The organism is Acidaminobacter sp. QWL-03, assembly GCF_058683855.1.
The window spans coordinates 461,371-519,041 of the sequence record NZ_CM178752.1; the positions used below are offsets into that span (position 1 = coordinate 461,371).

At 51.2% G+C, this 57,671-nt stretch carries 53 protein-coding genes, 1 riboswitch and 1 other annotated feature (2 of these 55 only partly in view); of the genes, 31 read left to right on the forward strand and 22 right to left on the reverse strand.

Features of this window, described 5'->3' with window-relative positions; genetic code table 11:
- The 3 genes from AC4PHM_RS02000 to AC4PHM_RS02010 all read left to right on the forward strand — a co-directional run.
- Positions 1 to 83, forward strand: the end of a protein-coding gene (locus AC4PHM_RS02000; RefSeq protein WP_492019232.1) for a stalk domain-containing protein. It extends 817 nt beyond the left edge of the window; 83 of the gene's 900 nt are visible here — the last part of the coding sequence; its start codon lies beyond the left edge, outside the window; its stop codon occupies positions 81 to 83.
- Positions 84 to 394: 311 nt separating this feature from the next.
- Complete coding sequence (locus tag AC4PHM_RS02005) at positions 395 to 994, forward strand: type IV toxin-antitoxin system AbiEi family antitoxin domain-containing protein (RefSeq protein WP_492019233.1); 600 nt, start codon at positions 395 to 397, stop codon at positions 992 to 994.
- Between the two features lie 30 nt (positions 995 to 1,024).
- Positions 1,025 to 1,876, forward strand: a complete 852-nt coding sequence (locus AC4PHM_RS02010) for a nucleotidyl transferase AbiEii/AbiGii toxin family protein (RefSeq protein ID WP_492019234.1) — start codon at positions 1,025 to 1,027, stop codon at positions 1,874 to 1,876.
- A gap of 121 nt (positions 1,877 to 1,997) precedes the next feature.
- Here the strand turns inward: AC4PHM_RS02010 and AC4PHM_RS02015 are convergent, their stop codons facing one another.
- The 10 genes from AC4PHM_RS02015 to aroF form a co-directional block, all read right to left on the reverse strand.
- Complete coding sequence (locus tag AC4PHM_RS02015; protein WP_492019235.1) at positions 1,998 to 3,095, reverse strand: ABC transporter substrate-binding protein; 1,098 nt, start codon at positions 3,093 to 3,095, stop codon at positions 1,998 to 2,000.
- 7 nt (positions 3,096 to 3,102) lie between these two features.
- Positions 3,103 to 3,849 (reverse strand): ABC transporter permease, encoded by a 747-nt coding sequence (locus AC4PHM_RS02020; protein WP_492020442.1) that lies wholly within the window; start codon positions 3,847 to 3,849, stop codon positions 3,103 to 3,105.
- Between the two features lie 56 nt (positions 3,850 to 3,905).
- Positions 3,906 to 4,730 carry an ABC transporter permease gene (locus tag AC4PHM_RS02025; RefSeq protein WP_492019236.1) on the reverse strand — a complete coding sequence of 275 codons (825 nt, stop codon included), beginning with the start codon at positions 4,728 to 4,730 and terminating at the stop codon, positions 3,906 to 3,908.
- Positions 4,723 to 5,820 (reverse strand): spermidine/putrescine ABC transporter ATP-binding protein, encoded by a 1,098-nt coding sequence (gene potA, locus AC4PHM_RS02030; protein ID WP_492019237.1) that lies wholly within the window; start codon positions 5,818 to 5,820, stop codon positions 4,723 to 4,725. Before potA ends, AC4PHM_RS02025 begins: the two co-directional genes overlap by 8 nt.
- A 277-nt stretch (positions 5,821 to 6,097) precedes the next feature.
- Positions 6,098 to 6,868, reverse strand: coding sequence for a type I 3-dehydroquinate dehydratase (aroD, locus tag AC4PHM_RS02035; protein ID WP_492019238.1), 771 nt, complete (start codon positions 6,866 to 6,868; stop codon positions 6,098 to 6,100).
- Positions 6,869 to 6,887: 19 nt separating this feature from the next.
- A complete protein-coding gene (locus AC4PHM_RS02040; protein WP_492019239.1) occupies positions 6,888 to 7,709 on the reverse strand; it encodes a shikimate kinase in 822 nt (273 codons plus the stop codon).
- A 130-nt stretch (positions 7,710 to 7,839) separates the two neighbouring features.
- Positions 7,840 to 8,958 (reverse strand): bifunctional chorismate mutase/prephenate dehydratase, encoded by a 1,119-nt coding sequence (locus AC4PHM_RS02045; protein ID WP_492019240.1) that lies wholly within the window; start codon positions 8,956 to 8,958, stop codon positions 7,840 to 7,842.
- Between the two features lie 97 nt (positions 8,959 to 9,055).
- Positions 9,056 to 10,318, reverse strand: a complete 1,263-nt coding sequence (aroA, locus tag AC4PHM_RS02050) for a 3-phosphoshikimate 1-carboxyvinyltransferase (RefSeq protein WP_492019241.1) — start codon at positions 10,316 to 10,318, stop codon at positions 9,056 to 9,058.
- Between the two features lie 368 nt (positions 10,319 to 10,686).
- Complete coding sequence (locus AC4PHM_RS02055; RefSeq protein ID WP_492019242.1) at positions 10,687 to 11,859, reverse strand: prephenate dehydrogenase/arogenate dehydrogenase family protein; 1,173 nt, start codon at positions 11,857 to 11,859, stop codon at positions 10,687 to 10,689.
- Positions 11,843 to 12,943 carry a 3-deoxy-7-phosphoheptulonate synthase gene (gene aroF, locus AC4PHM_RS02060; protein WP_492019243.1) on the reverse strand — a complete coding sequence of 367 codons (1,101 nt, stop codon included), beginning with the start codon at positions 12,941 to 12,943 and terminating at the stop codon, positions 11,843 to 11,845. Before aroF ends, AC4PHM_RS02055 begins: the two co-directional genes overlap by 17 nt.
- A 642-nt stretch (positions 12,944 to 13,585) precedes the next feature.
- A riboswitch (FMN riboswitch) is annotated at positions 13,586 to 13,703 on the forward strand.
- Between the two features lie 170 nt (positions 13,704 to 13,873).
- Here aroF and ribD point away from each other — a divergent pair.
- From ribD to ribH, 4 genes are all read left to right on the forward strand, one after another.
- Positions 13,874 to 14,977, forward strand: coding sequence for a bifunctional diaminohydroxyphosphoribosylaminopyrimidine deaminase/5-amino-6-(5-phosphoribosylamino)uracil reductase RibD (gene ribD / locus AC4PHM_RS02065; protein ID WP_492019244.1), 1,104 nt, complete (start codon positions 13,874 to 13,876; stop codon positions 14,975 to 14,977).
- Between the two features lie 32 nt (positions 14,978 to 15,009).
- Positions 15,010 to 15,654: a riboflavin synthase gene (locus AC4PHM_RS02070; RefSeq protein ID WP_492019245.1), complete on the forward strand. Its 645-nt coding sequence runs from the start codon at positions 15,010 to 15,012 to the stop codon at positions 15,652 to 15,654.
- A 100-nt stretch (positions 15,655 to 15,754) separates the two neighbouring features.
- On the forward strand, positions 15,755 to 16,966 hold the full coding sequence (locus tag AC4PHM_RS02075; RefSeq protein ID WP_492019246.1) for a bifunctional 3,4-dihydroxy-2-butanone-4-phosphate synthase/GTP cyclohydrolase II: 1,212 nt from the start codon (positions 15,755 to 15,757) through the stop codon (positions 16,964 to 16,966).
- A complete protein-coding gene (gene ribH, locus AC4PHM_RS02080) occupies positions 16,963 to 17,427 on the forward strand; it encodes a 6,7-dimethyl-8-ribityllumazine synthase (protein ID WP_492019247.1) in 465 nt (154 codons plus the stop codon). The genes AC4PHM_RS02075 and ribH overlap by 4 nt, the downstream gene beginning before the upstream one ends.
- A gap of 257 nt (positions 17,428 to 17,684) precedes the next feature.
- Here ribH and AC4PHM_RS02085 read toward each other — a convergent pair whose 3' ends face one another.
- From AC4PHM_RS02085 to AC4PHM_RS02095, 3 genes are read right to left on the reverse strand one after another with little or no spacing between them, the layout of a single operon-like run.
- Entirely contained in the window at positions 17,685 to 18,557 is an 873-nt protein-coding gene (locus AC4PHM_RS02085) for an ABC transporter permease (protein ID WP_492019248.1), read from the reverse strand.
- Positions 18,544 to 19,272 carry an ABC transporter ATP-binding protein gene (locus AC4PHM_RS02090; protein ID WP_492019249.1) on the reverse strand — a complete coding sequence of 243 codons (729 nt, stop codon included), beginning with the start codon at positions 19,270 to 19,272 and terminating at the stop codon, positions 18,544 to 18,546. The genes AC4PHM_RS02085 and AC4PHM_RS02090 overlap by 14 nt, the downstream gene beginning before the upstream one ends.
- Positions 19,269 to 20,234 carry an ABC transporter substrate-binding protein gene (locus AC4PHM_RS02095; protein ID WP_492019250.1) on the reverse strand — a complete coding sequence of 322 codons (966 nt, stop codon included), beginning with the start codon at positions 20,232 to 20,234 and terminating at the stop codon, positions 19,269 to 19,271. The genes AC4PHM_RS02090 and AC4PHM_RS02095 overlap by 4 nt, the downstream gene beginning before the upstream one ends.
- A gap of 160 nt (positions 20,235 to 20,394) precedes the next feature.
- Between AC4PHM_RS02095 and AC4PHM_RS02100 the strand changes: the two genes are divergently transcribed.
- Positions 20,395 to 21,333: a prenyltransferase gene (locus AC4PHM_RS02100; protein ID WP_492019251.1), complete on the forward strand. Its 939-nt coding sequence runs from the start codon at positions 20,395 to 20,397 to the stop codon at positions 21,331 to 21,333.
- A 78-nt stretch (positions 21,334 to 21,411) separates the two neighbouring features.
- Here the strand turns inward: AC4PHM_RS02100 and AC4PHM_RS02105 are convergent, their stop codons facing one another.
- Entirely contained in the window at positions 21,412 to 23,046 is a 1,635-nt protein-coding gene (locus AC4PHM_RS02105) for a hypothetical protein (RefSeq protein WP_492019252.1), read from the reverse strand.
- A gap of 196 nt (positions 23,047 to 23,242) precedes the next feature.
- On the opposite strand from AC4PHM_RS02105, the gene AC4PHM_RS02110 reads away from it, so the two are divergent.
- Entirely contained in the window at positions 23,243 to 23,557 is a 315-nt protein-coding gene (locus AC4PHM_RS02110) for a hypothetical protein (protein WP_492019253.1), read from the forward strand.
- A gap of 76 nt (positions 23,558 to 23,633) precedes the next feature.
- Here AC4PHM_RS02110 and AC4PHM_RS02115 read toward each other — a convergent pair whose 3' ends face one another.
- The gene (locus AC4PHM_RS02115; protein ID WP_492019254.1) at positions 23,634 to 24,143 is read right to left on the reverse strand and encodes a flavin reductase family protein; all 510 of its coding nucleotides are present in this window, start codon (positions 24,141 to 24,143) and stop codon (positions 23,634 to 23,636) included.
- A gap of 305 nt (positions 24,144 to 24,448) precedes the next feature.
- Here AC4PHM_RS02115 and AC4PHM_RS02120 point away from each other — a divergent pair, with 305 nt between their 5' ends.
- Both AC4PHM_RS02120 and AC4PHM_RS02125 read left to right on the forward strand, forming a co-directional pair.
- On the forward strand, positions 24,449 to 24,961 hold the full coding sequence (locus tag AC4PHM_RS02120; protein ID WP_492019255.1) for a 4Fe-4S binding protein: 513 nt from the start codon (positions 24,449 to 24,451) through the stop codon (positions 24,959 to 24,961).
- Positions 24,958 to 26,706 (forward strand): aldehyde ferredoxin oxidoreductase N-terminal domain-containing protein, encoded by a 1,749-nt coding sequence (locus AC4PHM_RS02125; RefSeq protein ID WP_492019256.1) that lies wholly within the window; start codon positions 24,958 to 24,960, stop codon positions 26,704 to 26,706. Before AC4PHM_RS02120 ends, AC4PHM_RS02125 begins: the two co-directional genes overlap by 4 nt.
- Positions 26,707 to 26,819: 113 nt before the next feature.
- On the opposite strand, the gene glnA is transcribed toward AC4PHM_RS02125, so the two are convergent.
- The gene (gene glnA, locus AC4PHM_RS02130) at positions 26,820 to 28,259 is read right to left on the reverse strand and encodes a type I glutamate--ammonia ligase (RefSeq protein ID WP_492019257.1); all 1,440 of its coding nucleotides are present in this window, start codon (positions 28,257 to 28,259) and stop codon (positions 26,820 to 26,822) included.
- A gap of 216 nt (positions 28,260 to 28,475) precedes the next feature.
- Here glnA and AC4PHM_RS02135 point away from each other — a divergent pair, with 216 nt between their 5' ends.
- Positions 28,476 to 29,459, forward strand: coding sequence for a D-2-hydroxyacid dehydrogenase (locus AC4PHM_RS02135; protein WP_492019258.1), 984 nt, complete (start codon positions 28,476 to 28,478; stop codon positions 29,457 to 29,459).
- 123 nt (positions 29,460 to 29,582) lie between these two features.
- Here the strand turns inward: AC4PHM_RS02135 and AC4PHM_RS02140 are convergent, their stop codons facing one another.
- From AC4PHM_RS02140 to AC4PHM_RS02150, 3 genes are all read right to left on the reverse strand, one after another.
- Positions 29,583 to 30,080, reverse strand: coding sequence for a hypothetical protein (locus AC4PHM_RS02140; RefSeq protein WP_492019259.1), 498 nt, complete (start codon positions 30,078 to 30,080; stop codon positions 29,583 to 29,585).
- A gap of 281 nt (positions 30,081 to 30,361) precedes the next feature.
- The gene (locus tag AC4PHM_RS02145; protein WP_492019260.1) at positions 30,362 to 30,811 is read right to left on the reverse strand and encodes a hypothetical protein; all 450 of its coding nucleotides are present in this window, start codon (positions 30,809 to 30,811) and stop codon (positions 30,362 to 30,364) included.
- Between the two features lie 23 nt (positions 30,812 to 30,834).
- Positions 30,835 to 32,139 carry a phenylacetate--CoA ligase family protein gene (locus tag AC4PHM_RS02150; RefSeq protein WP_492019261.1) on the reverse strand — a complete coding sequence of 435 codons (1,305 nt, stop codon included), beginning with the start codon at positions 32,137 to 32,139 and terminating at the stop codon, positions 30,835 to 30,837.
- A gap of 111 nt (positions 32,140 to 32,250) precedes the next feature.
- Positions 32,251 to 32,516: a binding site (T-box leader), on the reverse strand.
- Positions 32,517 to 32,864: 348 nt separating this feature from the next.
- Between AC4PHM_RS02150 and AC4PHM_RS02155 the strand changes: the two genes are divergently transcribed.
- The 4 genes from AC4PHM_RS02155 to AC4PHM_RS02170 all read left to right on the forward strand — a co-directional run bounded on the left by AC4PHM_RS02155 (position 32,865) and on the right by AC4PHM_RS02170 (position 37,182).
- On the forward strand, positions 32,865 to 33,296 hold the full coding sequence (locus tag AC4PHM_RS02155) for a MarR family winged helix-turn-helix transcriptional regulator (protein ID WP_492019262.1): 432 nt from the start codon (positions 32,865 to 32,867) through the stop codon (positions 33,294 to 33,296).
- Positions 33,297 to 33,396: 100 nt separating this feature from the next.
- Positions 33,397 to 34,677: a kynureninase gene (gene kynU / locus AC4PHM_RS02160; protein ID WP_492019263.1), complete on the forward strand. Its 1,281-nt coding sequence runs from the start codon at positions 33,397 to 33,399 to the stop codon at positions 34,675 to 34,677.
- 205 nt (positions 34,678 to 34,882) lie between these two features.
- Positions 34,883 to 35,680: an adenosylmethionine decarboxylase gene (gene speD / locus AC4PHM_RS02165; protein WP_291400674.1), complete on the forward strand. Its 798-nt coding sequence runs from the start codon at positions 34,883 to 34,885 to the stop codon at positions 35,678 to 35,680.
- Between the two features lie 566 nt (positions 35,681 to 36,246).
- Entirely contained in the window at positions 36,247 to 37,182 is a 936-nt protein-coding gene (locus tag AC4PHM_RS02170) for a magnesium transporter CorA family protein (protein ID WP_492019264.1), read from the forward strand.
- Positions 37,183 to 37,365: 183 nt separating this feature from the next.
- On the opposite strand, the gene AC4PHM_RS02175 is transcribed toward AC4PHM_RS02170, so the two are convergent.
- A complete protein-coding gene (locus AC4PHM_RS02175) occupies positions 37,366 to 37,860 on the reverse strand; it encodes a ferritin family protein (RefSeq protein ID WP_492019265.1) in 495 nt (164 codons plus the stop codon).
- A 298-nt stretch (positions 37,861 to 38,158) separates the two neighbouring features.
- On the opposite strand from AC4PHM_RS02175, the gene AC4PHM_RS02180 reads away from it, so the two are divergent.
- The 5 genes from AC4PHM_RS02180 to AC4PHM_RS02200 all read left to right on the forward strand — a co-directional run bounded on the left by AC4PHM_RS02180 (position 38,159) and on the right by AC4PHM_RS02200 (position 41,828).
- The gene (locus AC4PHM_RS02180; RefSeq protein WP_492019266.1) at positions 38,159 to 38,497 is read left to right on the forward strand and encodes a Smr/MutS family protein; all 339 of its coding nucleotides are present in this window, start codon (positions 38,159 to 38,161) and stop codon (positions 38,495 to 38,497) included.
- A gap of 33 nt (positions 38,498 to 38,530) precedes the next feature.
- Entirely contained in the window at positions 38,531 to 39,400 is an 870-nt protein-coding gene (locus AC4PHM_RS02185; protein ID WP_492019267.1) for a DMT family transporter, read from the forward strand.
- Complete coding sequence (locus AC4PHM_RS02190; protein WP_492019268.1) at positions 39,400 to 39,921, forward strand: dihydrofolate reductase; 522 nt, start codon at positions 39,400 to 39,402, stop codon at positions 39,919 to 39,921. Before AC4PHM_RS02185 ends, AC4PHM_RS02190 begins: the two co-directional genes overlap by 1 nt.
- 45 nt (positions 39,922 to 39,966) lie before the next feature.
- The gene (locus tag AC4PHM_RS02195; protein WP_492019269.1) at positions 39,967 to 41,145 is read left to right on the forward strand and encodes an alpha/beta fold hydrolase; all 1,179 of its coding nucleotides are present in this window, start codon (positions 39,967 to 39,969) and stop codon (positions 41,143 to 41,145) included.
- Between the two features lie 194 nt (positions 41,146 to 41,339).
- Positions 41,340 to 41,828 (forward strand): 4Fe-4S binding protein, encoded by a 489-nt coding sequence (locus AC4PHM_RS02200; protein ID WP_492019270.1) that lies wholly within the window; start codon positions 41,340 to 41,342, stop codon positions 41,826 to 41,828.
- A gap of 125 nt (positions 41,829 to 41,953) precedes the next feature.
- On the opposite strand, the gene AC4PHM_RS02205 is transcribed toward AC4PHM_RS02200, so the two are convergent.
- Positions 41,954 to 44,332, reverse strand: coding sequence for a beta-propeller domain-containing protein (locus AC4PHM_RS02205; protein WP_492020444.1), 2,379 nt, complete (start codon positions 44,330 to 44,332; stop codon positions 41,954 to 41,956).
- 141 nt (positions 44,333 to 44,473) lie between these two features.
- A complete protein-coding gene (locus AC4PHM_RS02210; protein WP_492019271.1) occupies positions 44,474 to 45,010 on the reverse strand; it encodes a DUF4362 domain-containing protein in 537 nt (178 codons plus the stop codon).
- A 415-nt stretch (positions 45,011 to 45,425) separates the two neighbouring features.
- Here AC4PHM_RS02210 and AC4PHM_RS02215 point away from each other — a divergent pair, with 415 nt between their 5' ends.
- From AC4PHM_RS02215 to AC4PHM_RS02260, 10 genes are all read left to right on the forward strand, one after another.
- Positions 45,426 to 46,628 carry a DEAD/DEAH box helicase gene (locus tag AC4PHM_RS02215; protein WP_492019272.1) on the forward strand — a complete coding sequence of 401 codons (1,203 nt, stop codon included), beginning with the start codon at positions 45,426 to 45,428 and terminating at the stop codon, positions 46,626 to 46,628.
- Between the two features lie 98 nt (positions 46,629 to 46,726).
- Positions 46,727 to 48,178, forward strand: a complete 1,452-nt coding sequence (locus AC4PHM_RS02220; protein ID WP_492019273.1) for a sigma-54 interaction domain-containing protein — start codon at positions 46,727 to 46,729, stop codon at positions 48,176 to 48,178.
- 268 nt (positions 48,179 to 48,446) lie between these two features.
- Positions 48,447 to 50,162 (forward strand): N-tau-methylurocanate hydratase, encoded by a 1,716-nt coding sequence (locus tag AC4PHM_RS02225; RefSeq protein ID WP_492019274.1) that lies wholly within the window; start codon positions 48,447 to 48,449, stop codon positions 50,160 to 50,162.
- 306 nt (positions 50,163 to 50,468) lie between these two features.
- The gene (locus AC4PHM_RS02230; RefSeq protein WP_492019275.1) at positions 50,469 to 52,184 is read left to right on the forward strand and encodes an N-tau-methylurocanate hydratase; all 1,716 of its coding nucleotides are present in this window, start codon (positions 50,469 to 50,471) and stop codon (positions 52,182 to 52,184) included.
- A gap of 127 nt (positions 52,185 to 52,311) precedes the next feature.
- On the forward strand, positions 52,312 to 53,601 hold the full coding sequence (gene hutI / locus AC4PHM_RS02235; protein ID WP_492019276.1) for an imidazolonepropionase: 1,290 nt from the start codon (positions 52,312 to 52,314) through the stop codon (positions 53,599 to 53,601).
- Between the two features lie 6 nt (positions 53,602 to 53,607).
- Positions 53,608 to 54,189, forward strand: a complete 582-nt coding sequence (locus tag AC4PHM_RS02240; RefSeq protein WP_492019277.1) for a cyclodeaminase/cyclohydrolase family protein — start codon at positions 53,608 to 53,610, stop codon at positions 54,187 to 54,189.
- Between the two features lie 25 nt (positions 54,190 to 54,214).
- Positions 54,215 to 55,087 carry a glutamate formimidoyltransferase gene (gene ftcD / locus AC4PHM_RS02245; RefSeq protein WP_492019278.1) on the forward strand — a complete coding sequence of 291 codons (873 nt, stop codon included), beginning with the start codon at positions 54,215 to 54,217 and terminating at the stop codon, positions 55,085 to 55,087.
- A 46-nt stretch (positions 55,088 to 55,133) separates the two neighbouring features.
- Positions 55,134 to 56,666: a histidine ammonia-lyase gene (gene hutH, locus AC4PHM_RS02250; protein ID WP_492019279.1), complete on the forward strand. Its 1,533-nt coding sequence runs from the start codon at positions 55,134 to 55,136 to the stop codon at positions 56,664 to 56,666.
- A gap of 322 nt (positions 56,667 to 56,988) precedes the next feature.
- On the forward strand, positions 56,989 to 57,507 hold the full coding sequence (locus AC4PHM_RS02255) for an ECF transporter S component (RefSeq protein WP_492020445.1): 519 nt from the start codon (positions 56,989 to 56,991) through the stop codon (positions 57,505 to 57,507).
- Between the two features lie 15 nt (positions 57,508 to 57,522).
- A protein-coding gene (locus tag AC4PHM_RS02260; RefSeq protein ID WP_492019280.1) for a pyridoxal-phosphate-dependent aminotransferase family protein crosses the window boundary here: on the forward strand, positions 57,523 to 57,671 show its 5' end (the start). 1,027 nt of this gene lie beyond the right edge of the window; only the first 149 of its 1,176 coding nucleotides appear in the window; it begins with the start codon at positions 57,523 to 57,525; its stop codon lies off the right edge, out of view.

The following is a 57,671-nucleotide window of genomic DNA, read 5'->3' on the forward strand; positions in this document are numbered from 1 at the left end:
CGACTGAAGAGTCTGATGAGCCTGAAGAAGCAGAAGATAACGCTTTGGAAGAAGAAACAGAATTAACTGAAACTGAGGAATAGTTACAGGCTGATCATTAATCTAATATTATACCTGCTGAAATAGTGAAGAGCGGTTGTCAAGGGATCCTAATCCACCTTGCCAACCGCTCTTTTTCACTTCCCGTACCTGACACCCAAAATGAAGATGATGAAGATGTTTTTGCTGAAAGCCTGTAATAGCAGACTTGTCAAAAAAATTAAACGTCAGCGTTCCGAAAATCGTGCCAGGTACGGGTAAAACATCTTAACTGAAAATCATTCGTTTACAAACGTGCGTTAAAAAAGTATAATTAAATCACGGTTGTAAATGATGAGAGGAAAGTGGTGACTCTATGGATTCGACCTTTAAAACCATAAAGAAAATTGCTGAGAATAATGATGGTATTGTTACAACTAAGCAGATTGAAGATGCCGGTTTAAGGAGGATGGTAATCAAACCTTATGTTGAAGACGGGAGTCTTATTAGAGAATCGCAAGGGATCTATTCGTTGGCATCGAATGTGGTAGATGAGTTTAAATTGATTCAATTAAGAAGTGACAAGATTGTTTTTTCATATGGAACAGCACTTTATATACAAGGTATGTCTGATCGTGTACCTCACTTTTTTGATGTGAGTGTTCCGCAAGGTTACAACTGTTCCAGAATTAAAAAGACTTATCCTGATCTTCGGTTTCATTATGTAAGTAAAGAGTTATGGCCTTTAGGCATAGAAAATGTGAAGTCGCCTATGGGCGCTGAAATCAAAGTGTATGACAAGGAACGCTGCATTTGTGATTTGATTCGTAATAAGAAAAACATGGATATGCAGCTCTATACACATGCTTTAAAAGAGTATTTTAAGTCTGGAAGCAATATAAGAAAAATTATAAAATACGCAAAACATTTAGGATGTGAAAATGAAATCAGGATTTATTTAGAAGTTCTGATCTAATGCCCTGTATAAAAAAATGGAGGGATGTCAATGAAAACACCTGAACAAATGAAAGGTGCATTACGTAATTTTTCGAAAGATAAAAATTTGAAGTCGCAGGAAGTCCTGCATATGTATCTCTTTGAAAGAATTTTGGAAAGATTGTCCATATCGAAATATAAGAACAATTTTATTTTAAAAGGTGGTCTGCTAATCGCTTCAATGATTGGTGTCGAAAATAGAAGCACTTTGGATATGGACGCAACGGTAAGAGGGATCCCAATGAATGAGGATGAGATAAGAGAGGTAATTATGGACTTGCTTCAGAATGATGTCGGGGACGGAATTCAATTTATATTTCAAAAGATGGAGCCTATCAGAGAGGGTGATGTTTACGACAACTATCGTATCCACATTAAAGCTTTGTACGGTAAAATTAATGTACCTATGAAAATTGACATAACAACTGGGGATGTTATAACACCAGCAGCTATTGATTACGCCTACAAATTATTCTTCGATGATAAAACTATTTCTGTGATGGCATATAATATTGAGACGATTTTAGCTGAAAAATTCGAAACAATTATCCGGAGAAACATTGGAACTACAAGAGCCAGAGATTTTTATGACCTCCACTTTTTGTTCAAAAGTCGATTTGGAGAAATATGCAAAAATGACTTTAGAAGGGCGGTTGAAAACACCGCAAGAAAAAGGGGCTCATCCGAGTATATGAAGCAATGGAATGAGATATGTGAAGAAATTCAAAAAGAGCCTGCATTGGAGAAACTTTGGGTTAATTATCAGGCTGATAACTATTATGCCTCTGACTTAACGTTCGCAGACGTGACAAACAATGTTCTAGAAGTCGCGCAATATCTATATTCAAATGACAATAAGTAAATTACTTCAAAAAGAATAGCGGGTGCCACGGGATCTTCACCATGGCACCCGCTATTCTTCTTCAACCAAAAGTGAAACGGGTTCACCCATTTCACTTTCCTTTTCCGCCGGCCTTGTCCATTTATCGCGCCGACTTAACCTCCGTCCAGACCCTGTTATAAGCCTCAATGAAATCCCCTAAATCCAGAAGCACTTCGAGGTTGGCTAAGTCCGCATCGTCCGGATAGGCGGTTTTGTCTCCGGAAATCTCTGGATCCAGAAGGGCTAAAGTCTCTTTGTTAGGCGTGGAATAGCCAATATACTCCGCGTTTTTCTGCCCAATTTCAGGGCGGCTGAGGAAATCTATAAACTTGTGAGCCATTTCAACATTCTGGGCGCCCTTTGGTATGACTATGTTGTCAAACCAGAGATTGCTGCCTTCCTTAGGAATGACGTAGGCTAAATCTTCATTCTCTGAGATCATATAGACCGCGTCACCGGACCAGCAGAAGGCTATGGCCGCCTCGCCGCCAATCATCATATCCTTGAGATTGTCGCCGGCATAAGCCAGAACTAACGGCTTCTGCTCAATCAGCGCAGCCTTTGCAGCCTCCAGTTCCTCCAGGCTCTTCGTATTGATGGAGTAACCCAGCTTTTTCAGCGCCACCGCAATGGAATCCCGCTGGCTGTCCAGCATCAGGATCTGCTTTTCATATTTAGGATCCCAAAGAGCATTCCAGCTGTCAATTTCCTCCTCAATCATAGAGGTGTTGTAGATAATCCCCACGGTGCCCCACATATAAGGAACGGAAAATTGATTGCCCGGATCGAAATCCAAATCTTTAAAGCGATCATCAATGGCGGAGAAGTTTGGTATTTGCGTCAGATCAATTGGCTCCACCAAATCTTCGCGGATCATTTTCTCAATCATGTAGTCCGAAGGAATAGCTATGTCGTAAGGCGTCCCGCCTTGTTTAAGCTTGACGTAGAGGTCTTCGTTGGTGGCGTAGGTGTCGTAGATGACCTCCACATTGAATTCTGTTTCAAATTCATCCAGCACGGTTTCGTCAATATAGTCACCCCAGTTGTAGACATAGAGTTTTTCTGCAGGCTCGGACCCTGCGCAGCCGCTCATAAGCAGCAGGACCACCATCAACAGCCCAATCACCTTCAATGTCCCACGCGTTCCAATCCAAGACTTTTCTTTTCCATTCGCATTCACAGTCAAGTTCAATTTCACTTCTGTGTCACATCCTTTCCAGCGTGTCGGTTTTTGGCAGGACGACGCCTGCCCCTTTTTCAGATCTTCGGTTGATCACAAACAACAGCAGCAGCACCGTCACAAACATCAATGTCGACAGCGCGTTGATCTCCGGCTTGATGCCCCGTCGGGCCATACTGTAAATCTCAATGGACAGGTTGCTGACCCCGCCGCCGGTGGTGAAGAAGCTGATGACGAAGTCATCAATGGACAAGGTGAAGGCCATGAGAAAGCCTGTAATAATTCCCGGCATGATCTCAGGCAGGATCACCTTGCGAAAGGCATACCATGGTGTCGCGCCCAGATCCAGAGCCGCGTCCAGCATCTCACTCGAGAGCTGCTTGAACTTAGGCAGCACCGACAAAATGACATAGGGCGTGCTGAAGGTGATGTGGGCCATTAGCATTGTCAGGAAGCCCAGCCGTGTCCCAGTGAACACAAACAGCGACATCAGCGCGATCCCCGTCACAATGTCCGGGTTGAGGATGGGCAGGTTGTTGATGCCCAGCACGAAGCCCTTAATCCGCCCCCGCATCTGGCTCAGTCCGAAGGCCGCGAAAGTGCCCATCACTGTAGAAATCAGGGAGGAGATCAGCGCGATTGCCAGGGTGTAGTACAAGGCGCTCAAAATCTTGTCATCCTGGAATAATTCCGCGTACCAGCGCAGAGAGAACCCCGACCAGTTGGAGGTAGATTTGGAGTCATTGAAGGAAAACACGATCAGTACCGCGATGGGCGCGTAAAGGAAGGTGAAAATGAGGAAGAGGTAGGATTTTTGTAACCATCGGCTCAAAAGAAGCTCACCCCGCTCCCATTTTTATCTGTTTTTCCAAGAATCCACATGGAGACCAGGATCAACGCCATCAGGACCACAGAGATGGACGCACCGAAGTTCCAGTCATAAACGCTCAGGAACTGGTCCTTGATCAGGTTCCCAACCAGATTGACCTGGGAACCGCCCAGGAGGTCGGAGATGACAAAGGTGCTGACCGCCGGCATGAATACCATCATGACGCCGGACACCACACCCGGCAGTGACAGCGGCAGCGTGACCCGCCAGAAGACGTGAAGCCGGTTCGCCCCCAGATCCTGTGCCGCCTCAATGACGCTGCGGTCCATGCGGATCAGCACCGTGAAAATAGGCAGCACCATGAACGGCAGAAAGTTGTACACCATGCCCAGCAGCACGGCCCCCTCATTGAAAAGCAGATTCAAGGGCGGGATGCCGATGGTCGCCAGAAGCCCATTCAGCAGCCCGTTCCGGCCAAGAATGGGGATCCAGGCGTAGGTTCTCAGCAGAAAATTCATCCACATAGGTAAGATGATCATAGTCATAGCAGTCCTTTGGGCACTGGGTTTCAGGCCTGCCATAATCATGGCTAGGGGGTAACCTATGACGAGACAGAGGATGGTGGACTGAAACGCGATCCAGATGGATAGCCCCAGGACCTTGAGGTAGAGGGGATCCGTGAATTTGATGAAGCCGTCAAGGGAGAATTCGGGACCACGGTCACCCGTCCTGATGAGGCTATAACCCAGGACCATGACGAGTGGAACCACGATCAGAAGAAAGCTCCAAAGGAGGTATGGGGCTGTACTGAGCCGTTTAAGCATAGACGTCAGCCTCCTCCGCTTCCTTGAATGGCGTGCTTTCGTGAACTGGCGAAACGCTTTTTTTCATGATGTGAATGTCATCCGGCGTGATTCGAAGGCCTACCTCCGAATCCTCAGGGGCCAGGTCGGTGCTATGGACCAGCCATTCGCGCCCATCCACCAGAACCACCATTTCGTAGTGGACACCTTTAAAGAGGGCGGAGTCGACTATGCCCCGGAGCAGGCCCTCTGCGGGTGCGACCAGATCAATGTCTTCAGGTCGGATGACGACGTCCACGGGTTCGTTTTGCGAAAAGCCTGCATCCAGGCAGGGGAAGGTTCGTCCGGCGAACGCCACCCAGTAGTCTTCTTTCATGACCCCTGGGATCAGGTTGCTCTCGCCTATGAAGTCTGCCACAAAAGCATTGGCCGGTTCGTTATAGATGTCCTGGGGTGTGCCAATCTGCTGGATCCGTCCGTGGTTCATGACGATGATTCGGTTGGACATGGTCAGTGCTTCTTCCTGGTCGTGGGTCACGTAGATGAAGGTGATGCCAAGATCCTGCTGCATGTATTTCAGTTCAATTTGCATTTCTTTTCTGAGTTTTAGGTCCAGGGCACCCAAGGGTTCGTCCAGGAGCAGCACTTTAGGCTCGTTGACCAGGGCTCTGGCTATGGCAATCCTCTGCTGCTGACCACCACTGAGGGAGCTGACGGCTCTTTTTTCAAAACCATTGAGGTTAACCAGCTCCAGCATTCGGGCGACGCGCCTTTTGATCTCACTCTCGTCAGTTTTCTTGATTCTGAGACCGAAAGCTATGTTTTCGAAGATATTGAGATGAGTGAAGAGGGCGTATCTCTGAAAAATAGTATTAACCGGCCGCTCATAAGGCGGCACGTGAGTGATGGATTTGCCTTCAAACAGAATGTCGCCCTCGGTGGGCGCTTCAAATCCGCCAATCATCCTGAGGGTCGTGGTTTTGCCGCAGCCGCTGGGTCCCAGGATGGTCATAAACTCCCTGGAATCCACATGAAAGCTGATGTCGTCCACAACGCGGTCTTCACCGAAGACTTTGACGAGATGATTGACCTGAATCATTTTGTCTTCCAATTTGCATGCCCCCAAATCGAGCCGGCCTGTTGGCGGCGTTTTCAATAGCAATTTTCATATTAACGTCATTTCTGACATTGAAAATAATACCCGGGTTTACTTTCACTAAACTTCTAGACGCAGAATATTATACTAAAAAGTTGGGGTAAATTGAAGCGGAAACTCGGTGTCTGCGTCTGGCGCCTATTGCGTCTGGCGCCTATCGAACCCGAGTTTCTTTCAAAAAAAAGAAGGCCAGCCGGCCTTCTCTAACCTTTTCAAAATCCCTTGTCGTCCTCTACTTCAAATGCTGCGCCAGCAACATCATAGGACCGCGCATGTCGTCCGCCGGAACCTGGCCCGGAGCGGAGACGCCTTTGCCGGCGCAGAAGGTGATGACGGAGTGGCTGAAGCCGGCGGCGAGGCGGCTGATGAGGCCATCGCCGCTCATGGAGATGGTGACGGCGTGGGTGGCGTCCGGCAGGTCGTTATAGCGCACAGAGGCCAGCATGAGGTTCAGGACGTCTTCACGGGACTGCGGCATGACCGCCAGCTTCACCACATCAGCGCCAAGGGACTGTGCTTCAACGAGGCGGGCCACCATGTCGTCAACCTCAGGCGTGGACTTGAAGTCGTGGCTGGACAAAATCAAAGCGACGCCAGCACTTTGGGTCAGCTCGCGCACGGGCTCGATCAAGGTTTGCGGGCTGGCGGCTTCGATGTCTACCAATGAGACGAGCCCTGTGGCAACCACTGCTTCAATGACCGCAAGCCGCGTCTCATCTGTCAGGACCTGCGCGCCGCCCTCCATGGCACTGCGCAGGGTAAAGAGGAGGGGGATGCCTCCGAGACCATCGGCTAAAGCATTTAGGCCTTTAAGGGCTAATGGAGGGTCATCGATCCCTTCATAATAATCCGCGCGCCATTCCACCAGGTCAGGTTGGTGTTCAAGGGCGGTGCGGCACTCTTCCACCAGCGCCTCAATGGTTTTGCCCACAAAAGGCATGGTAATCAGCGGACTGCCGCCGCCGAGGAGCTTATCCTTGATCTGGATGGGTGCTTTTGTCATAATGTTTGCCTCCTAAGCGCTATAAACTGCTGACGTCCCGAAGAGGCAGAGGCCGGTCGATCTCCAGCTGCATCAAGCGGTCGACGATCTCCATGCAAATCTCCTCTTCGGTCTTGTTATCTGTAATAATAGCAATATCCGCCGCGGATTCATAGAGGGAAAGTCGCGGATCCAGCAGGGTGCCAATCTTGTCCACGGACATATTGTCCTTGAGCAGCGGCCGGGTGTCGTCGGTGGCAATGCGGCTGTAAATCTGTTCCGGGCTGGCTTTCAACCATACGACAATGCCGTTGCTTCTTAGGTTGTCCACGTTGGCCTTGTTCAGCACGACGCCACCGCCGCCGCACAGGATGATGACGTTCTGGTGCTGGCTCAGCTCCTCCACGGTCTTCGATTCCAGCTCACGGAAGTATGGCTCGCCGTACTGGGCGAAGATGTCGCTGATTTTCATGCGCGCCCGGGTCTCAATGACCTGGTCCACGTCGATCTGGTCCATGGCAAGCATTTTAGATAGCGCTTTGCCGATGGTCGTCTTCCCACTCCCCATAAAGCCCACCAGCGAGATGTGGTAAGGGAAGAGAAGGCGGGACTGAATGCGCCGGCAGCTGCGGAGCACATGAGTCTGAATGGTCTTGATCTCTTCGCGGAAAGACGGGTCGTGGACATATTGACCAATGTTTTGTATGATGGCGCGCTCTCGGTCTTGGCTAAAGATAGGCATGCCGAGGGATTTTTTTTCTTCCATGATCTCGAGAATAATGCTGAGACGTTCTTCGAGCAGTGTGGCCAGCGCGCGGTCGCAGTGGTCGACCTGGTTTCTGAGCTCTTGAAGACGGTCCATAGAAACAGCTCCTTTCGTTTTAGGTGGAAGGCGGTGTCAGACACCTTTTTCCACACGCTTTGGGCGGTGGTCTGGATGTAACTTAATTTTGGAAGGAAGGGGGTGTCTGACACCCATTTCCTATGTGAGGTTAAATGACGCCCCGCTTATAAGTACCTAAGAATCTAAAATAAGGACAGTGTTTTCTGGCGGCGTCTATGGCATTCAGGAATGAGTCAGTATCCGCGCGGCCCTCTGCGTCCAGATAGATGAAGTATTCCCAAGGACGATCGGGAACGGGTCTTGATTCAATGCGGAAGAGGTTGATTTTTTCCTGGGCGAAGTAGCCCAGGATTTCGTAGAGGGATCCAGCCTCGTGGCGGGTGGTGAGGACCATGGAGGTGCTGTCGGCTTCAGGGCTGGTCTCTGGGGTTTTGGTGAGGATCACGAAGCGCGTGGTGTTGACAGCGCTGTTTTGGATAGCCTTGCCTATAATCTCCAGGCCGTAGAGCTGAGCGGCTCGCTCGCTGCCAATGGCGGCAACACTGACGTCGTCCTGCTGGGCGACGTACTGGACGCTGACCGCGGTATTTTTCATAGGCACTTGTTTGATATTGAGGGTGTTGAGGAACAAGGTACATTGCTCAAGGCCCTGGGTGTGGGACCGGACTTCGCGTATGTCTTCTATCTTAACGCCTTTATGACCGATCAGGTGGTGCACAATTGGCACGAGGACTTCTCCTGTAATAAAGAGGTCTTTTTCTCTAATGAGGTCGTAGACCTCGTTGATGGCCCCTGTAGTGGAGTTCTCCGCCGGAAGGACGCCGTAGTCGAGCTCGCCGGAGAGGACGGCGTCACAGACCTCGTGAAAGGTTGCGTAGGCACGATAATCCTTGTTGTGTCCGAAGTATTTGAGGGTTGCCGTTTCGCCGTAGGAGCCCGGGATGCCGGCGTAGCCTGCGGTGCGATGCTCGCTGTGTGGGAAGTGCTGTGGCAGGACATCTTCGAGATGGCTGTCCTGCAGGGCGCGGCTGGAAGCCAGGATGGTTTTCATGATGCTGAGAATGCGCGTTTGGTGGTCCGGGTGTTTGATTTGTGAGGAGAGACGAGCGAGGAGCTTTTTTTCCCGCTCGGGGTCGTAGACGCGCATGCCTATTTCTTTTTTGATATTGCCAATTTCTTCAACGATGGTCATGCGGCGCTCCAGGAGCTCGACCAGTTTGTCGTCGAGCTGATCGATTTCATTTCGGTAGTTGTCTAATAAGTGCATGGAAATGGCTCCCTTCGAGTCTTGTCGGTATGTGTGTGGCTGGGTGGTCGTTGTGTACCATCGGCAGAGATTTTGGCTTTTGGTTGTTTGCTTTTTATTAGGCTTTTGAAACTTTGCCGCCGATTCCGGCAAAATCTTCGAAGAAGTGCGGGTAGGATTTTTTGACGGCACCGCTGCCTTCGATTTCAATGATTCCGCTGGCTTTGGCGGAGGCTATGGCGAGGCTCATGACGATGCGGTGGTCGTTCCAGCCTTCAGTCTGACCGCCGGTGAAGCCCTCAACGCCTTCAATGATGAGGCCTTCCGGCTCTTCGGTGATGTTGGCACCGAGCTTGTTAAGCTCTGTGCGGATGGCCAGGAGACGGTCGGATTCCTTCAGGCGAACGCGAGCGGCGTTGATGACGTGGGTCTGGCCCGCGCTGACCGCGGCCAGGGTGGCGCAAATTGGGACCAGGTCAGGGCACTGGGAGGCATCGATGACAGCGCCATGAGTTTTTGAAGGGTGGACGATCAGGTCGCCGTCCTTCCATTCCAGTTTGCCGCCCATGTCCCGGACGATTTGGAGGATGCGCTGGTCGCCCTGCTCGGAGTGTTCAGAGAGATCTTTCAGGATGAGGCCGTCGCCCATGAGGCCACCGGCGATCCAGAAGGCCGCCTGGGAGTAGTCGCCTTCCACGCGGTAGCTTGCGGGCTTGAAGGATTGATTGCCTTTGATTTTGTAGTGCTCCGGTGTGACGGTCTCGACCTGGATCCCGAAGATTTTAAGGATTTGGAGAGTGAGGGTCACGTAGTCTCTGGACTCAAGGGGCGAGGTCAGGATGATTTCGGAGTCGCCGTCCAGGAGCGGGAGGACGTACAGGAGGCCGGTGACGAACTGGGAGCTGATGTGGCCCGGCATTTCGAAAGTTCCAGCCTTCAGTTTGCCGTGAACGGTCAGAGGCAGCTGTCCCGGGTAGTCGTAGCTTATGCCTTGACGGTCGAAAAGGTCGAAGTAAGGATCCAGTGGACGGGTGGTCAGCTTGCCTTCGCCGGTGAAGACCACCGGGGCGTCGAAGAGGCCCGCAAATGGGATCAGGAAGCGGAGGGTTGAACCGGACTCGTTGCAGTGGAGGGGCTCGGTTGGCGCTTTCAGCGTGCCGCTTCTGCGGATGGTGAGCTTGTCGCCCTCCTGGATGGCTTCGACGCCCAGGGCTCTGACCGCTTCTGTGGTAGCGATGATGTCCTCGGAGAAGATGAGGTTCTCAATGACGCTTTCTCCCTCTGCCAGTGCCGCTGCCAGGACTGCGCGATGGCTGAGGCTTTTCGATGGTGGGATCCTGAGGGTGCCGCTTAGTTTTGCAGGTTCTATTCGTCTGATCATGGGATGGGCTCCTTTGAGAGTTAATTTGGGGTTGGTTTGGGGTCAGGTGCGGAGATGAACTCGAGACCTGGTGCTGTAATGAAATTGTAATACAAGGCGTGCCGCTGCGCTGCGCCCTAGTTGAGAAATGTACACCTTCGGCTGCCTGACGTGCACCTCGCTCCGCTCCGCTTCGCTTCAGTCACGGGCTGCGCCCTATACAAACAGCGACAATCCCGTACTTCAGAGAGCAAGCTCTCTTCAGCTCGGTATTCTCTCTGTTTGTGCACGTCTGTTAGCCTTCGCGGATGCACGTCTGTTAGCCTTCGCGGATGCACGTCTGTTAGCCTTCGCGGACGATCATGAAATTGTAATATATGGCATGCGCCTTAGTCTGTATCGACAACCCCAATCCCTATCCCCGACGCCTTAAGCAGCGACGCAGCCGTCAAGCGATCGGCATTTGAAGCAAAGCTGAGGGTGAAGGCGCCGCGCTGATTTTCTCTCGAGTGATCCAGGGCGAGGTCCTTGATATCGAGCTGATGGTCTGCAAGAAGTTTGGTGACTTCTGCCAGGATCCCCGGCCGGTCTTCGAGTTCGAGTCGGAGGGGATAAAGCGACACCTCTTCGCTCGGGCGGATTGTGATAAGTCCTGAGCGAAGGCGCTGAGCCTCGCCCAGCGTGTCAACAATGGCTTGGTCCTCGACGTCTTGCAGGTTCTTCCTGAACCGCATCAGACCGTCTACCAAAGTGTCAATACTCGAAATAACTTCCGAGCGGTTGTGGACGAAAATGTCCCGCCACAGCGCCGGATCACCCATGGCGATCCGGGTGGTATCCCTGAATCCGCCGCCAGCGAACTTCAGCTGATCCGTCGGCAGGGAGGCGGCAAAGACTTCAACCAGGATAGAAGCGGTGAGATGCGGCAGGTGGCTGAGTCGCGCCGTTAGAGCGTCGTGTGCCTTTGGTTCGGTAATCACCGGAAGTGCGCCCAGCTTCAAGATCATCTGCTTCAGCAGATCCACCGGCTGTACCCCGCGAACCAGACCCTCAAAATGCGTATCCGGTGTCAGGAAAAAGTAAGCGTTTTCAAACAATATAGGCGATCCGGCATTGAAACCGCCTTTTTCAGAGCCCGCCATAGGGTGGCCGCCCACGAAGATGGCGCCTGTCCCGGTCAGGATATCCACAGCCGTTTCGTGAACGGTGCCTTTAACGCTGCCCACGTCCATGACCACAGTACCGGAGCCGATCAGCGGCAAAGCACTGACCATGGCTTCCCTGACTTTGCCCAGAGGGACTGCTATGACGATGAGTTCGGAGGTTGCATTGCCGGCGTTTTCTAAGTCGGCACCGATCTTTGATGGTGCAGCCGCCACTGTCGAAAACAAGCCTGACTGCCTCGCCTGGACCAGGGTCTGGGGATCCGGATCAAAACCGTTCAATTCCCCCAGAAACCCTTTGAGACGAAGCGCCTTGGCGAGAGACCCGCCAATCAGCCCCAGGCCCACAATGCTGATGCTATTAAAAAACGGAACCTCATCACTATCCGATGTTCGCATGTCGTAACCCCACCGTTTCCTCAAGTTTTATCAATTTGACTTCCTTGACTTCTTCCTTCTCATTGTAGATCTGATCCTGCAGTCTGCATAGATTGTGAATCTGATTGAGCTGGTGCATCAGGATTTCGAACTCCCGCGGCCGGAGAGACTGCGGTCCGTCGGAAAGGGCTTTTTCCGGCTCGTGATGGACTTCGATCATGAGACCATCGGCACCTACTGCGACAGCAGCCTTAGACAGCGGCCCCACCATGTCACGCCGCCCTGTGGCGTGGCTCGGATCCACAATAATTGGAAGGTGGCTCAGGGTCTTGATGGCCGTGACCACGGACAGGTCCAGAGTGTTGCGCATGTGCGGCTCAAAGGTCCGGATGCCGCGCTCGCACAAAATCACGTTTGGATTGCCATTTGCCAATATGTATTCCGCGCTCATGAGGAGGTCCTCGATAGTTGACGACATGCCGCGCTTGAGCAGCACCGGCTTCTTAGAACGCCCGGCACGCTTCAGGAGGGAGAAGTTCTGCATGTTCCTGGCGCCAATCTGCAGAATGTCCGTGTAAGCCTCGACCAGATCAAACTCCTCCGTGCACATAACTTCGGTGACGATGGGCATGCCGTTCGCCGCCCCTGCGTCCTTCATCAGCTTAAGCCCCAGTTCGCCAAGGCCCTGGAAGCTGTAAGGGGAGGTGCGGGGCTTGAACGCGCCGCCTCTCAGGATCGCGGTGCCAGCATTTCGAACCGCGCCAGCAATGATATCAATCTGTTCCCGGCTCTCAATGGAACAGGGCCCGGCCATGACGGTCAATTCACCGCCGCCTATGCGAAGTCCGCCAACCTCAACCACCGTGTCCTCCGGGTGAAATTCCCTGCTGGCCAGCTTGTAAGACGATTTGATGCGCTTCATGTCTTTGACATGGGGGTGGAAGGAGATCACCGAGAAGTCCAGGCGGTTTATGTCGCCTGTGAGTCGGAGCTCTCTGTCATTGCCGCGCTGTGCGAGTTCAACTTCTAATCCGTACTGCCGGATGACGTCCATAATGTGTTCGCATTCTTCGTGAGTGGTGGTCGTTTTGAGCGTGATAATCATAATATTGGCCTCCTAAGGTTTTATAAGTTTTTTTGTTTTTGCCGATGGTCAGGTTTAAGCCCCAATAACCATAAAAGCCATCCTCGCTCATGCCACCACCTCCTTTCGAGTATAAAAAAACAGAGCGCCTCTTTACTTAAAGAGACGCCCTGTCCAATCCAGGTCTAAGTCACTCGCCGGCACATCAGGCCACAGCCCTTAGTCCGATCTTTAAGCAATTTGAGGTTCTATCCGATTTGCCGTACGCCAAAAAGCCGAAGCCATAAAAGTAAAAGCTCCAGCTAAAGTAACCAAAATATTCAGCTGTCAGTTTAAGCGTACGTTGGACCAGTGTCATCTCAAACCACCCATTCCTTGAATTGATTGAGGCGTCCGTTTGCCTTTGCAAAAACCGGCCGCGCCTTTGAATAATTTTTCTCAGTGTAAACCCTGACGAAACAGATGTCAACACGAATTCAGAAAATTCCTGAAAAAAAGCCAAAGCTTTCGCAAATGAGGCGGGGAATGTACCATAAAATTTTATAAAGTATTTATGTAAGAACAATGTGCCCGCACTGACTTGTTAATGTTCGTGAAATCAAATTCGAACCAGATAAAGGTTTGACATGGCGCTGGATTCATATTATCATAATAGTAATTTCATAACATCTTCAGGGCAGGGTGAAATTCCCGACCGGTGGTACAGTCCACGAGCCGCTCCCGCGGTTGATCTGGTGCAATTCCAGAACCGACAGTAAAGTCTGGATGGAAGAAGATTGGTTTTTTATCTATGGTGCTTTTTCTGCGCACCCTGGATCAAAGCTGTATGGTCAAACCCTGAAGAACGACGCTTCAGGGTTTTTTATTTTTAAAAAAAAGGAAGGAAATTGGTATCTGCGGCAAGCGCCTATCGACCCCAATTTCCTTTCATCAGAAGAGGAGGGACCATGGATGAACGCCTATCACATTCAACACATGCAGCGCGCGCTGGAACTGGCTAAACTCGGCTCAGGAAAGACCAGTCCAAATCCTTTGGTAGGAGCGGTCATCGTTAAAGAGGGCCGGGTCATTGGTGAAGGCTACCATGCGAACTATGGCGGACCTCACGCCGAGGTGAACGCCATTGAGAATGCGTCCGAGTCGGTAGAAGGCGCTGAGATTTATGTCACTTTGGAACCGTGCTCCCATTATGGCAAAACGCCGCCTTGTGCCTTAAAGCTCATTGAGAACCGTTTCACTAAAGTCTACATTGCCATGGAGGATCCAAATCCCCTCGTCGCCGGAAGAGGCATTCAAATGCTGAGGAAGCAGGGCATCGAGGTCGAAGTTGGACTCCTGGAAAACGAAGCCAAAGCCCTCAATGAAGTCTTCATCAAATACATCACCACTAAAAAGCCTTTCTGCGTCATGAAGGCTGCCATGACCCTGGATGGGAAAATTGCCACGGTCACAGGTGAATCCAAGTGGATCACGTCGGAAGCCGCCAGGGCTTACGTTCATCAGCTGAGACATGAACTAAAGGGCATTATGGTGGGCATTGGCACGGTGCTGAAGGATGACCCTATGCTGACCACGCGGCTGGAAAAAAGCGAGGGCAGGGATCCGGTGCGGGTCGTCGTCGACTCGACCTTGAAGATCCCCCTGAACGCGAAAATACTTCATCTTGACTCAGAGGCGCCAACCCTGATCGCCACAACGGATCTCGCGGACCCGGCCAAAGCCACTGCGCTGCAGGCCATGCCCAATGTGAAGCTGATCATTGCACCTCAAAAAGACGGTAAAGTCGATCTGGATTATCTCATGTTTGTCCTGGGCGAGCAGGGCATTGACAGTCTGCTTCTGGAAGGTGGCGCGACGCTGAATGCCTCAGCGCTGGAAAGCAAAATCGTGGACAAAGTTCTGATGTTTATAGCGCCCAAGATTCTGGGAGGGCAGAATGCACCGACCCCGGTGGGCGGCAGCGGTATAGAGGCTCTCGAGAGTGCGGTTCGCCTGAAAGGGATGAAGGCAGTCGAAATGGGTGACGACCTGCTGGTGGAGGCGTGGATTGAGTGACCATCGGCAAAAACAAAAAGGGGTAATGGAAGATGTTTACTGGCATCATTGAAGAGATAGGCGTTGTCGAAGGGATTGAACGGTCGGGGCCGGCAGCGCAGCTGACCGTGCGGGCGTCAAAGGTGCTCGGGGACGTGAGAAATGGGGACAGCATCAGCACCAACGGTGTGTGCCTGACGGTGGTGCGCTTCACGAAGGACACGTTTACGGCGGATGTTATGCCGGAGACGCTGCGATATTCGAACCTTGGTGCGCTGAAAAAGGGGAGCCCGGTGAACCTGGAGCGGGCCATGAGCGCAAACGGCCGCTTCGGCGGGCATATGGTCTCCGGGCACATTGACGGTGTGGGCGTGATTCGGGCGCTGCGGCAGGAGGGCAACGCCACCTGGATGACGGTGGAGCCGCCTGAAGCGCTGCTGCGCTACATCATTCAAAAGGGGTCCATAGCCATGGACGGCACCAGCCTGACGGTGGCGCAGCTTGAGGGCGTGGCGTTCAGCGTGTCGATCATTCCGGTGACCAAGGATGAGACAATCCTCCTGCGGAAGCGGGTTGGCGACGAGGTGAACCTTGAGTGCGATCTGGTGGGTAAATACGTTGAAAGGCTGCTGCAGTTCGCGCCGGAGAAGAAGAGTCCAATGACCATGGATTTTCTGAAAGAGAATGGATTTGCCTAGCATCTTTATAGAAGCTTTGGCCGATGGTGGCAGTTAAGTGACCATCGGCAAAAAAATGTCTTAGTTTTATAACCGATTGAAAACGGGAGGTGTCCTACCAATGGGATTTTGTTCAATTGAAGAAGCAATAGAGGCCTTGAAGGCCGGGGAAATGATCGTCGTAGTGGACGATGAGGACAGGGAAAACGAAGGGGATCTGCTCATGGCCGCCGAAAAGGCGACGCCGGAGGCCATCAACTTCATGGCCAAGCACGGGCGGGGACTGATTTGCGTGCCCATGCTCAGGGAGCGCCTGAACGCGCTGGGCATTTATGACATGATCGACCGAAACACAGATCCGAAACAGACGGCATTTACGGTGTCGGTGGACTCCATGCGCTGCACCACGGGCATTTCTGCCGGGGAGCGGGCTATGACGATTCAGCACCTTCTGGAGGAGGACGCGAAGCCGGTGGATTTCATGCGGCCGGGGCACATCTTTCCGCTGGTGGCCAAGGAGGGCGGCGTGCTGCGACGGGCCGGCCATACGGAGGCCGCCGTCGATCTGGCGAAGCTGGCGGGCTTTAAGCCGGCGGGCGTCATCTGTGAGATCATGAATGACGACGGGACTATGGCCCGCGTGCCGGAGCTGATTGAGTACTCCAGAAAGCATGGCCTCAAGATGATTACGATTGAGGAACTGATTCGCTTCCGCCGCAAGTCGGAGGTTTTGGTGGAGCGGGTGGCGGAGTCGGACATGCCGACGAAGTATGGCGATTTCAGGATGATTGGATTTATCAACCGCTTGAATGGCGAGCATCATGTGGCGCTGGTCAAAGGGGATGTGGCGACGGACGAACCGGTGCTGGTTCGAGTCCATTCGGAGTGCCTGACTGGGGATGCCTTTGGGTCTCTGCGCTGTGACTGTGGCGAGCAATATGCCGAAGCTATGAAGCGCATCGAGGAAGAGGGTCGAGGGGTGCTGCTGTACATGCGCCAGGAGGGTCGCGGCATTGGCCTCATTAATAAGATCAAGGCCTACGCGCTCCAGGACCAGGGGTATGATACGGTGCAGGCCAACCGGATGCTGGGTTTTGAGGATGACCTCAGGGATTATGGCATTGGAGCGCAGATCCTGATGGAGCTTGGGCTTCACAAGATCCGGCTGATGACCAATAACCCACAGAAGATTACAGGACTTTCCGGCTATGGGCTGGAAATCGTGGAGCGTGTGCATATCCAGCTCAATCATAATGAGCGGAATGAATTTTATCTGAAGACTAAAAAAGAAAAAATGGGCCATGAGCTTAACTTTGAGGAGGAAAAGAAATGAAGGTTTATGAGGGTAAATTAGTATCGGACAAGCAGCGGTATGGGATCATTGTGGGTCGTTTCAATGAGTTTATTGGCGGCAAGCTTCTGGGTGGCGCTCTGGATGCGCTGAAGCGTCATGGCGCTTCTGAGGATCAGGTTGAGATTGCCTGGGTACCTGGGGCGTTCGAGATTCCCTTGATCGCGAAGAAAATGGCTTCAAGCGGCCGTTATGACGCTGTGATTTGCCTGGGCGCGGTGATCAGGGGTTCCACGCCACACTTTGACTACGTTTCCAGCGAAGTCACCAAGGGCGTCGCGCATGTGTCTCTGGACACTGGGATTCCGGTAATCTTTGGGGTTCTGACAACAGACACCATTGAGCAGGCTATCGAGCGCGCCGGCACCAAAGCGGGCAATAAGGGCTTTGATGCTGCTGTTACGGCAATTGAGATGGTTAATTTGATTGAGCAGCTGAATTAGAAATTTCAGTTTGGTGACGCGGATAGATTCAGAACTGGTGACGCGGACAGGTTTCAGTTTGGTGACGCGGACAGGTTTCAAACCGGTGCCAGAGCTTAAGTGTTCAGTAAACCCGGGAGAGCTTGAGCCGCAATGGATTTCGAGATTTTCGACAAAAAAGATTAAAGTATAAAAAAAGAATACAGGCTCATCCGCACCTCTAAGCTGTCTTGGGGTAGGGATGAGCCTGTTTTTATGTGTTTTATAATTACAAAATTCTATAGCCTCGCACCGCTTTTACCCAATCGCGTCCACTTACACCAACGAGCCTCCAGGAGATCGATGCCTTTGAACAGCAAAAAGCCCATCAAGCTCAGTGCCAGAATCCCGCTGAACATTTCCACGTAGTCGGCCATGAGCCAACTGTTCATGATGAAATAGCCTATGCCGTAGGTCGTCGCGTAATTCTCCCCAAAGAATAAAATGGAAATGCTGACCCCCACACAAATGCGCAGGGCCGTCATAATTTTGGGCAGCGTCGCCGGCAGGATCAGGTGCCGGTACAGCCCGCCTCGGTCAATTCCCAAAGACAGCACAGAAAAGTACAGTTCTTTGGGAATCTCCCGCACGCCGTCCCTGGCCGCCACCAGGATCTGAAAAATAATAATGATGATAATCAGCACGATCTTCGAGGTTTCTCCAAGCCCGAACAATATCATCAGCACAGGCAGAAAAGCGATTTTGGGCAACGGGTACAGCAAATAAACCACGGGGCTGAGCCAACGGTCCGCCTGTTCGCTGAACCCCATCCAAAGTCCTATGGCGCCGCCAAGCACCAAGGAGACCACCAGTGCCACAGAAATCCGCCCGAGGCTGACCAGCAGGTGACGGCTCAGTTCTCCGGGAAAAATCCTGAAAAAATGCAGAATCGACGTATGAGGTGCCGGAATGGCCGCTGAGCCCACTGCAATGTGCATGATATACCAAAAGAGAAGGATCGCCAGCATGCCGTAGAGGGTCTGAAGCCAACGCCCGCCTAAGCTGGCACTTAAGCGAAAACGCTTATGGCTCTTATCATCGAGCTGAGTTCTGACCCGGTTCTGAGCCAAATCGCCGTCAAGCCGCTGCATTTCGCCCTTAAGCCTGGTCATACAACCGCCTCCGAATCTTCAGGCACATCTCAAAAAAAGACGGATGATCCCTGAAGTCCACCTCTCCAAAATAGGGATTCTCAATTTGTTCCTGAACGCGACCACCAGACATCACCAGGATGCGCTGCCCCAGGAACACCGCTTCCTCAATGTTGTGGGTCACCAGCACGAGGGTAAACCGCCTCTCCCGGTGCAGCCGCAGCACCAGATTCTGGATCATTTCCTTGGTCATGGCGTCCAGCGCCGAGGACGCTTCGTCCATGAGCAGCACGTCCGGCTCCAGAACCAAAGTCCGGCCGATGGCCACCCTCTGCTTCTGACCCCCGCTCAGTTCCCCGGGGAGCCGGTGTCCGAGGCTTTCCAGACCTAACTCCTCCAGCATGGCGCCTACCCGCTCATTTGTCTCCACAGCGCCAAAGCCCCGCGCCTTCAGCGGAAACGCCAGATTTTCCCGGACTGTCTTCCAGGGCAAGAGTCCGTAGTCCTGCAGCACGAGCCCCGTTGACTTTCGGATTCCGTTCGCCGCCTCGTCCTGAATGACAATAGACCCGGACTGGGGTCTGACCAGTCCCGCCAGCGCGTAGAGCAGCGTTGTCTTGCCGCACCCGGAAGACCCAATCACAGCGCAGGTCGAGTGCGCCGGCACGCTCATATTCAGTTCTTTCAGAGCAATGTCCTGATCATAGGCCACTTCCAGGTCGCGGATTTCTATCACTGCACAAACTTCCCTTCGATCAGGTCGTCATACCCGAGCTCAATTTTCTTGCCTAAAACGCGCTCATTCCAGTCCATGATGGTCTTGAGATAAGCCTCATCCGGTACCCGCGCCAGGTGATACTCCGGCATGAGGATCTTGTCCGTAATTTCAGGCTTCAGCTTCAGCACTTCGACGAGGAGCGCCCGCGCTTCACTGTCATCCTTCTGAATGTCTGCAATGGCCTTGTTGTAGGCGTCGTGGAACCGCTGCACCGCTGAGGCCTTATCGCTGATGGCTACACCTGTAAAGACCATGACGTCCGGCGAAAATGCGTCCGGATTCTCGATGAGCTGCTTCGTCAGTCCGTTCAGTTCGCCCATGGAGGCCATAGGCTCGGGGATGACGGCCATGTCCAGTTCGCCTTTTCCGATCATTTCCATGCGCGCCGGAATTTCGTTAATGTAGATTTTCTCGACATCGTAGCGTTCTTCCAGGCTGCGATCAGACAGGTAATTGGAGACACTGACCTCCATCATGCCTACCTTAACGGCATCACCGTCCTTCAATTCGCCTTTAATCAGGAACGGGAACGCGCCGTCAGTGCTCGTGGTGACCTTGATATCAAAACCGTTCTGGACGTTGTTGACCAGCGCGATCATGTCCGTCATGGCCCCGTCCAGCTCGCCGCTCTGGAGCGCGCTCTGGCGGTTCATGGCATTGGTGTAGACCTGGACGTCTACGGTCAGGCCAAGTTCTTCGAAATAGCCGTTTTTCGCGGCTAAAAATATAGGCGCGGAGTCTACCGCAGGCATGACCCCAATTTTTAAGGTTGCCGGCTCATTTTCAGTGCTTTCTGCCGATGGTTCCGAAACCGCCGGTTCAGCAGGTGCTTCAGCTTCGGGTTTCTGACAGCCTGTGACTAAAAGGGCGGTAACCAGCAGGAATGCCAGCAGGAGTGATAAGGACAATGATTTTTTCAAGATTGTTCCACCTTTCTTGCTTGAATTAACACTCCTATTGTATAATGGCTATTGGATTGTTTCAATATTAACAATATAACCAAATCTCCACGACACGCGATCCATAGGCTATACTATTGGCTGTATCGAGAATTTAGATCAGTGAGGCAGGCGGATAGAAGTGATAAAACAGACTGATGCAGTGTTGGACAATCAAGTCCTATCGAAGAAAAAAATAGTGAAGGACCTCTGGATCGCCCTCAGGCCCCTGTCGCTGACGCTGGCGGTCAGCTCGACGACCCTGGGCATTCTGGTGGCTTGGCGCAGCGGAATGCTGATTGAAGACGGGGTGTCTCTGATCTGGGTGAGGATTATGCTGGTGACCATCGGCGGCATGCTCGTTCAGGCCTGCGCTAACCTTGTGAATGATTTCTATGAGGGCTCGTTTAAATATCATCGGCCAGGGGAGAGAACTTTCAGGTTTTTGAAGTACGACAGGACCGCCTTTGATCTTGCCGTATTCGGTCTCAGCATGCTGTGTCTGGCCGGGACCGGGCTGATTGGGCTTGTGCTGATGAAGCTCAGCACGCCGAGCCTCATCTATATTGGGCTGGCGGGTATGGCAGGGGCTTATGCCTATACCGGGGAACCGTTTGTTTACAAGAAGCGGGGACTGGGGGCCGTGCTGTCTTTTGTGCTGATGGGGCCGCTCATGGTGCTCGGGGCTTATGTCGCGGTCAGCTGGACATACAGCTGGGAGCCGGTGGTGCTGGCCATGCCGGCCAGCCTGATGATTCCGCTGCTCATGATGTCCAATGAAATACGGGACTTCATTCGAGATGGTGAGCTAGGCATACGGACATTGACAGTCATAGTGGGTATTAGGGCTGGAAAAGGGATTTATCTGGGGCTTCTGGCAGTGGCCTACGGTATGACAGTAGTGCTTATGGTATTGGGACGACTTCCGGCAGAGGCCCTCGCGGTCCTCGTGACGCTGCCGCTGGCAGTCAAATCCTATAAAAAGGTGTCGATGCCAAAAACCAGCGGGATCCGGATCACCAACCTGCTGCACATTGCTTTTAACGGCATTATGATTGCAGTACTTGCACTGGCGTTGTAACAACAGAAACAGGCTCAGTGAAAGTTGGAAAATCTGACTTTCGCTGAGCCTGTTTTTGATTTGATTAAAAAATCGCTGTTATTCAGCTTGCTGCATCGGTACTTGTCTGGGACGACGGCCCATCAGAGCTGCATACATACCTTCCAGCCGCTTTAATACAGCCTTTCGCTCAGTGCCGTTAAGCCGGACCTTTCCGGTGATTACTGTGGTATAGTCCAGGAATGCCGCGGTCATTCGGCTTTCATTGATGGCGAAGAGCACATTTGGCGCACTGTCTTTGATTACCAGAACGCCGACGTTTTCGCGGATCGTCACTGTACAATCCGAGGAAAAGTTATCTTCAAGCAAGATCACGTGATAGTTTGGGTAGGTTTTCATAAGGTGAATGGTATAAGCCAGGTGTTCGCTGAATTCCTGAAGTGTATAGACGGCGTCTGACAGGCCAACGAGACCCAGGAACTTCACGCGAAGCGCGTCCGGAGTATTGTTTGTATTTGAGTCTTTTTGCAATCCGTTTGCTTCCGCAGATTTAGTCAGCTCCTGAAGTGACTTTTTGTCCGGCAGCAGCAGCAAATCTGTATGCTCGAAATCCTGAAGTTGTTTCAACAGTCTCTCATGCCGTTTTCTTTGAATCCCCGACATGTACTGGACCTGCTGTGACTCGAGACCGGATCTGATCATTATGGATTCTGCGGTGGCTACGGGCATTGTCAGAGAAGGCAGCCCCTCCCTGAGCGTGATGGTATTGGAGGCTTCTGCCTCGAACTCCTCGATCATTTCCAGAACCCCGCCGTTGTGCCTGACTGTTATGATCTTCATCAGAGGTCGGCAGAGATTCAGGTAATCCTGAAATTCTTTCTGATAGTGGGCGACTGTTCGCGGCTCATTGAACACGTGAACAATGGGCGGATTTGTTGAACGGCTGACGGAGCGGCTGATCAGTGCAGTTTTCTTCTCAAGAATAAAAAGTGTATGCTTGTAGACATCATCCCGCGTTCTTGGATAATAGTAAGGCTCAATGGATCCTGTCATATAGAGGGGCAGCCATTCGCGAATAGCAGTCAGCATCTCGTCCAAGCCGCGGTTGACCGTATGAACAATAACGATTTTGTGTCCCTTTTGGATAATCTTTGACATAAGTATGGACCATTGACTCGTGAATTTTTTATCTCCAATAAGCCACTCCATGGATTCGTCACTGTAAAGGTAAAGGGTTTCAGTGGCTTCGCTCATGAGTGCTGTCGCCAGAAGTGTTAAAACTGCTTCACGTTTGCCGTGGAGGTCCAAGTAGGTGCTTGTTTCTTTTGGGTTAAGTGTCCCAAAAAGTGAGGCCAGATCAAAGATTGCATTTGAGGTCGGAAAGGTAAAGTGCGAGACCTGTTCCAGGAGCTTGCCGATGGACTTAGTCTCCACCGCCTTCTGATCGTACAGCCAGTCGAGGATTATGGCGCTTGCAGGCTCAAGGTCAATGGGAATTTGAGACGGCGGTGTCTGAAGGGCATGACAAAGTCCCGACCTGAAGGTGTCAACGGCCATGAACTTTGCAAAATATTGACTGATGGCCAGCAAGTAATTCTCGTTTTTTGAAGGTGCCCGGTCGCCTCGCCTCAAGCGGCTTATGTAAGAAGCGTCGAGATTGATATGTCTGGCCAGCGCGCTGTTTGAGGTGCCGGACAGGTTCATGAGCAAATCGAGTTTTTCAGAAAATAACAAGTCCGTCATCCCCCTAGCCACGCTGGATTAATCTAAGAATTGAAGGCGCAGTTTGCTTTATCCTTCTGATACCCAATTTTACGAATGACTTTCACATTCTGTCATGAAACGTGACATAAATTTGTCATTGACAAATGTTGACACTCTGATGACATGCAATTAATTTGGTGTATTATGAAATCAAGGAAGGTCGGTGATGGCGATGACATTGAAAAAAGCATGGAAAATCAAGCTCAAAGAGGGCTTCTTTAAAACGGTCGACTGTGAACTGACACTGGATGAGACGCTTCTGATCATGACCCCCCTTGAAGATCATCACCATCCGTCCGTTGAACTGGAGATTAGTGAGATTGTTGAAATTACTATGAATCGAAAAGTTCATAACAATACGGAAATTGAAATACGGACGAATCAATTTATTTTTGTGGCACAGTTGCTGGATCCTATGTTTGAAGAAGCGCTGATCCTGGAGTTTCATGGGGTGTTTCAGTCGCGTTTTCAGGTGATCTGAAAATGGTAAGAAGGTGCAGAGAAACCCGGTCCCCCGGCTTTCTCTGCACCTTCTTTTTATTGAAAGCCCGCTCAAATCATTCTTTGCTGAAGACGTCCATAATTTCGGCGACATACATCGTATGGAAGTCGCGGGTCGGATAGATCTTGTCAATCAGCTCTGTCTCAATAAAGCTCTCCGGCGACAATGGCTGGGCAAACAATTTCCTGCAGCGGAGCACGAGGTTGGCTTCCTCAAAGTAGGGCGTACCGTCCAGATGTTTGATGGTGAGACCTGACTTTGAAATTTTGTCTTCATCTTTACCGGACACACTGCCCAAATAACTGAGGGTTTTGCGGTGCTCTTCTCCGAAGAAGGTCAGCGTAAAGGTATCCGCTTGATCGACAAAGGATTTGGTGTGACGCTGAGGGCGGATGAACACATAGGCCACGTTCTTGTTCCACAGGACGCCAAGACCGCCCCAACTGGCTGTCATGGTGTTGGCCTTGCCATTCGCCTCTGCGGTGACCAGCATCCAGTCTTTCCCGATCATTTCAAAAGCGTTTTTCTGAAGGGTTTCTGCTGCAATCGATTTAAATGAAGTCATAGGGTGACACTCCTTTGGTGTGGGGTATTTATTGGGATTCATAGGCCGTAAATCAGTAAAGTTTTACAATACCTAGGTAGAGTGTACCATTTGCAGGTGGGTTTAGACAAGTTTGAGGGTTGGTGACGCGGACAGGATTTGAGTGAGTGTCAGACACCAAACTTGAATGAGTGTCAGACACCAAACTTGAGTGAGTGTCAGACACTCATCAGAACTGACCTCGCCTGCTCTAAAACTTTTTGAAGTTCTTCACCTTAGTCAGGGTAGAAACTACAGGGAATAAAAAACGAGAGGTGGGATCCACTGTGGCAAAACGTCTGCGCTACAACATGAATGCCTGCATTGGCTGCCAGACCTGTTCACTGGTGTGCTCAACACTGCTGGGACAGCACTCACTGAGTGAAAGTGCGATCTACATAAAAACCAAGGGGGGCCTTCAGAGCCCATACGTCTGCGTGGTTTGCGTCGCCTGCAAAGAAAACATAGCTTGTCTTGAGGCTTGCAGAACCGGTGCCTTGAGAGCAAGGCCCGGAGGCGGGGTCCTCTTCGACAAGAGCAAATGCATCAGTTGCAGACTCTGCGTCAAGGCGTGTGCCATAGGCGCGGTTCAGTACAGCGAAAAGCTGGATCAGCCGGTCATTTGCCGGCACTGCGGTACCTGCACCAGATTTTGTCCTCATCAGTGTCTCTGGATGGAAGAGGTTGAAGAGAATGCAGAAATTGTGGAGGCTGCAAAGGCTGTATCCCTCGAAACATCAAAAATATCCGGGGCAAACCCTGACACAGCGCAGCAGGAAGAAGGGGAGGCAAAGTCATGATCTATCAGGATTACATAAGAGTATTGACCATTGACCTCACGGAGGAAACCTATGTCATCAGCCAGCGCAAGGACCTGAAAGCCTTCCTTGGCGGTGTGGGCGTCGCCTCAAAGCTCCTGGAGGAGCATTTAAGAGAAGACAGGCCGGTGCTGGATCCTGAGCAGTGCATTGTATTCGCCATAGGCGCCCTTTCTACCATATTCCCCATAGTCACCAAGACGGTGGCCATGTTCTGGTCGCCGCTGACCGGCGAGCTGGGGGAAAGCTACGCAGGCGGGCGCATGGCCCTGACCATGTTCATGGCCCGCTATGACGCTATTGTCATAAAGGGTCGCGCCCAAAAACCTATTTACCTCTCCATCAGCGGCCACAGTGTTGAATTCAAGGACGCAGCGGCCATGTGGGGGCTGGAGTCGGACGAAGTTGGCCGGATCATCCGGGAACGTGAGCCGGGAGCAGGCAAGCGAAGCATCCTTAGAATTGGGCCGGCCGGCGAAAACCTCGTCCGCTATGCCAGCGTCTGCGTGGACACCTACCGACACTTCGGACGTCTGGGACTCGGCGCTGTCATGGGCAGCAAGCACCTGAAAGCCATCTGCATCTATGGGAAGGGCAGCCATGAAATCAAAGATCGTAAAGCCTATTTCAAAGCTTTCAGCGATATCCACCAAAAGGCTTTAACCACCGACCTCATGAAAAAATATCACGACCTGGGCACCCCAATAGGTGTTTCCGGCATGAATGCCAACAAGAGCATCCCGACTCTGAACCTTCAGACGACCTTTTATGAAGACATCAGCGCCCTCACCGGTGAAGCCTTTGCCCAGCGCAACCTCATAAGAAAAACCGCCTGTGCGGGCTGCCCGGTGGGCTGCATCCACATTGGCCAGTTCAGACGCGAATTTGGACCGGGGTATGAATATGAGGCCATCAGTGTCAGTTACGACTACGAGCTCATCTTCAGTCTAGGCACCTTCCTGGGTCTGAAAACCAGCGATGAAGTCCTGGAAATGATCGAAGCTGTTGAAGCCTACGGTCTCGATGCCATCTCTGCGGGCGTCGTCCTGGGCTGGGCCACGGAAGCTTTCCAAAAGGGACTGATCACCGAAGTCCAAACTCTTGTGCCTCTGGTCTTTGGAGACCAGAAAAATTATCTGAAAGCCTTGAAGCACCTATCCGACCGCGCGAATGACTTCTACAAAGCACTTGGCGACGGCAGCGCCGCAGCCGCCAAACTTTACGGCGGCGAAGACTTCGCCATGCAGCTGGCGGGCAACGAGATGGCCGGCTATCACACCGGCTACGGCTCAGTGCTGGGCGCCGCGGTTGGCGCGCGCCACTCCCACCTCTGCAACGGCGGTTACGGCTTTGACCAGGCAGACGACTTCAGCATGGAAACCCTCGTGGATCGCGTTTTTGACGAAGAGCTCCACCGCTGCCTCCTTAATTCCATGATCGCCTGTCTCTTTGGCAGGCGGCTCTACGACCGCGGAACCATCGTTACCGCTCTGGCGTCCATAGGTGAAACACACACGGAAGAATCCTTGAAACAGGCCGCCACAGAAATCTACAAAAATAAACTCAGACTCAAAAAACGCATGAGCTTTGATCAGACTGCCATAAAACTTCCAAAACGATTTTTCGAGACCCCGGGAGGCGGCACCAAGCTCGAAGAAGACGTCCTGAGCCGCCTCATCCGCGACTACGACCAAAAATGTCAGGCCCTCTTTACAAACACAAAGTGACATTTGCCGATGGTCAAGGCACCTCCGCCCCAATCACAAACAAAAGACCTTGCGTCTGCTGAGTTACAACAGACACAAGGTCTTCCTTACCTACATGCCCTGACAAAGTTCAATTACAGCTCATAATACAATCTGAATTCTTCAGGATGCGGCAGGGCGCTGATCTGATAATGCTCTTTCGTGAGCCGCTCAATTTGGTTCTTAATCATGATCTCAGAAAAGACGCCGCCCTTCAGCAAAAATGCTTTGTCTGCCTCGAGGGCTTCACAGGCTTCGAGCAGCGACGCCGGAAGGCCTTTAACTTTACCGCGTTCAGCATCAGGCAGTTTGTACAGATTGACATCAAACGGTCCGTAGCCCTCAGCCACCGGGTCGATTTTATTCTCAATGCCATCTATGGCCGCCATAAGGATGGCGGTAAACGCCAGATACGGATTGGACGTGGCGTCCGGGGACCGAAGTTCAAAGCGCTTGGTGTGGGGATCTGTTGCATAGCCTGGGATCCGGATGACGGCACTGCGGTTCGAGGTGCCATAGCAAATGCTCACAGGTGCTTCATAGCCAGGCACCTGTCTTTTATAAGAGTTGGTACTTGGATTGGTGAACGGCATCAGTGCCGCGGCGTGCTTCAGGATGCCGCCTATGGCATACAAGGCTGTTTCACTGAGCTGGCTGTAGCCATTTGGGTCGAAAAAGAGCGGTTTGTCACCATCAAAAAAGTGCATATGAATATGCATGCCGCTGCCGGCCTCATTCCAGAAGGGCTTAGGCATGAAGGTGGTCGTTAAGCCAAATAGATGGGCGTTATTTTTAAGAATATATTTGAGTTTCATGGTTCGGTCGGCCATTTCTTTAAGGGTAGCGAACTCAACTTCTATTTCGACCTGACCTGGTCCGCCGTTCTCAGAGTGATGGTACTTCACTGGAACACCGTGTTCTTCGAGCAATCTGACCGTGTTGCTTCGGAAGTTGTAGCTGGAATCCATCGGCAGATCCACGTGGTACCCGCCGTGAGGCGGAACCTTGGCGCCGAGATTGTGATATTTTGTATTGCCTGTGTTCCAGTCTGCCTGCTCGGAGTCGATTCGCACCTCCATATGGTGTGACTCCGTCCGGTAGGAGATGTGGTTCAGGACATAGAACTCAAATTCCGGACCAAAGAGCGCGCGGTCGCAGATGCCCTCCGCCTTCAGATAGTTTTCGGCCTTCTCCGCCAGGAAGCGCGGGTCGTCTTCAAAGCGCACACGCTCGCCGTCTTTAAGACGATAAATATTCGCGATGAACACCAGTGTTTTTTCGTCCGCGAAGGGATCCACAAAGCCGGTGCTGAGGTCGGGTATGAACACCATGTCGGATTTTTCAACAGTGAGAAAGCCGTAACTGGATCCGTCAAAGCCAATGCCTGAGGTTATGACGCTGTCATTAAAGCGTTCGAATGGAATGGAGAGATGGTGCCATCTGCCTTTCATGTCAATGACCTTGAAGTCGATGATCCGGATGTCCTCCTCAGCAATAAATGCCTGGACATCCGCCACGTTTTGGAAAGCTGTCATACTGTGCGCCTCCTTGAAATTTTTTGTACAAGGTTGGTTCTATGCACTTATTAAACTTCCAATAAAATTGAACACTTATAATTTAATTCTAAACTTTGTTAGAAAAGAGTCAAGAGCAATGACTGTAAATCCGTGGGAATAATTTCGTTGTATGGAATAAAGAGAAATGCACTCATAACTTGGCATCACCAGCTATGATACAAGGAGGTAATTATCATGTCAGATAAACCACTCAACATAGTCATCCTGGACGGCTACACCTTGAATCCCGGCGACCTGAGCTGGGATGGCTTCACAAGACTTGGAAAAGTAACGGTCTACGACAGGACGACACCCGAAGAGGTCCGTCAGAGGATCCGCGGCGCACAGATTGTCATCACCAATAAAACGCCTTTAACGGCAGTGACTTTAACTTCCCCTGAAGCTGCGGATCTCCGCTATATAGGCGTCCTGGCCACCGGCTACAACGTAGTGGATGTTCAGGCTGCAAGGCTCAGGGGCATCCCGGTGACGAACATTCCGACCTACAGCACAGACTCTGTGGCTCAGCTTGTCTTTGCGCATCTCCTGGAAATCTGCCATCACGTGGGCGCCCATGATGCCGCCGTCCACAGCGGGGAGTGGGTTAATTCCAAGGATTTTTGCTTCTGGCATTTTCCCATGGTCGAGTTAGCCGGCAAAAAGCTTGGGATCATAGGCTTTGGCAGCATAGGCGCCAGAGTGGCACAGATTGCCCATGCTTTTGGTATGGAGATTCTGGTTCTGGACCGTCAGGGAAGGGGGCAGAGAGAGGGATTGCCCTACAAATTTGTTTCCCTTGAGACCTTGTATGGAACCGCAGATGTCATCACACTGCACTGCCCGCAGACGCCGGAGACCCAGGGCCTCATTTGCGCCGAGAGCATCAGCCGTATGAAGGATGGCGTCATTCTGCTCAATATGTCCCGCGGTGGCCTCGTCAATGAGCAGGATTTAGCCGATGGTCTCCGCTCCGCAAAAATCGCCGCCGCCGGGGTGGACGTCCTGTCCAGCGAGCCGCCAATGGCGGATAATCCGCTGCTGAGCGCGCCAAATCTCTTCATCACGCCTCATATAGCCTGGGCGCCGTGGGAAGCCCGCGCCAGACTCATGGAGATCGCCGTCGAAAATTTGGAGCGCTTTCTTCGAGGGGATCCGGTGAATGTGGTTTGGGGGAAATGAAAAAAGGAAGTAAACTCGGTGTCAGACACCGAGTTTACAAATGTGGTGTGATAAATCCCCCCCCAAAAAAAAAAAACTCCAGGAAATTGGCGAGAGCCATTTTCCTGGAGTTTTCACTATGCCTTAGCCTTTAAAATCTTCCTTAAACAACTTGCCATTTTCATCCCAGCCCATGCGGGTGATTTTCGCAAGAAACTTGACGTCGTTTTCCTTTGCACACTCGAGGACTTGGAAAACCTTAGTTTGATCGATGCCGGCCTTCTTCACGTCGCCAAAAATTTTCATGATGGAGTATGGGTGATCCGGGTCCTTAAGGCAAATCATGCCAGTATCAGGGATCATCATGGCGTCAGAAATCAATTTGCCATAATCAATGTCCTTGAGGTCAGCAATGACATAATACTGTGTGTCGCCGCCGAGATCTTCAAAGCCTTTGACTTGCTTGATGCTGAAGCTTGATTTTGCGACTGCGCTCATAGTTGCGAAGAGAGGCAGGATGCCCCAGCCTTTGTGGCCTGAAACAATCATGGATTCTTTACGGGCCATAGCCTCTTCGAGGTAGGCGCCTTGCGCTTCATTCATGAAGCCTTGATCAACCAGTTTTTTAAGCATGGCGTTCATTGAACATTCTCCTTTTTATAAGTGAATTGGGCCGCCCGGTCGTATCCCGCCAGAGCCGGCTAGAGTATGGATATCTATGAATAATACAAAAAGCGTAATGGCTTAATAGGTCTATACCCCTATGCTGCCTTTTTTATAATATCATTTCATCCGAAAAACTTAAAGACCCGAACGAACAAAATTTTTTCGAATAATTGAATTATTTTATAAATTATTTTCATGGCATAAAAAAACCGCTCATAACAAGCGGTTTTTTTGAATAGACACAAAAGTAGATGTGTTTACCAATAAACGTGGATGAGCTCATCAATGTCCTCTTCCGTGCTGAACAAGCGGACCTCCTTGGATTTCAGTAGCGCGATCGCAACATCTGGCTTATTGACGCGGAAGATCATCAGTGCCTTGCGCGGCTTTGTGCCCACAAAGGCGTACATATACTCGATGTTGATGCCGCCTTCCTCCAGGATATCGAGAATTTTTGTGAGCCCCCCCGGCGTATCCTCCATTTCGACGACGAGTACTTCCGTCATCTTTGCCGCGAAGTTGTGGCTTCTGAGTATTGACATAGCCTCCTCAGGCTTGTCGACAATGACGCGCAGAACACCAAAATCAGAAGTATCCGCCAGCGTAAGCGCGCGCATATTGATTCCGGCTTCAGAAAGGACTTTAGTGGCGGCATTGAGCCTTCCCGGTGAGTTATCGAGAAAGACGGACAGTTGTTTGATCAGCATAAAAAATCCTCCTTCAGTCTTGGTTACAGTTTTCGGTTGTCAATGACGCGCTTGGCTTTGCCTTCACTGCGCGGCAGCGTTTTAGGTTCTACAAGTCTTACTTTGACTGAGATCCCCAGCAGGCTCTCGATTCTGGAACGGATACGACTCGCTGTTTCTTCCAGTGCGCGGACCTCGTCGAAAAGGAAGGTTTCAGAAACTTCAACGTGAACCTCAAGCTGGTCGAGCTGACCAATGCGGTCTACAATCAGCTGGTAGTGAGGCTGAACGTCACCCATTTGCAGCAGGACGTGCTCGATCTGGGAAGGGAAGACGTTAACGCCGCGAATGATCAGCATGTCATCCGTTCTGCCCTGGATGCGTCCGATTCTTCGAAGGGTTCTGCCGCAGGCGCAAGGCTCAGGAATAATGCGGGAAATGTCGCCGGTGCGGTAACGGATGATTGGAAGTGCTTCCTTGGTCAGTGATGTAAAGACCAGCTCACCGCTTTCCCCTTCGGGAAGCACGTCGCCTGTCACTGGATCAATAACCTCAACAATAAAATGATCCTCCATGACGTGAAGTCCTTTTTGCTCCAGGCATTCCACCGCGACACCCGGTCCGATGATTTCGCTTAGTCCATAGATATCCAAAGCTTTGATCTTTAACCTGGTTTCGATCTCGCGGCGCATATTTTCTGACCAAGGCTCAGCGCCGAAGATGCCAAACTTCAGTTTCAGCTCTTCAGGCTTTATACCCAGATCTTCAAGGGTTTCAGCAAGAAATAAAGCATAGGATGGTGTACAGGCCAGAATGGTGCTGCCATAATCCTTCATGATCATGACCTGACGATCAGTATTGCCGCCGCTGATTGGGATAATGGACGCGCCGATTTTCTCGCCGCCGTAATGGAAGCCAAGTCCGCCTGTGAAGAGGCCGTAACCGTAGGCATTCTGAATGACGTCGTGTCTGGTGGCGCCGCCGCTGGTGAGGGCTCTGGCCATGAGCTCCGACCAGGTGTTCAGGTCCCGGCGGGTGTAACCTACAACAGTTGGTTTGCCCGTCGTGCCGGAGGAGGAGTGGATCCGGACGACCTCGGAGAGGCTGACGGCAAACATGTCATAGGGATAGTTGTCTCGAAGATCCGTCTTATAGGTAAACGGCAGATTGGCAAGATCGCTCAGGCTTTGCACGTCCTCCGGGTCAATGCCGTGCTTCTGAAACAAACGGCGATAATGGGGCACGTTGTGGTAAGCTCTGGACAGCGTATCCTGCAGGCGCTCGAGCTGCAGCTGATCCTTATCCTCTTTGGTCATGCATTCCTTTGGCTCATTCCAGTACTTTGTCATGGGTTATTCCTCCTGTGTGCTTTTCTGATGGCTTATAAGATCTATAGACATGCTGACTTTACTCGTTTCGTGACAAAAAAATAAACCTTCTCCCTGCAATCAGAAACTTTGCAAAGGGACGAAAGGTTTTTCCGCGGTACCACCCCAATAGGCCAGAAGCCCACTTTTGAAAGACGGGAAGCATAAGCCTTCCTGGCTCAGATTCCGGATCCTCTGCCCTATAACGGGGGCAGCCGTTCAAGCCTACAGCGGGTGGGTTCAGCTTGAAAACTCAGGAGAGAACTTCGCCGCGCGGGATCCTGGGAACGCTTACAGTCTGGGACATTCCCTCCCTGAAAGGCCTTGGCACGATTACTTTTCTCCGTCAATGTCTGTTTGGATGACAATTCAAATTGGTCGCGAGTCGAACTGACTCATTGACGTGATTATAGGCTTGTCTCGCGGACGTGTCAAGCAAAATGCCAGAGAATTCAAAAAGATTTGAAATATTTTATAAAAAATAAAAAAATTGTAGAAAGCAAACTCTTTTTTAGAGGAAGAGGATTTTTAATCTGCGGCGTCGAATAGTGTTCATAGATTTACTTTGTGTACGAATTATTTGACCGAGAAATCGGGGTTGAGCGTGGTGGGGGCGGATGACCATCGGCAGAGAACTGTATTTAAGGCTTTTAAAGCGGATGCCGATGGTCATGCGTAACTAAGTCTTACAGAAAGTGAGTGGTTGGATGAAGCGGGGATATGACCATTTGATGGGATTTAATTTTATTGAAATCGCCAGAAAAATTCAGGTGGCGGTCAGCAAGCAGCTGGAGCCGCTGGGCATCACGTTTGCGCAGTACAGGGTGGTGTCAAGGCTCTGGGTTGAGGAGGAAATGACCCAGAAGGCGCTGGGGGACGTGCTGACGCTGTCCGCGGCGACGCTGACGCCAATGCTGCAGCTGATGGAGAAGAAGGGCTGGATTCAGCGCACCACGGATGAGCTGGATACGCGCTCGAAAAAGATTCGTCTGACGGAGGCTGGGGTGGAGATCAGGGAGCGGGCTTTTGAAGTTGTCATGGCTTATGAGCTTGAGGAGCTGAGGTTTCTGCCTGAGGAAGAGGCCGTGCTGATGCTGAAGTGGCTGAGGCTGATCAATGCACAATTGAAGAACGTTTAGTTAGGGCACGAATTTATTTTTGTAAAAAAACTTGATTTTATGGCGTTAAATGCTATTATATAGTTAGGGTACGAACTATAAATCAAAAGGGGTGCGATTAATGGGTGTCTACGATCAAGGTGTCAAACTTGCTTCTGAAATGGATGGCGTGGATCCTTTGAAAGGGATCCGTCAGGAGTTTTATCTGAATGATGAGGTCATTTATATGGATGGCAACTCACTTGGGCTTTTCCCAAAGGCAGCCGAGGCTTCACTGCTGAGAGTCCTTGAGGATTACAAGCGCATGGGGATTGATTGCTGGACTAAGACGAATCCGCAGCTGTTTCTCTATCAGGATCACCTTGGGGCACTGATGGCCGGTCTGGTGGGCGCTTCGCCGGAAGAAGTGACCATTATGTCAAATACGACGCTGAACCTGCATTCCATGATTGCGACGTTTTATAAACCATCGGCTGAGCGATATAAGATTTTGGTCGACGATTTGACCTTTCCGACAAGCCGGTACGCCATTGAGAGCCAGCTTAGGCTCAAGGGACTGTCGCCTGAAGAGGCGCTCAAGGAAGTGAAGAGCCTGGATGGCAGGACGCTGGATGAGGACATGCTGATTGAGGCCATGACAGAGGATGTGGCCATAGCGGTGTTTCCGTCAGTGCTGTACCGCAGCGGCCAGCTGCTGGATGTGGCGAGACTGACACAGGCAGCCCATGAGCGTGGCATCCTCATAGGCTTTGACTGCTGCCACGGCGTTGGTGCGGTCCCTCATGAGTTTTCAAAATGGGATGTGGACTTTGCGGTCTGGTGTACCTACAAATATCTGAATGGGGGACCGGGCTCGAACGCGGCGCTGTATTTGAACAAGCGGCATTTTGGCCTGCATCCGGGCCTCGCCGGGTGGCAGGGCTATGTCAAGGACAAGCAGTTTGATCTGCTCAATACGTTCGAACCGGTCAGAAATGCAGGAGGCTGGCAGTCCGGTACTCAGAATATTTTCAGCATGGCGCCGCTGGAAGGGTCTCTTGAGCTTTTCAACCGCGTTGGTGTGGAGAAAATTCGTGAAAAGTCACTGAAGCTGACAGATTACCTCATGGCATTAATTGATGACAAACTGACGGGATACGGGTTCAGTGTCGGCAATCCACGGGAGCCGCACCGCAGGGGAGGCCATGTGGCGCTGGAGCATCAGGACGCGGTACGGATCAATCAGGCATTAAAAGACAACGGGGTCATGCCGGACTTCAGGGCACCCAATGTGATCCGCCTCGCGCCTATCGCGCTGTACACCTCTTTTACGGAAGTCTTTCGGGTTGTTGAAACCCTCGTCAGGATTATGGATGAGAAACTGTATGAAAATTATTCGTCTAAGCGGGGGACGGTTGCTTAAAAGGAGAGTCGTTGAAAGGGTGTTGGGAATGTTGCCGAAAGCCTGGCAGGAGAGCGGTTGTAAGCTTAGCTGAAAAGGTGGTTGGCTGCGCCGCTGACTAAGGTCTTGAGTTTTTTTCATAAGGTTCAACAAATAATTTGATCTTTGTGTCCTTTTATGATGTAATATGAGATTGTAAGAGGTTTCACAGAAGGGGGTCGAATCGTTGAATGAAAAACTCAAACTGTATGGGTTTAACAATCTGACAAAGACGTTGAGCTTCAACATCTTTGATATTTGTTACACGCACAGCAGGGATGACCAAAAAAAATACATCGATTATATCGATGAACAATACAACGCCAGACGTTTGACAAAAATTTTGACAGAGGTCACTGAAATGATTGGGGCCTGCATTCTGAATATCGCGAAGCAGGACTATGATCCGGAAGGGGCCAGTGTCACTATTCTGATTTCGGAAACGCCGGTCCGGGTCAGTGAGCTCGACGCGTCCTGCAATTTGGGACAGCTGGTGTATAAGGATTCTGTCGTCGGCCACCTGGACAAGAGTCATATTACCGTCCATACCTATCCGGAAAGTCATCCCCAGGATGGCATCTCGACTTTTCGCGTAGATATTGATGTCTCGACCTGCGGGGAAATTTCACCGCTGAAGGCGCTCAATTATCTGATTGAGTCCTTTGACTCAGACATCATCAATCTGGACTACCGGGTTCGCGGCTTTACCAGAGACACTAACGGTCAGAAGTTTTACATCGATCACAAGATTACCTCTATTCAGGATTATATCTCACCGGATGTTTTGGATCGATATAATGCCATAGACACCAACGTCTATCAGGAAAATATCTTCCACACAAAGATGCTGCTCAGGAAGTTTGATCTGGACAACTATCTTTTTTCGACAGAAAAACTGGATCTGAGCCCTGAAGAGCGCCGTTTGGTGACAAAGCGCCTGCGATATGAAATGGAAGAGATTTATTACAGAAAGAATTATCTGTAGAAGTTAGACTCACGTGAGTGAATCAGCCCCTTGGAATGAGCGGAACGCTTTTTTCCAGGGGGCTTTTTGTTTGTGTTGAAATTTCTAAAAGGCGTGCACCTCGCTACGCCATAAACCCCTCTGCGCGAGATTTATGGCTGCGCTTCGGTCACGCCCTTGCTTCGCTCGGTTATAGCTGCGCCCTATACAAAGAAAAATGAGCTCGAGTTTCAGAGAGCAAGCTCTCTTCAATCGAGCTCATTTTTCTTTGTGCACGTCTGTTAGCCTATCTTACAAGTTTGGGGACGCGGACGGTAATATAAACCGCTTTCAAAATGTCTTGAACTGCTGGCCTCAAAAGGGTACGATAGGGAAGGAGCATCACCGCACCTCATTCGAAGAGACTTAAAGGAGTGTGAAGCGTCATGGACGCTGGACCGAGTAGAATGCCGAAAACAAAATATCAAATGGCAATTCTGCGCAGGGCATTTCCAGGCGGTTGTTGACGCTGATCTTCTATTGGATCATCGCGCTTGACCTCGGCCTTGGTTTTATCAAGCGCAGGACGCCGAGAAGGAGCGAAAGCGATGATTCAAATTTTTAAGACCATCGGCGAAAAGCTTGAAACGGTCGAGATGAACGGGGACGGCTGCTGGATCCACATGACGGCCCCCACAGAGCAGGAACTGCAGGACATCTGCAGAAATTTTCCGGACATGGACCCGACGCACCTGAGGGCAGCGCTGGACGAAGAGGAACGGGCGAGAATTGAGATTGAACCGGGCTCTACGCTGATTCTGGTGGACGTACCTATGATCGAGCCGTCGGAGAACAACAAATACTATAATACACTGCCGCTGGGCATTATTCTGGCTGGGGATTCGATTATCACCGTATGTACGCAGGATGTGCCGCTGATCAAGGATTTCGCGGGCGGGAGCATTCGCAGTTTTTACACGTTTAAGAAAACGCGTTTTATTCTTCAAGTTTTGTATAAAAATGCATCCTATTATCTGATGTTCCTGAAGCAGATTGACCGAAGGAGCAGCCAGATTGAGCGGGAGCTGCACAAGTCCATGAAGAACAAGGAGCTGATCCAGCTTCTTGAGCTGGAAAAGAGCCTGGTGTACTTTTCAACGTCCCTCAGGGCAAACGAGGTCGTGCTGGAACGGATGCTGAGGCTGGACGCCATCAAGAAGTATCCTGAGGACGAGGATCTTCTTGAGGATGTCATTATCGAGAATAAGCAGGCCATTGAAATGGCGACCATCTACAGCAATATTTTGAGCGGGACCATGGACGCCTTCGCGTCGGTGATCTCGAACAATCTCAATATTGTCATGAAGCTGTTGACGTCGATCACCATCGTCATGGCTATTCCGACCATGATTGCGAGCTTTTTTGGCATGAACGTACCGGTGCCGCTTGCGGGTAATCCCTGGGCGTTTTTGGTGATTATTATGATGACTATAGGCCTCGCGGTGCTGTCAACTTTTGTGATGTGGAAGAAGAAACTTTTTTGAATAGAAACCCGGGTGTGAGCGAAAAGTTCAGCTACCGATCTGTGAAAGGCGATATAAAAAAGCCGCTGAGGCTTCGAATCCCAAAAGGATGCGAGGGGGCAGCGGCTTTCTGTTTACTTATGAAATCATAAGAAGCTTGAGATTGTTGCAGGGCTTAGGGTCCGGGGCCTTGGCCACAAGCGGTTAGAGCATCAAAACGTCAGCGGCGAAGCCCATTCTGGCCTGCAGGACAGATTTAAGATGTTTGCGCTCTTCAGTCAACACTATTTTAATTTCGTCCGGCGCGACGTCTGGATAGAGTCGCATGAGTTCGCTGACGAAAATCAGACCGTCTCGTTCAATTTTCTCAGCGATAGTCAGCGCATCATCCTTGGCGTATTTGCCGCGCACCTTGGCGACGGTGTCCTCTGCGTCTTCAAACATATTATTCTGGATCAGGGCATTCATGTACTCGGCATCTTCTTCGTCCAGTTCGAGAGTGCCTTCATTCGGGAGCTTGTCCATAAGCGCGGCATAAATCTTTTCATGGCGGAGTTCTTCCTTTGCCATGCGCTCAAACAAACTGCAGCCTTTGCCTTCTTTCATTTCGGAGGCTAGGGTTTTGTAGAACTCGGCAACTTTGGCCTCATTAAGGACGAGAGTTTTAAAAAGACGTTTACCATCAAATCTAACTGCCACATGAACCATCCTTTCAAATAATTTTGGAAAATTTGGGACTTTAGGTGTAAGATAGAAGAAGGGTTGCCGCCTGTGGCCTCACTTGAGGGACACTCTCAGAGCACCGAAGCCAAAGGGTTGACGTTCGTGGGTGCGCGGCATTTCGATTCCTTGTTACCCGCTTTACAAAGTTGTAAGCTTATATTGTCATTTTTTGGTGAGGATTCAAGAGCTGCTGCTTACTGTCTCAGGACGAGAAAGCACATTACGGCAACTGTGACTTAAGTCGTGGTTGTTTCAAAGGTTAGGTGAATTTTAGATGCAAAAAGTGATGGAACTGAACCTCGAACGCGGCATGCCGGAGGTGACAACAGCCGTCCGGAGACTCAAGGATGGCCTCATGACCGCGAGGCGTCAGGGCGCGAAGTCGGTGGTCGTCATTCACGGCTACGGATCCAGCGGCGTGGGCGGCGCCATCCGAGGTGCGGTTCAAAAGACCTTGGACGAGGATCAAATGCGGGGCCTGGTGCGCTTTTGGTTTGGCGGAAGTGCCTGGTCATGGAAGAAGAAAGAAGCATTGGCTGTGTGCAAGGATTTGGAGAAGTATGAGCGAAGGATTTACGGCAATGAAGGTGTAACCGTGGTCATTTTGAAATAAGGTCTCTGCTTTAGGTCTTTAGGAGTGATTTCAATGAATATTCAAAGAAAGGCAGATTTAGCCCTAATTATGGTGGTCATGTTCTGGGGGACCTCTAATTTATTGACTAAGGTCGGCCTCGGGGATTTAAGCGAATTTAATCTGATTGCCCTGCGTTTTGTCACAGCGTTTGGGCTGACGGCTGTGATCTTTCGAAAGCGTTTGGCTGCAGTGGATCTTAGAACGATAAAGCGTGCGGCTATGCTGTCGGTTGTCCTGTTTTTGGTCTATATTTTCGCGACGTTTGGGGTAAGATATACGACTGTCTCAAATGCTGGATTTTTAACCTGTCTGGCAGGGATTATTGTTCCCATGATCAACTATGTGGTCTTCAGGATCAAGCTGGATAAAATGACAGTCGTAAGTATTGTGATGGCTCTCGCGGGCGTCTGGATGCTGATCGCGGGCACATCGATCACCTTTAATTTGGGCGACATTTTGTGCATCCTGTGCTCCGTGGCGTTCGCGGCTCATATCCTGGTCACGGAACGGTTCACGAAAGAAGTGGACTCTGTGGCCCTTGGCGTGATTCAACTGGGATTCGTTGGCGTTTACGCGGTGGTCTTCAGTTTTATGCTTGAGACTCCAACCCTTCCGGTGTCTGTTTCGAATTGGATGGTCGTCCTGGGACTCAGTGTCTTTTCGACAGCGATTGCCTTTGTCACCCAGACTGTCGCACAGAAGTACACCACAGCGACTCACACGGGATTGATTTTCACTTTTGAGCCATTGTTTTCGGTACTCATTGCTTATATTTTTCTTGGTGAAATACTATCCATCAGGGGTTATGCCGGGGCAGCACTGATGCTGGCCAGCCTGATGCTGATAGAATTAAAGCCTGACTATAGAAAGGTGGTATCCTGATGATCCCGTGGACCATGATTTTTGCGGTGGATCTCGACTGGAATATTGGCTATGACGGCGATATGTTGTTCAAAATTCACGCTGACCTCAGACGTTTCCGCCGGATGACGGAGTCGAATCTGATCATCATGGGGCGTAAGACTTTCGAGTCTCTGCCGGAGCAGCGACCGCTGCCCAACCGTATCAATATTGTGGTCACCCGGGACCGGACTTACCGGCGGGAGGGTGTGACGGTGATACATGAGCTCGATGCGCTCAAGTCCTTGGTGGATGGGTTAGTGGCGGACAGTGGCGGCAATCTGAGGCCATTTCTGATTGGCGGCGGGGAACTGGCCAGGCAGTGTCTGCCGTGGTGCGGCCATGCGCTCATTACCAAGGTGTTTCGCCGCTTTGACGCGGATACCCTGATACCCAATTTGGATGAGGATCCGAACTGGACACCGGTGTGGACGTCGAGACGGTACAGCCAGGAGGATCTGGTCTATCAGTATGTGAATTATGAGCGGATTTCAGATATCTAAGTTTTTTGGAAGGCTTAACAGTGTTTGTGAAGGGGGCGCCGCGTCGTGGCTGAGGATAAGTTTAATGGTCAGGATTTAATAGTACCCGGGGGGGTCTATCGCCATTTCAAGGGGAATTTTTATAAAGTGTTGGAGGTCGCGAGGCATTCAGAAAACGGTTTGCCGATGGTCATCTATCAAGCACTTTACGGCGACTATGGCCTCTGGGTCCGCCCGGTCGAGATGTTCCTTGAAGACATCGAACGCGATGGTGCACGCGTGCGGCGATTTGAACTGTGTCAGGATGGCATTGACGGATCCAGCAGTTTAGGCGGATCGGAAAGCGTGTTTGGAATGGGTGGTTTGGCCGGAGCTGAAAAACAAGTTGAAGGTATTTTAGACCAGGATCCATGCATTCAAATGCTGCGGGATCCGTCAGAAACGCTGGAGCCTGCGCCGGATCTGCATCAGTTGATCTTGGAGTTGGATGGGCAGCGGCGCTTTGGAGTCATGTTTTCTGCGGGCGGTTGGGGTGGGCCTAGGCCGACACTACTGCTGCTTCATGGATTCCCGGGTAACGAGCGAAACTTTGATCTGGCCCATGCCATCAGACGGTTGGGATGGAATGTCATGATCTTCCATTACCGGGGCACCTGGGGCAGTGACGGGGTGTTTACGTTTGAGAATGCGCTTGAGGACGTACGGGTCGCCCTTGCTTATCTTCGCTCTGATGCAGCGATTCAGGCGTTTGGGGTGGATCCGGCGAATCTGTTTATTGGAGGCAACAGCTTTGGGGGATTTGCGGCGATCCTGGCAGCTCAGGAGGATTCCGGGATTAAGGGTTGCATAGCCCTGTCGGTTTACGATTTGGGGAGAATGGGTGCGTTAATTCGAGAGGATGCGGTGGCGGAAGGCGAGATGAAGTCGATGTTTGCGGCTTGCGTGATCCCGACCAACGGCGGCTCTGTGGAGGCACTGACTCAGGAAGTGCTCGATCACCAAACGGACTGGGATATCAGCGGAAAGGCTGGGCGGCTTAAGAACCGGCCGGTGCTGCTGATGGCGGGTTCCCGGGATGTGGACGGGCCGCCGGCGGTGCACTACGAGCCTTTAAAGACAGCGCTGGAGGTTTCAGGTGTATTGCTGGAAGCGCATTTGCTGGATAGCGATCATGGCTTCCAGAATAGACGGATTGAGGTCGCTTGCAGTATGGGGCGGTTTCTTGAGAGGTGGAAGAACGCATAAACGCGAAAGGAAGAAACTGGCTGGATTTGGTGATGATAGGATGGCGCGGGGCGCCACCTGATCACCATTGCTTCCGCCTGGTTTCTTCCTTTTTATTTTTGTGTTGTTTTCCGGGCAAAGAGGTGGTATGCTACATTCATTGACAACCTACCCCGCAGGGGAGGGGCGAAAACTATTTGGAGGGATCCTTACATATGATTTCCAAGCTGACGCAGCACAGAAAAACGATTCAACTTGTCTTTGGCCTTGCAACCTACCTGGCGATCTTTGCGATGCAGATCAGTCTTTGGATCGTGCTTGGCGCGGCGGTGCTTCTAGGGGCGGTTTTTGGGAAAACCTTCTGCAAATGGATGTGCCCAATGGGATTCATCATGGAAAAAATGACCTCGAAACTAAGTGAGGGCGACTCCAAACGTCAAATGTACAATTATTACAAACTTGGATGTCCAATTTCCTGGGTGCAGGGGCTGATGAACAAAATGAGCTTGTACAAAATCAGGGTTCAGCCTGAGACCTGCAGTTCTTGCGGCTTATGTGACAAGGCTTGTTACATCACGAGCTTGAATACTAAGTTCAGCTTTTTTAAGAAGGCGAAGAAGACGCCGGCTACGGCTTTTAACTGTTCGAAATGCTTGAAGTGTGTAGAAGTTTGCCCGACGGGAAGCATTCAGATTAAGATCTGATTGGGAAGTTGAATGCGGGAATGAAGTGAACATAAAACGGTGACAGGGACAAAGTTCGACTTTGTCCCTGTCACCGTTTCTGTTTTGGTGCCTGTCACCAAGTTCATTTTGGTGCCAGAGCTTTGTCAATAAATTGTAATACTTCCCTCGGATTCAAGGGTGTTTTTATCGAAAGCGCGAATGCGGCCGTCCTGAACATAGTAGAGAGTGTCGCCAATGTAGCAGAGGCGGCGAACCCATGAATAGTAGTACATGTTGTCAGGGGAGGACAGCGCAGGCAGGCTTTCGATTTGGCCTTTGACATCGAAGCCGTCCTGGGCGTCGTAGGTCATGACCACTGCGCCGTTGAAATAATCCACTCTGGTCTTGTCTGGGCTGTCTTGATCTGAAATGGTACCATCAAAAGCAAACATTTGGTTTTTCAGATCGAACATAATCGCCTTGTGGTTGTAGAGCATCTCAGCATAGCTGCCGGAACCGCCGAGTGTCAGCGTTTGGATTTCTTTAGGCTTACCCATGTCGGAGACATCAAAGAGTGAGAATTTGATACCAGCGGTGCGGGTGCCTATGACGATTTCTTCGCCGTTTTGATCTCGCGTGTAGATGTCCTGAGTACCCTGGCCAATGCCAAGGATCAAGTCTTCTTCAACCGGGTGGAGATAGTTGGAGAAGCCTGGAACCTTAAGTTCCCCGGTAATTCTAGGCGCTTTTGGATTAGACAGGTCGAGGACGAAGAGCGGGTCAATCTGTCTGAAAGTGACCACATAGCCCTTGTCGCCCATGAATCTTGCGGAGTAGATGGTTTCACCCGGCGCCATGTTTTCGACGGCGCCAACGACATTGAGCTGATCGTCAAGGACATAAACAGCATTGGTGGTTTCCATAGCCCAGCGCGTCGTCGCTAAGCGCAGGTACCCGTTGTGTTCATCCATGGAAAACTGGTTGAGCAGTGTGCCTTTAACTTTTCCGCCGCCAGCGAAGCCAATCTTGAGTTCGTCTATGCTGAACTTGGAAAGGCTGGTGGTGGAGCCGGACATGTCGCTGTAATCCTGGCGCGCTATATACAGCGCCTGATCGTTCATATAAATCTGGGTGCCGCTTCCGAGAATAGCTTCGACGGTGGAAGGGGTGTCTTCATCGCGAATGTCTATTGCAGCCACCATCAGATATTCCGGTGTCGTGTTGCCCGGATAGTACATCACCTGGTTGATGCTGAGCGGTTTGTAAGCGTCGCTCTTCACGGTGTCTCTAAGGACTGGGAGGACATCCTCCATGATATAGTAGTAGTTATATTTGTTGACGGCAAGATAAACGGTGTCGTCTTTTTTGCGGCTGGAGAGCAGATTGCCTTCGAGTTCAAATTCCTTCAGGAGATCCGCTTTGCCTGTGTCGCTGATGGTATAGACACCCGTGTAAACGAAACTCTTGCTGTAGTAAGGCGGCATTATGCCAATTTTGGCATCGCCGTCAATAGCAGGCATTGGGGAAGGCTCTGTCACTGCGCCGGACTCCATCAATGGAAGATCCACAGGTCGGACTTGCGGGAGGCTCCTTGAACCCAAAATCACAAGACGGCCACTGTCGATATAAAGCTCGGAAATGTGAATGCCCTGGCCATATTTGTCATCTATTGGCATGCGAATGGTATCGGTGAGCGTCATGTTGCTGCCATCAGCGCGGACTATGCTGACGACATTGCCGGAGGCGACATAGATGAATTTGCCGTCGGTTTTTACAACGTCAGCCTCTTCAATGCCTTCGACCTGCTCGTTGGTGCTGGAGAAGTCCCTGTCACCGCCGGAGGCCGAATCCTCTGCAGGAGCGGATGGGGCTGGGGCTTCAGCTGGGGATTCCGCTGCGGGAGCGGCAGTCTCAGGAATCGCTTCCTTCAGACCGCCGCTGTAGCCATACTGGTTTATGCTGCTGGAAAGCAGTGTCTTTAGCTGCCAGAGTGAGGATACTTTAACCGCTTGGCCAATTTTGGCGCGGATGCTTTCCCTCAGCGTCTGATTTGCCGCCAGATTGACGAGTTTGTCACCAATGAGTACCACGTTGTTGTCATAGCTGACTGATTTGCCGAGAACATCTTCACAGATGACTCTCAGAGGCAGCATAGAACGGTTTTCGATCACGAGGGTCTCAGTGTCGAAGGTGACACGTTTAGCCGGCTGACCGGCCAAGATCAGGTCGTAATAGTTTTTGTTGAAGTAGAAGACGAACATTTTGCCGCCATATTCGATCACGGCTGCTTGTTTAGGCGCGTCGTAGCTGACTTTAGCTCCAAAGTGCTCCGCCACAGCCCGTGCCGGGACCAGTGTTCTGTCCTTGTGAACTATGGCAGCCACATTTGGATTATCCGGATCCAGAGGACTGACGACGCCGTTTGAGAGTGTCAGCGGGCTGCCTATATAGAGCGCAATCGACCCGTCACCGGCGGCCGTTTCTGCCATAGCCGGCACTGCGGCGGTTAAAGCCAGCACGACTAGCATCAAAATGGATAGCATTTTTTTCACTTGGCTCACATCCTTTGATGGTTTAATGGAGTGATAAACTGCTTAGTTGGACATTGTTCCACGACTCTCTACATTATTACCCTTATTACTTCCGTTGATGACAGCCTATCTTTAGAGACTGCAAACTGAAAGTTACATCCCAAGCGGCAAGATCACCTCTTCCGGAGCCTCAGTCTGTGAAACAGGCTGTTCAGCAGCTGCCTCGAAAACTCTGATTCGTCCATCCGCCAGAATCTCATAAGCCTCAGAAGTATAGCTCATGACTTTGTCTATTCCGCCCGAGAAAGCATCGCGGCTCACATCCTGGGTGAGATGAAATATCGTCCCGTCAAAGCTAACATCCATAAGAATGGGGTCGCCTTCAATGGTAAACGCCACAAAGCGCATGAAGGTCGGTTCTCCTTTTTCCAGGGTGCTCTTAAATTTTTCGTAGGCTTCTGTATTCGTCAACTCACCATGGAGATTGACGACGTCGCCGCGTTCCACAGCGGTTTCAAAGGGGTAGTCCTCCGGTACTTCTGCCAGAGGCACAAAACCATTTGTGGTTGAGGAAGGCTCTATGGTTCCGGTGGGCTCTGTCTTTTCTCCGGCGCATCCGTTGATCAGGACCATCACGAGGATTAGCAGCGCAAGTCCTGTCAGTGTCATGAAAAATTTTGATCTTGTCATTCTACTCACCTCCGTGGGTCTATCTGCCTGTGGATCTGGCGTTCAATGATTTAGACGAAACCAGGTGCTGAGTGGTTCCATAATATGAGGTTCACCTTTTGGCGTCTGATAAGAAATATGCTGTTATACTGACGTGCACCTCGCTGCGCTATAAACCACGCTGCGCGAGATTTATGGCTGCGCTTCGGTCACGGGCTGCGCCCTATACAAAGAATGGTGAGCCTATGCTTTAGAGAGCAAGCTCTCTTCTGTATAGGCTCACCATTCTTTGTGCACGTCTGTTAGCCTTCGCGGACGGTAATGGAATTGTAATATAGCGACCATCGGCAAATGTCTTGAAAAGGGTGTCTAAAGGTCTACATGAGGCATCGATATTAAATCAAACGTAGATTTAAAAGACAACTTGTGTTAAAGTGTGTATAATCTTTATACACTTAACTTGAAGAGATCTGGGCAGTTCAGGCCCTATCAGGAGGAACTTATGAAATCATTTAAAGAACTTGGCATCTCAGAAGCCATAATCACAGGGCTGTCGAAAGCCGGAATAGTCATTCCTACGGAGATTCAGAGCGCAGTGATTCCCACTGGCCTGGCCCGTCAGGACGTCATTGCCCAGTCTACTACCGGCTCTGGCAAGACCCTGGCTTATCTGCTGCCTATATTCGAAACTATCGACGTGACTTCCAAAGCACTGCAGGCCGTCGTACTCAGTCCCACCCACGAGCTCAGCGTCCAGATTGCCAATGAAGTCAAGAAACTCGCCCAAAACTCGGGGATAGCCCTTCAGTGCCAGGTGCTGATTGGAGAAACCAGCCTGAAGCGACAGGTGGAAGCCTTGAAGACCAAGCCGCAGATCGTGGTGGGCTCGCCGGGGCGAATGACTGAGCTGATTGCCATGAAAAAGCTCAAAATGCACGAGGTGAAAACGATTGTTCTCGACGAGGCAGACCGGCTGATGGACGACACCAAGCTGGCAGACTGTCGCGCCGTGATCAAGACAACCCTGCGTGACCGCCAGCTCATGGCGTTTTCCGCCTCAATAACCCCACAAGCTGAAGCCGTGCTGTCAGAGATGATGAAAACGCCGCAGATCATTCGTCTTGAAGGGACCATAGTCAATCCGAACATTACGCACCTTTATGTGGAATGCGAGCTCAGGGATAAAGCTGACGCTGTCAGAAAGATCGCCAGCGCGCTGAAGCCGGAGAAAATTTTGGTGTTCCTCAATAAGAATGACCATATTCAGAATATGGAAAAATTCCTGATTCATCACAAGGTCAGCGCCAAGGCCATTTATGGCGCGTCTGAGCGACAGGATCGAAAGGACGCTATGGAAGGCTTCCGGTCGGGCCGCTACCAGGTGCTGATTGCGTCTGACCTCGCGGCGCGGGGTCTGGACATAGCCGGGCTCAATGTCGTCGTTAGTGCGGATGTGCCAAAGAAAACCGAGGAGTACGTCCACCGCGTCGGCCGCACCGCCCGCTATGCCAATGAGGGCTATGCCATTGTTCTGGCGACTTCCCAGGACCTGTCCTTTCTGAAGACCCTGGAAGAGGACCTTTCCGTCACCTTCCACGAAAAAATACTGAGATATGGCAGGATTGAAGATCCACGGTAACTGAAAAAATTCAATGACGCTTCATAATCAGGAGGTAAAAGCGCCTGGCGCCATTTACCTCCTGGCACGATTCTTCGCACTTAAGGAGGCTTTCAGTCATGGCAGTCTATGCCAAAGCAGATCCTGAAATGCTGCTCTTCGCGTTTCAGAAAATACTTGACTCGATTTCAGACGGCGTTGTCATGAGTGATGCCGACGGTCGTCTGATTGTCTATAATCACGCCCAGGAAAAGCTGGAGGAACTTCATGGTGAGGACATCATTGGAAAACCCCTCTGGGAAGCCTATGGATACGATCCTGACAAAGAGTCAGAGCACCGCAAAGTCCTGACCAGCGGCAAGGCGATTGAAAACCGCTACGAAGCCCATGCCGTCAACAACGGCATCCCAAAATATGTGTCTTACAGCACCTATCCCGTGATTCGCAACGGAGAATCCATCGGCGTTTTTTCAATTAGTAAAAATGAGACCAAGCTGCATTCTCTTCTGGAAGAGGCCATCGAACTCAAGCGCCGCTTTCTGAGCCTGGACCCTGAGCTTCAGGAGCCAGTGGAGGATGCGGGCAATGGCACGCGGTACAATTTTACCAATCTCATAGGTGAGAGCGAGACCACCCGGCAGCTCATCAAGGAAGCGCAGAAGATCGCCTGGCTTGACAACAATGTCTTGATTGTCGGAGAAACCGGCACCGGCAAAGAAGTGTTTGCCCAGAGCATCCACAACCACGGGAAAAAGCACAAGGAGCCCTTCATTGGCATCAACTGTGCCGCGATCCCGGAAAATCTTCTGGAGGGCATTCTATTCGGCACGGTCAAAGGCGCCTACACCGGGGCAATGGACCGCAGCGGGCTCTTCGAGGACGCCAGGGGCGGAACCCTCTTTCTGGATGAGCTCAATTCAATGCCTGTGTCCATGCAGACCAAGCTGCTGCGGGTTTTACAGGAACGCAAGGTCAACCGGGTAGGCGGATCGGATTTTGTTCCTGTCAAATGCCGCGTCGTCTGTGCCATGAACGAGGACCCTTTGAAATTGATCAGCGAAGGCAAGCTGAGGCAAGACCTTTACTACAGGATAGGGGGCCTGAGCCTTTACATTTCACCGCTCAGGGAACGACCGGAGGATGTCCGGTGTCTGACCCGCTTCTTCATTCAGAAGTACAATCACATGCTCAATACCCATGTGGAGCAGCTTTCCGAAGTTCTCGAGCGGGCATTTGAAAACTATGAATGGCCGGGCAACGTCCGGGAACTGGAACATGTCATAGAAAACCTGATGGTCCATAACGATGAGCAAAACCGGGTGCTGGAGGGGATACATCTGCCCTCTTACCTGAAGGCTTCGCTCAAAATTGACCCCAAGGCGGAGCGGCCAAAGCCGATCAAACGGGAAGGGCTCAATGACCGCATGGATCATTTCGAGCGGGAAATTATTTTGGAAGCGCTTAGCCGCAACAGCTACAACATATCCTCAACCTCCCGGGAGCTTGGGATCATCCGCCAGAGTCTTCTTTACAAAATGAAGCGGCTGGGGATTGAGAAGGTGACTGACTAGTGTTTGTGAAGTTTTTATACAGGGTGTAAAATATTATACAGTTCGAGTTCAAGGCGTTAAGACAGCACGTGTATGAAATTTATACACACTGCTGTTTTTTCTTTTTTTGCTTTGGACACTTAGACTCTTATCTAAAAAAATATTTCCAGCATTTGCAACGCTTTCAAAGATTTTTGCCGATGGTTCCCTAACTTGGCACGTCACTTGCGTATATAGATTGGCATGAAACAAGAACCCATTAAACACCCAATAAAAGGAGGAACCATCAGTGGCAAACGCAGAAATTCTTTACTCGGTTAAGGCGCAGCGCGGAGATACACTTCGCTGCAAAGGCTGGAAGCAAGAAACCATCCTCAGAATGCTCGAAAACAATATGGAGAATGCAGAAATTCCTGAGCTTCTCGTCATTTACGGCGGAAACGGCAAATGCGCCCGTAACTGGGAGTCCTATCATGCGATCGTTCAGTCTCTCAAAGAACTGGAGGATAATGAAACTTTAGTCGTTCAGTCCGGCATGCCGGTGGCGATCTTTAAAACGCACAAGCTCGCACCGCGCGTCGTCATGGCGACCACCAATATCATGAAAGCGACCTGGGAGACTTTCTATGACCTTCAGGACAAAAACCTCACCATGTTTGCCAACTATACGGCGGCACCTTGGGAATACATCGGCACACAAGGGGTTATTCAGGGGACCTTCGAGACCCTGTCTGCCATTGCAATCAAGCGATTCGACAATGACCTTTCCGGAAGAATTTATCTGACAGCCGGTGCGGGCGGCATGGGCGGCAACCAAAGCTGGGCCATGAAGATGCACGGCGGCGTCGCGATCATCGTCGACGCGGACGAGCGTGTCATTCAGCGCAGAATTGACAAGAACTACATGGACATGATGGTGCATTCCTTTGATGAAGCGAGAAAAATCGCAGAAGAGCACGCTGCGGCCAAGAAGCCGTTATCCATTGGTGTCGTGGGCAACGCGGCTGAGATTTTCTGGGAGGCTTATGAAAAGGGCTTCCAGCCGGATATTGTCAGCGAAATGTGTCCGTGCCATGATCCTATTTCCTATATCCCGGCTGGTTATACGGGTGAGCAGGCGGATGAGTATCGTGCCCGCGACAGAAAGGCTTACCTGGCGGATGCCCGTGAGTCCATGCAGAAGCAGCTGCGCGCCATGATCGCCTTCTCCAAGAAAGGCGTTGAGGTCTTTGAGTATGGCACGAGCATCCGCAAGGAGTGTATGGACGCAGGCATGACGCCTGAGGAAGCGAAACAGATTCCTGGCTTTGTCTCTGAGTACATTCGCCCGCTCTTCTGCGAAGGCCGCGGTCCTTTCCGATGGATCTGCACCTCCGGAGAAGCCTCCGACCTCGCTCGTCTCGACGACCTTGCCCTTGAAATCTGCGCCGGCGATCCGCTTGTAGAGCGCTGGATCAAGCTTGCCAGAAAGAATCTGCCTATTGAGGCACTCCCTGCAAGAATCTGCTACATGGGCTTCGGTCAGCGTAAGCGCTTTGGCCTCGCGGTTAACGACCTCATCAAGAAAGGCGAAGTCAAGGGTCCTGTGGCATTCTCCAGAGACAACCTCGACTCCGGATCCATTGTCAACCCAACCTTTGAGTCTGAAAATATGTTGGACGGCGGCGATCTGATCTCCGACTGGCCATACCTGAACGGCCTCCTCAACTGCGCAGCGGGCTGCGATCTGATCGCCATCCAGGCGAACTATTCCATGGGTGAAGCGGTTCACACCGGCGTCACCATGATCGCGGACGGCACAGAAGAGGCAGATCTTCGCCTTGAGGCATCCCTGACAGTCGACTCGGGCATAGGCGTCATTCGTCACGCGCAGGCGGGCTATCAGGCAGCTAAAGACGTTTGCAACGGCAAAGGCAAGCTGACTACCGACAGCATTAAAGTGCCGCTCTGGTGGGAGCCGGCTGACAAGGTGACCTTTGGTCCTACTGGAATGCCGCCGAGATAGCAGAAGAAACTCGGTGTATGGATGAAACTCGGTGTCTGACACCGAGTTTCACACCGAGCCATTAAGAGTGTATAAAATATATACAACTATGTAAGAAATTTTACACCTAATTTCACTATTTTCTAGAGATGAAATGTATAAAAATTAGACACCTTCACTATTATCAAAAAACACCCATACTATAGAATCCACTAATTCCAATAGTTACAGAGAAATTTCAAAATTTTCGGTCAGTTGGCACACGACTTGCTTATATAAACAGTGAGCAACAACTCACACTTTCATGATTATAAGGAGGACGTTAAAGTGGCAAACGCAGAGATTCTTTATTCGGTAAAGGCACAGCGCGGTGACACATTACGCTGCAAAGGCTGGAAGCAGGAAACCATACTCAGAATGCTCGAAAACAATATGGAAAACGCCGAAATCCCTGAGCTTCTCGTCATCTACGGCGGCAATGGCAAATGCGCCCGCAACTGGGAATCCTATCACGCGATCGTCAAGTCCCTTAAGGAGCTTGAGGACAACGAGACCCTCGTCATTCAGTCCGGTATGCCTGTGGCGATCTTTAAGACCCACAAGCTGGCACCTCGCGTTGTCATGGCGACCACCAACATCATGAAGGCAACCTGGGAAGTCTTCTATGACCTTCAAGACAAGAATCTTACCATGTTCGCTCAATACACTGCTGCGCCTTGGGAATATATTGGCACACAAGGCGTCATTCAGGGCACTTTTGAGACGCTTTCCGCCATTGCAATTAAACGCTTTGACAACGATCTTGGCGGAAAAATCTACTTGACAGCCGGCGCAGGCGGCATGGGTGGAAATCAGAGCTGGGCAATGAAAATGCATGGCGGCGTCGCGATCATCGTCGACGCGGACGAGCGTGTCCTCAAACGCAGAATTGAAAAGAATTATTTGGACCAATATGTTTATTCCTTTGATGAAGCAAGAAAAATTGCAGAAGAGCATGCCGCAGCCAAGAAACCGCTTTCAATCGGTATCGTAGGCAACGCTGCGGATATCTATTGGGAAGCTTACGAAAAGGGCTTCCAACCAGACATAGTCAGCGAAATGTGCCCTTGCCATGACCCTATTTCTTATATTCCATCCGGTTATACAGGCGAGCAAGCTGATGAATACCGTGCCCGCGACAGAAAAGCTTACCTTGAAGACGCTCGCGCCACTATGATCCGTCAGCTTCGAGCTATGATCGCATTTTCCAAGAAAGGTGCTGAAGTCTTCGAGTACGGCACCAGCATCCGCAAAGAGTGTATGGACGCAGGCATGCCGCCTGAAGAGGCAAAGCAGATCCTAGGATTTGTCGCTGCCTACATTCGTCCGCTCTTCTGCGAAGGCCGCGGACCATTTCGCTGGACTTGCATCTCCGGTGAAGCCTCCGACCTCGCCCGACTCGACGATCTCGCTCTTGAAATCTGCGCCGGCGATCCGCTCGTAGAGCGCTGGATCAAGCTTGCCAGAAAGCACCTCCCAATTGAGGCACTTCCAGCGAGAATCTGCTACATGGGCTTCGGACAGCGTAAGGCGTTTGGCCTTGCTGTCAACGACCTCATTAAAAAGGGCGAAATCAAGGGTCCGGTGGCGTTCTCCCGCGACAATCTCGACTCCGGCTCTATAGTGAACCCAACCTTTGAATCCGAGAACATGAAAGACGGCGGTGACCTGATCTCCGACTGGCCATACCTGAATGGCCTCCTCAATTGCGCTGCAGGCTGCGACCTGATCGCCATCCAGGCGAACTACTCCATGGGTGAAGCGGTTCACACCGGCGTCACCATGATCGCAGACGGCACAGAAGAGGCGGATCTCAGACTTGAAGCATCTCTGACTGTTGACTCCGGCATAGGCGTTATCCGCCACGCGCAAGCTGGCTACGAGACTGCAAAAGATGTCGCCAACGGTAAGGGCAAACTGACCAAAGACAGCATCAAAGTACCGCTCTGGTGGGAGCCTGCGGACAAAGTTACCTTTGGCCCAACAGGTATGCCTCCAAGATAGTCAAAACTCGCAAATACCAAAATGATAGGCTGATTTCAGCGGTTCATTGACCACGACCGGCGATGTGCGACGCATCGCCGGTTTCTTTGATTAAACAAAGTCACACGTAAAAAAAGGATGGTTTCACATGAACATTCCGGTTGAATCCCCTAAAAAGGCCACCCTCATTCTGAAGGACGCAGCACAGCTGCTGACCTGCGCCGGCAGCAATCCAAGTCGCCTTGAAGTCATTGCCGATGGTTGGGTCGTCATCACAGGCGACCGCATTGCAGGTGTAGGACGAGGGGCGAAAGCGCTCGAAGCTTTCAGACATACCAGCGGCCTTGACTTCAGCAACCTTTTAGAAGTTTCACTTGCAGGAAAAGTTCTGGCGCCGGGGTTTGTCGACTGCCACACCCATTTGGTGTTTGGCGGCTCCCGCGTCGATGAATATGTGGCCAAACTACCAAGGGGTGACGCTGAGTCCTTGAAGAAACGCGGCATCCCAACAGGACTTGCAGCCTCCATGGCTATGACCAGAGAGGCGACAGAAGAAGCCCTTGTTGAGAGCGCCGGACTCAGACTCAAAAACCTCATGGCGTCAGGGATAACGACAGCTGAAATCAAAAGCGGTTACGGCTTCACCGCCGCCCATGAGCTCAAGCAGCTCAGAGTCATTCAGAAATTGAAAGCACTGCAGCCCGTTGATCTTCACGCGACATTTCTTGGCGCTCACGGCTGGCCGCATGACATGAAAAAAGAGGACTACATGGATATTCTGCTTTCGGAGATGATTCCGGAAGTAGGCCGCTACGGCCTAGCCACAGCCTGTGATGTCTGGTGTGATGACGGTTACTACACCGCCGCGGAGTCTGAGAAAATCCTCTCAAGGGCGCTGGATTTCGGGATGAAGCCAAAAATCCATACGGATGCCTACTCTTTGATTGGCGGATCAGAGCTTGCTATTGAGATGGGCATGCTTTCTGCGGATCACTTAAATTACACGACCTATGACATTATGGAAAAAATGGCGGCGGCCGGGATCCCCGGCGTCTTGCTTCCGGGGACGGACTTCAACGTCCAACATCCTGTCCTTACTCAGCCGGGTCTGATGCTGAAGGCAGGTATGACGCTCGCCCTTGCGACAAACCTTAATCCCGGGAATTATGTGGAATCCATGGCGTGGATTCTGGTCCTCGCCTGCAGACGCCATGGCATGACACCGGAGGAAGCGATTCGGGCAGCGACCATCGGCGGGGCACTGGCACTTGGACTGCAGGAGGACAGGGGCAGCATTGAAGTGGGCAAACGCGCGGACCTTCAGGTCTGGAGCACGGATCGGTACGAAAACATCATCTACCGTCAGGGGACCAACCTCGTGGAGACGGTGATCAAAAACGGGCAGCCGATAGTCGGTCGATTAGCTGCAGAAAGGTGAGAAATAATGAATCAAAACGAGACATTCAATTATAAAGCACTGGATTTAATCCTGGATACCCAGGACGTTACGGTAGGTGGCGGATCCGCGTCAGCAATTTCGGCAGCCATGGCAGCCGGACTGATTGGCATGGTGGCCAGGCTGTCGACGAAAAAGGATTACGGACTTAGCGCAGAGGCGCACCTGGAAGTGGCGGAGCGCTGTGACGTCCTGGCGCCCGGGCTGATGCAGGGATCGCTGGACGACATGGCGGCCTTTGCCATGATCAAGGCGGCCTTCGGTCTGCCAAAAGAAACAGATGACGAAAAGCAGGCCAGGGCGAAAGCCATTAATGATGCTGCGGTTCAGGCGGCGCTGACGCCTTATGAAAACGCGAAAAAAGCCCTTGAAGTACTTGAACTTGGAAGAAAGATCAAGAATGTCTCGAACCCGGCGGCGGGTTCAGATCTTCTGATTGGCCTGCAGCTCTCTGAGATTGGCGTGAAAGGGTGCATCATGAACATGGAAGCCAACATGCCCCTCATCAAAGATGCCGGGCAGATCGAAGCCCTCAAGAACTATATTATTCATTTAAACAGCAGATTATAATAATGAGATCCGGGAGGTAATACAAGTGAAAGTGTTATTGGCAGAAGTCAATGTCAGCGAAGGCAGAAATTTAGGATGGATAGAAGAAATGAAATCCGTGCTGATGGAAGGCGCAGTGCTCCGTCTTCTTGAGGTCAACTCAGATAAGGATCACAACAGGACCGTCTTCACCTACAGCGGGGAGCCTGAGGAAGTGCTGGAAGGGACTAAACGTCTCGCAGCGAAAGCGATCGAGTTGATCGATATGACAAAGCATACTGGCGCGCACCCTAGAATGGGCGCGGTAGATGTCGTCCCCTTTATTCCGGCGAGGGATGTCACTCAAGAGGAGGCCCTTGAAGTCGCACGTGCTTTTGGCGCTTTCCTGGGAAGCCTCGGCGTACCGGTCTACTACTATGAAGAGGCAGCGACCAAACCTGAGCGCAAGAGTCTGGTCGACATCCGGCGCGGTGAGTATGAATCCTTCCCTGAGAAAATGACCAAGGAAGCGTGGCGGCCGGATGAAGGTCCGTTTGAGTTTGTACCAAAGAGCGGTGCGACTGTGACGGGCGTCAGGTTCCCTCTGGTGGCCTTTAACGTCAACCTCAGAACGGATGATTTGGCGGCGGCCAAGCAGATCGTCAAAGCAGTACGTGCGGCGACAGGCGGCTATCAGAATGTCAGAGCGATTGCGCTTGAGATTCCGGATAAGAAAATGGTTCAAATCTCCATGAACCTGACACAGTATCAAAAGACGCCTATTCACCGTGTATTTGAGACTATTAAATCGGAGACGGAGAGCAGAGGGATCCTGATTGCGGATACCGAGCTTGTAGGTCCGGTTCCGGTGATGGCCCTGGAGGACATGATGAAGTTCTATCTCAGATGCTACAGCTTTAATATGGAGCAGCTTTATTAGAATCCGTTGATGCAGCTCTCTTTAAAATAGAAAGGCAGGAGATACAATGGCAGAGTTTATAATTTTGGATGGCAATAACGTCAGTCTTGAGGACGTTGTGGATATAGCGCGCTTTGGCAAACCGGCAGTACTTGCGGAGGATGCCAAAGAACGAATCAACAAATCCCGAGCGTGTGTGGAAAAATTTATTGCGGAAGGTAAAGCCATCTATGGTCTGAATACCGGATTTGGCAAATTCAGCGATGTGGCCATTACGGGGGACCAGCTGGATGAACTTCAGAAGAACCTGATTTATGCGGATGCGGTCGGCATTGGACGACCGTTTGATACAGAGATCGTCCGATCCATTATGGTGCTCAGGGCTAATGCTCTGGCCAAGGGATTTTCCGGGATTAGGCTTTCTACTGTGGAAACCCTGATTGAAATGGTCAATAAACGCGTGCATCCAATTATTCGCGAAAAGGGCTCTGTGGGATCCAGCGGGGATCTCTGTCCGCTTGCCCATCTGGTTCTCGTCATGATGGGCGAGGGTGAAGCGGAGTATGAGGGTGTTGTCATGCCTGGCGCTGAAGCCATGGCTAAAGCCGGTATAGCACCGGTGTCGCTCAAGGCTAAAGAGGGCTTGGCTTTGATCAACGGCACCTGCGCTATGATGGGCGTAGCGACTTTGACAGTTTACGACGCCCTGAATCTCCTCAAGACGGCGGATATTGTCGCGACGCTGACAGTTGAAGCTCTGGAGGGCATTAAGGACGCCTTTGATCCTAGAGTTCACCAAGCACGCAACCAAAAATGGCAGGAAGCTGTCGCCCGAAACCTTCTGAGACTTTCGGAGGGCAGCACGCTGACCACCTCTCAAGGTGAGCAGAGGATGCAGGATGGGTATACGCTCCGTTGTGTGCCACAGATCCACGGTGCCAGCAGACCTGCCTATGAGTACGTGCGGCAGGTTATTGAAAATGAGATCAACGCAGCCACAGACAATCCGCTCATCTTTCCTGACGGGGAAGCGGCTGTGATTTCCGGAGGGAACTTCCACGGCCAGCCAGTGGCTATTGCCATGGACACGCTGGGCATTGCCGTCGCGGAGTTGGGGAACGTTTCAGAACGCCGGATTGAAAGACTGGTCAATCCGACTTTGAGTGGACTTCCTGCATTCCTTGTGAAAAACGGGGGTCTCAACTGCGGCTTTATGGTGCCTCAATACGCTGCAGCGGCAGTTGTTTCTGAGAACAAGATCCTGGCCCACCCGGCCAGCGTAGACTCCATACCGACTTCTGCCAATCAGGAAGATCACGTCAGTATGGGGACCATTGCGGCGAGAAAAGCAAGAGAGATCTTGGGGCACGTGGAATATGTCCTGGGTATCGAATGGCTCTGCGCGGCGCAAGCCGTTGACTTCAAAGACAAAGAACGCCTCGGCAAAGGCAGCCGTGCGGCGTATGAAACTATCCGCGCCAGTGTTACGTTTATGGAAAGCGATCGAATCATCTACCCGGATATGGACCAGTCCGTGTCTTTGATTCACAGTGGTGCATTAGTGAGTGCGGTGGAAGCTGCCGTAGGAGAACTGGAGTAAAATGGGCGGAAGAGGGTGTCTGACACCTTCTTCCATGGAGGGGGCTGACGCCCCCTCTTTTTTTGTGGAAGAAAGTGTAAGGGGCTGATACCTATCAACACTCTCTTCCACATCAGACACCATCTTCAACATAATTGTATGCATACACTATCTTGCATCGTCGAATTGTATCTATAAAACACTTCTATTTACCCAATTTGTATGTATAATGAATTCAAGACAATACTAGTGGGGTGTAAAAATGACAGAAGTTAAGGTTCAAGCACAATTGGCAGCAGAAGGCACTATGGATTCAAAAGGCGTCGTGGGGCATACGGGAACAATGGAAAAACCCAGATCCATCGCTAAAGAGGTCACACTTAATGGATTACTGATCGCTCTCGTCTTTGTCAGCACCTATTTGATTCAGATCAGACTTCCTATCTCCCTGAATGGCGGCCTGGTCCATATGGGCAACGTAGCTCTGTTTACGGTCGCTCTCGTCTTTGGAAAGAAAAAAGGCGCCATGGCAGGTGCGGTAGGAATGGGCTTATTTGACCTGGTTTCGGGCTGGGTCGCATGGGCGCCCTTTACTTTCGTAGTCAGGGGTGTTATGGGTTATATGATCGGACGCTTTTCTGAAGGATTTGAGAAGGCCTGGTGGAAAGCGCCTGCCGCAATTATCCTCGGGGGCATCTGGATGCTGGCGGGTTATTATGCGACAGAGGGGATCCTGTACGGCAGCTGGATCGCGCCGGTGACGTCTATTCCGGGCAATCTGACTCAGCTCGGGTTAGGCGCGCTCATTGCCATTCCGTTTTCAAAAATGCTAAAAGGCAACGTCATAAAATTAATGAGATAGGGGCAGGTGACACTTATGCGAAAAAATGAAAAGCCCTACTTGATTATGACACCGGGTCCTACGCAGATGCATCCGGATGTCCTTGGTGCTCTCTCCCTCTATGAAACTAATCCTGATTTGGATTCGGATTTTCTGGAATTTTACAGGATCCTTTGTCAAGACCT

What these genes read in the sequence shown, in the direction of transcription:
- AC4PHM_RS02115 (WP_492019254.1), bottom strand. Translation starts at nt 24,143, where the DNA reads ATGACTTCATTTAAATCGATTGCAGCAGAAACCCTTCAGAAAAACGCT.
- AC4PHM_RS02200 (WP_492019270.1), top strand. Translation starts at nt 41,340, where the DNA reads ATGATTTCCAAGCTGACGCAGCACAGAAAAACGATTCAACTTGTCTTT.
- AC4PHM_RS02110 (WP_492019253.1), top strand. Translation starts at nt 23,243, where the DNA reads ATGGCGATGACATTGAAAAAAGCATGGAAAATCAAGCTCAAAGAGGGC.
- aroA (WP_492019241.1), bottom strand. Translation starts at nt 10,318, where the DNA reads ATGATCAGACGAATAGAACCTGCAAAACTAAGCGGCACCCTCAGGATC.
- ribH (WP_492019247.1), top strand. Translation starts at nt 16,963, where the DNA reads ATGAAGGTTTATGAGGGTAAATTAGTATCGGACAAGCAGCGGTATGGG.
- AC4PHM_RS02070 (WP_492019245.1), top strand. Translation starts at nt 15,010, where the DNA reads ATGTTTACTGGCATCATTGAAGAGATAGGCGTTGTCGAAGGGATTGAA.
- AC4PHM_RS02135 (WP_492019258.1), top strand. Translation starts at nt 28,476, where the DNA reads ATGTCAGATAAACCACTCAACATAGTCATCCTGGACGGCTACACCTTG.
- AC4PHM_RS02185 (WP_492019267.1), top strand. Translation starts at nt 38,531, where the DNA reads ATGAATATTCAAAGAAAGGCAGATTTAGCCCTAATTATGGTGGTCATG.
- AC4PHM_RS02155 (WP_492019262.1), top strand. Translation starts at nt 32,865, where the DNA reads ATGAAGCGGGGATATGACCATTTGATGGGATTTAATTTTATTGAAATC.
- AC4PHM_RS02075 (WP_492019246.1), top strand. Translation starts at nt 15,755, where the DNA reads ATGGGATTTTGTTCAATTGAAGAAGCAATAGAGGCCTTGAAGGCCGGG.
- AC4PHM_RS02025 (WP_492019236.1), bottom strand. Translation starts at nt 4,730, where the DNA reads ATGCTTAAACGGCTCAGTACAGCCCCATACCTCCTTTGGAGCTTTCTT.
- AC4PHM_RS02150 (WP_492019261.1), bottom strand. Translation starts at nt 32,139, where the DNA reads ATGACAAAGTACTGGAATGAGCCAAAGGAATGCATGACCAAAGAGGAT.
- AC4PHM_RS02255 (WP_492020445.1), top strand. Translation starts at nt 56,989, where the DNA reads ATGGAAAAACCCAGATCCATCGCTAAAGAGGTCACACTTAATGGATTA.
- AC4PHM_RS02045 (WP_492019240.1), bottom strand. Translation starts at nt 8,958, where the DNA reads ATGCACTTATTAGACAACTACCGAAATGAAATCGATCAGCTCGACGAC.
- aroD (WP_492019238.1), bottom strand. Translation starts at nt 6,868, where the DNA reads ATGACAAAAGCACCCATCCAGATCAAGGATAAGCTCCTCGGCGGCGGC.
- AC4PHM_RS02040 (WP_492019239.1), bottom strand. Translation starts at nt 7,709, where the DNA reads ATGGACCGTCTTCAAGAGCTCAGAAACCAGGTCGACCACTGCGACCGC.
- AC4PHM_RS02205 (WP_492020444.1), bottom strand. Translation starts at nt 44,332, where the DNA reads ATGCTATCCATTTTGATGCTAGTCGTGCTGGCTTTAACCGCCGCAGTG.
- hutH (WP_492019279.1), top strand. Translation starts at nt 55,134, where the DNA reads ATGGCAGAGTTTATAATTTTGGATGGCAATAACGTCAGTCTTGAGGAC.
- AC4PHM_RS02220 (WP_492019273.1), top strand. Translation starts at nt 46,727, where the DNA reads ATGGCAGTCTATGCCAAAGCAGATCCTGAAATGCTGCTCTTCGCGTTT.
- AC4PHM_RS02210 (WP_492019271.1), bottom strand. Translation starts at nt 45,010, where the DNA reads ATGACAAGATCAAAATTTTTCATGACACTGACAGGACTTGCGCTGCTA.
- AC4PHM_RS02190 (WP_492019268.1), top strand. Translation starts at nt 39,400, where the DNA reads ATGATCCCGTGGACCATGATTTTTGCGGTGGATCTCGACTGGAATATT.
- hutI (WP_492019276.1), top strand. Translation starts at nt 52,312, where the DNA reads ATGAACATTCCGGTTGAATCCCCTAAAAAGGCCACCCTCATTCTGAAG.
- AC4PHM_RS02010 (WP_492019234.1), top strand. Translation starts at nt 1,025, where the DNA reads ATGAAAACACCTGAACAAATGAAAGGTGCATTACGTAATTTTTCGAAA.
- AC4PHM_RS02055 (WP_492019242.1), bottom strand. Translation starts at nt 11,859, where the DNA reads ATGCGAACATCGGATAGTGATGAGGTTCCGTTTTTTAATAGCATCAGC.
- AC4PHM_RS02005 (WP_492019233.1), top strand. Translation starts at nt 395, where the DNA reads ATGGATTCGACCTTTAAAACCATAAAGAAAATTGCTGAGAATAATGAT.
- glnA (WP_492019257.1), bottom strand. Translation starts at nt 28,259, where the DNA reads ATGACAGCTTTCCAAAACGTGGCGGATGTCCAGGCATTTATTGCTGAG.
- kynU (WP_492019263.1), top strand. Translation starts at nt 33,397, where the DNA reads ATGGGTGTCTACGATCAAGGTGTCAAACTTGCTTCTGAAATGGATGGC.
- AC4PHM_RS02145 (WP_492019260.1), bottom strand. Translation starts at nt 30,811, where the DNA reads ATGCTGATCAAACAACTGTCCGTCTTTCTCGATAACTCACCGGGAAGG.
- AC4PHM_RS02170 (WP_492019264.1), top strand. Translation starts at nt 36,247, where the DNA reads ATGATTCAAATTTTTAAGACCATCGGCGAAAAGCTTGAAACGGTCGAG.
- ribD (WP_492019244.1), top strand. Translation starts at nt 13,874, where the DNA reads ATGAACGCCTATCACATTCAACACATGCAGCGCGCGCTGGAACTGGCT.
- AC4PHM_RS02125 (WP_492019256.1), top strand. Translation starts at nt 24,958, where the DNA reads ATGATCTATCAGGATTACATAAGAGTATTGACCATTGACCTCACGGAG.
- aroF (WP_492019243.1), bottom strand. Translation starts at nt 12,943, where the DNA reads ATGATTATCACGCTCAAAACGACCACCACTCACGAAGAATGCGAACAC.
- AC4PHM_RS02180 (WP_492019266.1), top strand. Translation starts at nt 38,159, where the DNA reads ATGCAAAAAGTGATGGAACTGAACCTCGAACGCGGCATGCCGGAGGTG.
- AC4PHM_RS02085 (WP_492019248.1), bottom strand. Translation starts at nt 18,557, where the DNA reads ATGACCAGGCTTAAGGGCGAAATGCAGCGGCTTGACGGCGATTTGGCT.
- AC4PHM_RS02140 (WP_492019259.1), bottom strand. Translation starts at nt 30,080, where the DNA reads ATGAACGCCATGCTTAAAAAACTGGTTGATCAAGGCTTCATGAATGAA.
- AC4PHM_RS02240 (WP_492019277.1), top strand. Translation starts at nt 53,608, where the DNA reads ATGAATCAAAACGAGACATTCAATTATAAAGCACTGGATTTAATCCTG.